The sequence below is a fragment of the Clostridium psychrophilum genome, from assembly GCF_018861705.1.
Lineage (GTDB): Bacteria > Bacillota > Clostridia > Clostridiales > Clostridiaceae > Clostridium_AD > Clostridium_AD psychrophilum.
In genome coordinates, this window is sequence record NZ_JAHLEC010000025.1 from 1 (window position 1) to 42885 (window position 42885).

The window sequence follows — 42885 nt, forward strand, 5'->3', positions numbered from 1 at the left end:
CTTTCTGATTTTGTCCACCTCATTTCTTAGTCATGAGGTTTTATTATACTATATTCTTTTTGGGACATAATCAAATTCGGTATAATAGGACATTATCACAATTCGATCATACTAAATACAGTTTTAATTAATTATATCTTGACAAAGTTTAGATATAACTTATAATATACATATAGACCAGTCGTTATATTATAATTTAAGAAGGGACGATAAATTGATGAAAAACAAGACTAATTCAAGAGAAAGAATTCTTAGTGTTGCAGCAATTCTTTTTCAATCTAAAGGATATAATGCCACAGGATTAACCGAAATTTTAAAGATAAGTGAAACGCCAAAAGGTTCTTTATATTATTATTTCCCTAATGGGAAAGAGGAGTTGGCCTTAGAAGCCATACACCTAGCAAGCAATTCTATCAAATCAAAATTACAGATTGTATTGGATAAGTATTCAAATCCAATTGAAGCCATTCAAACTCTTATTAAAAATATAATTGGAGATTTAGAAAAAGAAAGAAACCAAAAGGGCTTTTCTATAAGTCTGATAGCATTAGAAACTTATTTGTCAAACGAACCGTTAAGATAAGCTTGTAGTGAATCTTTTACAGATTTACAAAACATGTATATTAAAAAATTAGTCCAAAGTGGAATTGAAAAAGAAGTTGCAAAAGAATTAGGAGTTTTTATACAAATTATTATTGAAGGTGCTATAACAGTATCACTTACTCAAAAAAGTAATGATATCTTTCTTATTGTTAGCAATCAAATAAAATTTTTATTGACCCCTTATTTAAATAACAAACATTAAATTAATATAAATATTAAATGTACATTTTGCTAGAATGTTTTTTAAGATGGTAGTTAAAAGCTAATTAATAAAATATTTTCAAAATGTATAAATTATTTTAATTTTTATATAGACTAGTCTAATATTATTCAGAGGAGATTATAATTTATGAATTCAGAAAAAAGTTATGCCAAAGTGGCCGAGCATTATAATGCAAAAGCAATTATGATTGTATTACTACTTGGAAGTTTTATATCACTATTTAACGAAACCATACTCAATGTAGCATTTCCGACATTAATGGTAGAAATGCATATTACAGCAACTACAGCACAATGGCTTACTACAGGTAACGTATTAGTAGTTGGAATTCTTGTGCCAGTTACAGCTTTCCTTATTCGCACATTTACTACAAAACAACTGTTTTTAAGTGCAATGACATTATTTTTAATAGGAACTATTATGGCTGTATTTTCTACGTCATTTATTTCATTATTAATTTCAAGATTGATCCAAGCATCCGGTACCGGTATGCTTATACCTATTTTAATGAATACAGCATTAGTCGTAAACCCTCCAGAAAAACGTAGTTCAACAATGGCATTATGCATTTGTGTAATTACATTAGGTCCTGCACTTGGTCCAACAGTTTCAGGTTTATTACTACAATATTTTAGTTGGCATGCATTATTCATATTAATACTTCCCATAATAATTATTTGTATGATTTTCGGTTATATATTTTTAGAAAACACATCAGAAATAACAAAACCAAAAATTGATTATTTATCTATCTTACTATCAACTGTAGGTTTTGCTGGATTTATATTTGCAGTAAGTTCAGTAGGTACGATGCAGACATTGCCACTTGTTATAATTTTGGGAATTAGTCTTATATCCTTATTTTTGTTTGGTAAACGTCAATTAGCATTAAAAGAGCCTCTCCTAGAATTACGCTCATTTAAACATCCGGTGTTCACAATAGGTGTATTATTGATCGTAATAATGCAGATATTACAGTTTTCAATGAGTATAATAATACCAATGCTATTACAAAATGGCATGAAAACATCATCGTTTGTATCAGGAATTGCTTTACTACCTGCAATTCTTGTTATGGCTATATTAACCCCATTTGTTGGTAAACTTTATGATAAAATAGGTGGTAAAATATTAATTTCAGTTGGCTTTGCAATAATATGTATTTCCGCTTTCATATTATCTCGCATTACTCCACAAACTTCTATAACAACAATTATTATTATATATTGTTTTATATGCATAGGAATAGCTATGTCAATGTCACCTAGCCAGACAAGTGCACTTAATGAATTACCACATAAAAATCAAGCAGATGGTGTTGCAATATTAAACACCTCGATGCAACTAGCTGGTGCTTTTGGTTCAGCTTTATTTTTAGGAATTATGACTGCTTATCAAAATAGTTATTTAAATAACGCACATAATGCAAATAATTCTGCAAATCAAATAAATGCTTTATACAATGGTTTTTCTCATTCGCTTACCGTTGCTGCCATAATAATTGCAGTTGGTTTTATATTAACATTAAAATTAAAACATGATACTAAAAATATTATTGGAGAAGAAGCTCAATTTCGCTCGTAAGGTTTTGCTTTCAAACTTAGTAATTATTCTACCAATTATGTAAATGATTTAACAAAATTACAAAAGAGGTGTAGCAAATTCTGCTACACCTCTTTTGTAATATTAAAAACGGAAATCTCGTTTTCCATCATGAAGCTCTTTTAAATGTTCTGCTGCAATAGCACGAATCTTTTCATTTTTAATGTTAGGAATTTCTTTCTTAATTACTACCTCACCCTTTTTCTTGGTGTCATCAGAAGCATAATCCTCCAAGTATTCCTTAAGAGTCATTAATGCGTTAGGTTGACAACAATTGCTGATTTGACCGGCCTTTACAAGTTTCATAAAACGATCACCTGTACGTCCTTCTCTGTAACAAGCTGTGCAAAAGCTTGGAATATAACCAAGTCCCAAGAGCCAGTTTACAATCTCGTCCAATTTTCGTGTATCAGTTACTTCAAATTGCTTTGAATTATCTTCTTTCGTTTCTTTTTGTGCATATCCACCAACACTAGTACATGAGGCTCCGCTTACCTGAGATATTCCTACTTCAAGCACTCTCTCTCTGCTTGTTTTAGATTCACGAGTTGAAACAATCATTCCAGTGTATGGAACAGCTATACGAATAACTGCTACAATTTTAGCGAAAACATCATCTGAAATTGAATTTGAAAATGTATTGGGATCAATATCATCAGCAGGACAAATACGTGGGACACTAATTGTATGTGGACCCACACCCATTGCTGCTTCTAAATGCTCTGCATGCATTAGAAGTCCTACAAAGTCATAACGATACATATTTAAACCAAACAAGACTCCGATTCCTACATCATCAATCCCACCTTCCATGGCACGATCCATTGCCTCCGTATGATATGCGTAATTATGTTTTGGTCCCGTTGGATGAAGCTCCTCATAGCTTTTTTTGTTATAAGTTTCTTGGAAAAGTATGTAGGTACCTATTCCTGCTGCCTTGAGCTTCTTATAATCCTCTACAGTTGTTGCAGCAATATTTACATTAACACGCCTTATAGCTCCATTTTTATGTTTAATACTATATATGGTCTTGATACTTTCAAGCAAATACTCCATTGTGTTATTCACAGGGTCTTCCCCTGTCTCTAAAGCCAATCGCTTGTGTCCCATATCCTGAAGTGCTATAACCTCTTTAACAATTTCTTCTTGAGTAAGTTTTTTACGATGTATTGTTTTATTTTTTGAGTGATATGGACAGTACACACAACCATTTATACAATAGTTCGAAAGATATAAAGGAGCAAATATAACAATACGTTTACCATATAGCTTTTGTTTAATCTCTTTTGCAAGCTTAAACATTTTTTCTTTTTCATCTTCTAAATCACATTCAAGAAGTACCAATGCCTCTCGATGAGTTAACCCTTTACAGTCTTTAGCGCGTTCTATTAAACTATCAATCAATTTACGATTGCTTTTATTTTCCTTTGCATATGCAAGGGTAGATAAAATTTCACCATCTTCAATAAACTCTGTTGCAACTTTTGACTTAGAATCATACATAGCATAAACTCCTTTTAATGTTATTGTTTTTTTAGCTTTATCGACTTATAATACATAGTTTAAGCGTGTTTTTATTTATTGTGGTGGTACTTTAGAATAAAGTGTTTTAATGTTTACATGTGGTATCATTCCAAGTTTACCTGATAATGAACTGATAACATCATTAGGTGCATCCATAACTACACTTATTACCGAAATATGCCGTTTCATATAGGGAATTCCCATTCTACCTATAATATACTGCCTGTATTCGTGGAGAATAGCGTTTAGCTTTGGAACTGCATCCCCGTTTTCAACGATAATTCCAATTAAAGCAATTCTTGTTTCCATCAACAAAATCCTTTCTTTTAAATAAAATAAAAAGTCCCTGCGCCAAGAAGGCACAAGGATAGGTTGTCAAAACCAAAGACATATCTACAAATGTATATCTTTGATAACATTACAACTATTCTCTCGCCTTCTCATTCGGGACGAACCCTTATGCATTCAGAACGATAACTTTATTAATATAATTTGCAACAGACGAAACTGCATTTGTAATCTACAATATAAAATCACTTACACCGTAACACTCCTAATAATAAATAGCAAGCTAATAAACTTTCTATAATCTACATTTATTATATCCTCATTTTAATTAACAATCATTTTAAATTTGTTGTAAAATGTAATACACTATTATATAATTATATAGAAATAATAATATATGTGCTAGGGGTGCCTTATGGCTGAGATATGAAGACTTTATTCATTATCCCTTATACCTGATCTGGATAATACCAGCGGAGGGAAGCGGTTATAATGTATAATACATTAACTATATTCCTTTGTGAATATAGTTTTTTTGTTTTTACCATAATACTTCTATAGCACAATACATGGAGGCTATATAAATGACTTATAATGAAAGAATTGCTGAAATTACCAAAAGTCCTACTGCTCTTTTTGCACTACTTGGAGTGTTCTTATTAATTTATTTAATTTTAAGGATAAGGAAAATAAGATTTACTACTCAAATGATTACTTTAGTTGGTATATCTGTCGCATTATCTACAGTATTACAACTTATTACAATTATCAAATTACCCCAAGGTGGTAGTGTTACTGCTGGAAGCATGGTACCCATCGTATTAATAGCTCTATTTTATGGTCCTGAAGTTGGATTTTTAACAGGCTTCTTATTTGGAATTATTAATTTTATAATGAGTCCCTTTGCTCTTCATCCTGTTCAAGTATTATTTGATTACCCCCTTCCTTTTATGGCTATTGGAATTGTTGGTTACTTTAGATCATATAATACTAAAGGAATACTTATCGGAGTAATTCTCGCAATGCTCGCAAGATTTGCATGCCACTTTATATCCGGGGTTGTATTTTTCGGAAGTTATGCTCCAAAAGGCACCTCAGTATATCTATACTCACTTTTATATAACGGTTCATATATGAGTTTAGAAGCCATTATCACTTGTGTAATTATAGCAATTTTACCTATAAAGCGTTTATCTAAGCTAGTTAAAAAACAAACTAGCTTAAATTAAGAAATGCATTTGCTAATCCTCTTTAATTAAATACAATAAATTATCATCTATATTATAATAAAGTGGAGCAATTAATATGTTAGGATATTTAGTCCTTAACCTACTAGCTTCTTCAAGCACAAATTCTATTTCATTACCTATTTCAAACATTGGGGCAAAGTTCATAAAATGATCTTCTGCCCTTTTTCTTTCCCATCCCACTACATCAACAAGTCCTTGAATAAACTTTTCTTTTTTTGACATCAAATTAACCATACCACAATGATTGTGAGCTATAAGCGCAATAGTTTTAATTCCTCCTATAGCTATAGTGTAAGAAACCTTAAATTCACTAAAGCGTAGAGTTCCTCCACCAGAACGAATGATAAATGCAAAATTGTTTGGTATATGAAGATATTTTCTGTTATCCATGCACATCGCTATTAACATTTGTGGACTACTTACATCCTCATATGGCTTCAATAAATCATGATATTCCAACAAATCACTTATAGGTGTGTTTTTATATTTTGCAAATATATCCTCTTTATTATTAATTTTTATTAATCTATCCATATAAGACACTCAACTCCTTTGTTTTCAGTCTATCTTAAATTTATTATCTTAACATTTAAAGTTTTTAATACTTAATCTTTATTAATATCTATTATAGTATAAGTTTTTGCATTATAATAGATATTTTATTTTTACTAAGTAAGTTGCTTACTCCATAAGTAAGTTGCTTACTCCATAAGTAAGTTTATTGCAACTTTAACTATCTCAGGATTAAATTGTTTACCCATATACTCCTCTAGAATTTCGAGTGCCTGATTATTAAACATTGCTTTTCTATATGCTCTTTCAGAAGTCATTGCATCATATGCATCCGCTACTTGTATTATTTGTGATTCAAATGGTATTTCATCACCTTTTAATCCTTGTGGATATCCTGTACCATCATAATTCTCATGGTGGCTGTAAGCAATATTTGCAACAGTGGTAAAATCACTTATTTTCTCTAAAATTGTCTTAGTATATATAGGATGTAGTTTAATAATATTATACTCATCCTCAGTGAGTTTACCTGGTTTGTTTAATATTTCTGTTGAAATTCCAATTTTACCAATATCATGCAGTAATGCTGCAGTGCCAATCTCTTTTATTTTTTCTTTTGACATTCCAAATTCAATTGCAATGTCACAACTATACTTCCTTACTCTTTGTGCATGACCTTCTGTATATTTATCCTTGACTTCAATAGCCGATACTAAAGCACTTACGATATCATCATACATCTTAGTCTCTTTGTCATGAAAAACCTTTTGAGAGTAAAAATTAGATATTATCTGTGCGTAAAACTTTAGTATTTTTTTAGAGTTTTTTGAAAAACCAGTTTTATTAAAAACATCAAGGCTTATTAACCCCACATTCACTCCCTCAACCTGAACTGGAGCATATAACGATGTGAAATCTGAATAAGTTCCAAGCTTTTTAAATATTTCTATCATTTTCTTTGAAAACTTTGTATCATCACGTTTTTTTATATATATTTTATGTGCATCTATTCTAGAAACATCTGAGCACTCATAATCAATAAAAGCATCAGTTCTGTTAAAAACTAATTTTTGAAGTGTTTCAAAATCGTATCCTTTAGTAAATACGGGTATGTATTTATCACCATCTAGCTCATAAAATTAACCTTTTTCTGCTTCTGGTATCAATTTAAAAGTACTGACAAAAACTTTCTTTAAAAAATCTTATTTACCCATATTATGAATGTTAACAAAAGAATCGAATATATCCATCGCTTTATCATAATTAATGTCTTCTTCTTTTGTTTTCATTAATATTACCCCCATAAAACAACAAATTATTGTATATATTGTATCATTAATACTTGTTTAATAGAAGAAAATCCAATATCTATATATAATATTATTAATAAAATACATATACAAATTATGGACAGTGGAGGCGATATTAATTTGAAAACCAAATTTAAGCTTTACCAGGCTTTACTCTTCTTAATATTTAAGTTTTCTAATTATATTTATATCTGCCTTAACTGGTGCTTTAGAACTACTGCTACCCCGCTCGCTTACATTTTCTAAAGGAATATTTAATTCTCTTGATATTATTGCTTTAACCCTATTTCTACAAAAACTTCCTTGGCAAGTTCCCATTCCTGCTCTTGTACGTCTTTTAATTGCATCAGTCGAATTAATTGGTATGTTTCTATGAATAGCATCAATAATTTCTGCCTCTGTGACCTTCTCACATCTGCATATTATGTTTTTTGATGAATCTTTATCATCAATTTTTCCATTAAAATTATTGTCTTTTTTAACTACTATCCCTTTTCTATACGGATTAAAATTTTTCTTTTCTTCGAGACTTAGGCCTGATTTTTTCAGTATGTTTAGTACCATTTGAGCAATTGCTGGAGATGATGTAAGTCCTGGAGAATCTATACCAGCCACATTTATAAATCTTTTTACTTCACTTTCTTCAATAATAAAATCACCTGTGCTACTAACGGCTCTTATACCCGAAAAAGAAGTTAATGCTCCTCGCAGATTAAAATCAGGTATAGATCTTCTCGCCGCCGTAATTACATCTTTTAAAGTCTCCGTGGTAGTCGATACATCATCTATATTACTCACTTCTTCTGCATTAGGTCCTATCATAAAATTACCATGATACGTTGTTGTTACGAGTATTCCTTTTCCTTTATCTGTAGGCACTTGAAAAATAACGGTATTTACAAGGTGGCCTTGCTCTTTACCCATTAAAATATATTGACCTCTCTTTGGTATTATCTTAAAGTAATTAATTCCTACCATGTTAGATATTTTATCACTATTAACACCTGCAGCATTTATAATGTACCTTGCTTCTACGTCTTCCTTATTTGTGTGTATAATAAATTTGTCTTCTACTTTTTCTATAGATGTTACTTCATGCTCAAGCTTAAGTTCTACACCGTTTGTTATAGCATTCTCAACTAATGCTATAACAAATTCATATGGTGATGCAACACCTACGCTTTTAGCATATAATGCTACTTTTACTTCACTATTTAAATTTGGTTCAATTTCTTTTAGTTTTTCGCCTCTTATAACTTCTAGATCATTACATCCTAGCTTTAACCCATTTTCATAAAGTTCTGATATTTTTTTCTCATCAGATTCATCAAATCCTATCACCAATGCTCCTGTTTGCCTATACCCAAAATTTAACTCTTTCTCAAGTTTTTTATACATCTTATTTCCTATCCCACATAATTGTCCTTTTAATGTACCATATTTAGCAGCGTAACCCCCATGAACAATACCACTGTTCGCTTTTGACGCTTTAGTTGCAACGTCATCTTCTTTTTCTAATATACCTATATTTAAATCATATCTTGAAAGTTTTCTTGCAATAGCTGCCCCCACTACCCCTGACCCTATAATAATTACATCATACATAAAATCACCCTCCAAATATATTCTCATGCTTATTTATTAATAAAACCTATTATGTTATCTATTATAATATAAATATTAGCATTATAATAGATTTTTTGGTAATATTAGGATAATGTTAAAACATAGTACTTTAAATAGTTTATAATAAAGGAAAGTATAACTAGACATTTTTCTAAATAATATACTAAGGAGATGCTTAATTTGAAAAATAAATCGATGCTACTATTATGTATAATTATTTCAGTAGGTTTTATAACTCAGGGATGTAACAAAAAATCTGAATCTATTGTTACCCCCAGCAAATCAAAACCCTCAGTTAGTACAGTTCAAAAATACTATTCCCCATATACTGGTGAAGAGGTCAAAAAAGAAGTATTAAACAATATTGCTGTACTTGCTATAGTAGAAAACTCTGTATCTGCAAGACCTCAATCAGGTTTAAACGCTGCAGATATAGTTTATGAAACCATGGCTGAAGGTGGAACCCCTAGATTTATTGCTTTATTTCAGAAAGAAAATGCAAAGAAAATTGGACCAATTAGAAGTGCCAGGCCTTATTTCTTAGATATAGCAAAAGAATATAATTTACCCTTTGCACATTGTGGAGGAAGTCAAGAAGCCCTTAATAAAATAAAAAATGAAAACCTAATGAGCATGAATGAAATGTCAAATACCTCTACTTATTGGAGAGATGCAATAAGAAAGGCACCCCATAACCTTTATACTTCTACAGAAAAGTTAAGAACTCTTGTTAAAACTAAGAAATTTTCATACTCACCTGCTGTTAAATTGAAATTTGACAAAAGCTATTGGAATAATGATAAATTTGCAAAAGCTACAAATGTTCTACTAAAAATGAATAAACTCTACACCACTAGTTACACCTATAAAAATGTTCTTTACTTAAAAAGCATGGATGGAAAAACTTCACTTAATAATGAAGATAATCTTCCTCTAACCTTTAAAAATATAGTGATACAAATCACTTCTATTAAAAAGCAAAAAGATGGAGTTCATTTAAACATTCAGCTTGTTGGCACAGGTGATGGTTATGTTATTAGCAATGGTAGGTTTGTTAAAATGCACTGGTCTAAAAAAGATTTCACATCACAGACTGTCTTAACAGATGAAAAAGGTAATACCTTACCCTTAAATCCTGGTAAAACTTGGTGGAACATTGTAGATAAAAGCACTGTTATTGACATTAAATGAATTACAATATAAAGCACAAACTCGTATTTTACAAAATAAACCATTAAGTAGACAAATAAGGATATAAAATACTGTAACCAAGTATGTATTTTGTCATAACCTAATATTATAGTAATTCTAATTGGAGTAGTTGATGATTAATGTAACACTAACACCTCTCCATTATATATATCTTATCTTTATTATTATAATAATATTTGCTATGGTGAAGAAGAAGGATATAACACTTATATGTATATTAGGTATATTTATTTTAGGCATTGCAGGTACTGGTTCTATTTCAAAGTCTACAATGGGAGTATTTAATAGTTTCGTCTACGCAACAAAAGAATTAATGCCTACCATTTTCATAATATCAGTTGTAACTGCTATGAGCAATACTCTTGTGGCTTCTGGCATAAATGACGAAATAGTATCTCCTTTTAAAGGGATTATTAAAAATTATTGGGTAGCTTATTGGGTTATTGGAATTGTTATGATGATTTTATCTTGGTTTTTCTGGCCATCGCCAGCAGTCGCTCTCGTTGGCGCATTATTTTTACCTATTGCTATTAAAGCCGGATTGCCCGCCATGGGCGTTGCTATTTCTATGAATTTATTTGGACATGGCATAGCTCTATCAAGTGATTATATTATCCAGGCAGCACCTAAACTTACTGCCGGTGGAGCGGGCATTCCTATTTCGAGTGTTATATCTGCAAGTATTCCACTTGTGATCACAATGGGTCTAGTTACAACTATAGTAGCCTTTTATTATCTTAGGCGTGATATAAAAGCAGGTAGACCACTAAGTCAAATCAAAATAGTAGATACAACTAAGGATATAACAGAGACTATGCTTATTTCTTCAAAAATGATTAGAAGAATTATGGCGATACTTATCTTAGTTCTTTTCGCAGTAGACATCTATATAATGTATACTTCAAAGCTTCAAGGTGGAGACGCCACGGCTCTTATTGGAGGTACCGCCATATTTGTATTAAGTTTAGTTTCTATATTTACTTATAAGGGTAAATCACTTGAGAAGATTACAGATAATCTTGTCAAAGGTCTTCAATTTGGATTCAAGATATTTGGTATTGTTATTCCTATAGCTGCTTTCTTCTATTTAGGGGATTCAGCTCTTAATGATATTTTCGGAAAAATACTTCCCCAAAATTCTAACGGAATAGTCAATGACCTAGGCGTTGCTCTATCAAACCTCGTTCCACTCAATTCTGTTGTTTCAGCTGGTACAATTACGGTTGTTGGTGCAATTACAGGACTAGACGGCTCAGGTTTCTCAGGTATACCACTCGTTGGTTCTATTGCTAGAATTTTTTCAACAGCACTCGGTGGTGGTATAGCAACACTTACAGCACTAGGGCAAATAGCTGGAATATGGGTAGGTGGTGGAACAATAATTCCTTGGGCAGTAATACCAGTAGCCGCTATTTGTGGTGTTGATCCCTTTGAACTTGCTAAGAAAAATATTAAGCCGGTAATTATAGGTTTAGTAGTTACTACAATAGTTGCTATATTAATTATTTAATAACTATTATATGTAATTAAAATTATTTTTATACTAAATTAAAAATTAAAAAAGGACTTGCCTCAGTATAACTGAGACAAGTCCTTTTTCTTAATATTATTAGGCTTTTTCTATATCTTTTTCGATTTTTATCTTCTTAGCTGTTTCTGCCTTATCAACATTTTCTTTTACACTATCACTACAAAGCTCAGCTTTAGCTAATAATGTTAAAGACGTTGAAATCTTTTTATTAACTATACCAACACCTAACAAAAGAAATGCAATACCTTCATACAAAGCAATTGGTTGAAATATTCCTGGTAGCAACTGTGATGTCATTAATGCTTTTTTTACAGTAGCAGCTGAATAACCCTGAGCTACAGCTTGGCTATAACTAGTTTTATACAAGTAAATATTGTTAATTAATAATGCAACTCCTAGAATTGCTACAATTGCAGCTACAACATAAAAAACATTTGAAATAACAGATTTTTTAGATACATTTTTAGAATTTTGATTCATAATAATTTTTCCCCATTTCCGCCTTAGTGGCTATAATATAAATTTCAATTTAAAATTGATGTAATAACTTTTTTTAGTATAGTATGTTTTTAAAATTATAAATAAACCTTTCGAAACACCTTTACTTCATAATAACAATGTTACCAAATAATTGTTGCATTTAAGTGTCAATATTGTTAACATTTTATTACTAAGTTCTTCAAAGCCCTTTAGAACAAACATTTTATTTAATGATTTGTTCATATTAAATATTATACACCATAATTTGTTAGATTCATATTAATTACTACTATGTAAACTAATTTTAAAAGCTATAATTTTATCTATTTTACTATTATACATACTAACAAATAACAATGCAGGTATTATTGTATAGTAGCTAGAGACTTATTATTAAATAATAACTTTATTATAATGAAATTATATATACTTGTCATATTATAATGTGTTTTGTAAGAATAGGCTTAGGTAAATTTCATTATTTTATCATAATGAAATTTTATCACAAAGCTTAGAAAATGATAAAGAATTATAGCATGTGGCACTTCCTTAGTATGGTTGGCCTAATATTACAAATTTTTATGCTTTCAAGTTTTCTAAATATTCTATATAATGGTTCTTAATACTATTCCGTATTCAAATTACAGTATAAAATTAAATTAATTTTATAGTTTTGAAAAAAGGAGGGCAGGTTAATTAGGGAAATCTCAATATAGTTAATATTGTATATTACACAAACTCTTTTACGTAATTGGAATAATAAAATATAACCGAAACTTTATATAAGGAAGGAAAGATATTATGAATATTTGGAAGAAAAAAACCTTAGAACAGATGTTACATTCTGCAGAAAAATCTGATTTAAAAAAGAATCTTACATCATTTGATCTTGCAGCACTTGGAATAGGTGCAGTCGTGGGAACAGGAATTTTTGTTTCTACAGGTGTTGGTGCTCATTTAGCAGGTCCTGCAGTTGTTTTGTCATTTGTTGTAGCCGCTATAGTAAGTGGTCTTTGTGCTCTTACCTACGCTGAACTTGCTACAATGTTTCCAGTTGCCGGTAGTACTTATTCATATTCTTATGTTGCTTTTGGTGAATTAGTAGCCTGGATTATAGGCTGGGACTTAATGCTTGAATATTTAGTTTCCTCAGCTGCAGTTGCTTCTGGTTGGTCAGGAACCTTTGTAGGATTATTAAGTTCTGCTGGAATAAATTTACCTATAGCTATAACCAAAACACCTGCCAGAGGTGGAATTATCGACTTACCAGCTATTCTTATAACAATGCTTGTAACGTGGATATTATTTGTAGGAATCAAAGAAAGCGCAAAATTAAATGATAAAATTGTTATGATAAAAGTTGGCGTAATTATTTTATTCATAGCACTTGGTATATTTCATGTTAATTTGACTAATTATAAGCCATTCGCTCCCTTTGGATGGAGTGGTGTTATGGCAGGCGCCTCAATTATATTCTTTGCATATATTGGTTTTGACGCAGTTTCAACTGCTGCTGAAGAAACTATAAACCCCGAGAGAGATGTACCTCGTGGTCTTGGTATCTGCCTTGCAGTAGTTATTGTACTTTATGTTACTGTCGCACTTGTTATAACAGGCATGGTTCCCTATAAAGAAATAAGCGAAAATAATGCTGTTCCAGGTGCACTTGCGCGGTTTGGCATTAACTGGGGAGCTGCTTTAGTTGGAACAGGTGCTGTTATAGGCATGATATCAACACTGCTCGTAATGCTCTATGGACAAATAAGAGTATTTATGGTTATGTCAAGAGATGGACTACTTCCAAAGGTCTTCTCAAAAGTTCATCCTGTCCATAAAACTCCTACTCTTTGTACTATTATCACAGGTACTATTGCCGCTATAATGGCAGGATTCTTACCATTAGATGAAATAATAAAACTCTGTAATATAGGTACATTATTTGCATTTATTCTTGTGTCTATTGGGGTCATAGTGCTTAGAAAAACTATGGCAAATGTTAAAAGAAAGTTTAGATGCCCATGGGTACCAGTTTTACCTATAATATCAGCACTAGCATGTTTTTATTTAATGTCAGCCTTACCACTAGTTACATGGATTAGATTTGTAGTCTGGTTATTAATTGGAATAGTAATTTACTTTCTATATGGCAGACATCATAGTATACTTCAAAAGGAAAGCTCAAAATAGAAAAACAAGAAAACATCCCTTTTAATTATTACTTAATTTTTATTTTATTGTATCTACTACCTCTATCCCATTCGACTTCATTTCCCATAAGGATATAACCTTCATTAAATCACCATCATGTGTCCCAAAGTTGAAGGTTTCAACTGAATCTATCGGCACAATAATTCTTCTATCTATATTCTTTTCATTAAAATAAGTTTTTAATGTTTCTGCAAAATGCTTAACACATATATCCGTTGAGCATCCTTCTATAATGTAATTTTCAATTTGCAACTCATTTTCATGGAGCCACACTTTAAATTCTGGTGCATGAAACCCATTAGTACTATTTTTATGTATTATTGTGGTGTTACTATTTATTGTAGCTCCACAGTTTAATGCAGGAATAAGCTCTGCTTCTTCACTATTTTTTACACAATGTCTTGCATAAATTTTAAACTCTATAGAATTTTCATCATGTTGTTCTAAAAAAAACACCTTTTTATAACCAAGTGTTCGCTCATTAATAGACACAATATTGTCTACAATTTTTTCAACTCTTGGTGATGACATTATTCCTGCATGAACAAATCCGTTAACCATATCCATAACTATTAAAGCTGTTTTTTCTTTTTGAAGGTTAGTTAAATTAATTACCTTACCCTTTATTTCATTTTGCATATCAAATATCTTATTAATTAATAAATTTATCATATATACCTTTTCCCCCTCATATATTTACTATTTATTCTATTTTTATTGTATTGAGATATAAATTAAAATTAGTGTATCTCTTTAATGAGTTTGTATCCTTTTTTATAAACTCCCAGGTATCCTTATACTCGCTATTTAACGAAAACTCTGGATTATTCATAAATTCAATAAAACTAAATGGGCTGGATATAAACTTGTCTTCAAATCTTTCAGAATATTTGTGTTTTTCATCTGCACAAACACTTTGTTTGTTATGAATTACATGTTCTAAATTTGATGAAAAGAAATATATCTTATAAGGTAAATTCACATATACAATACTTGTAGTGGATAATTTACTAAGTATTTGCGATTTCTGTTTATTTCTATTTTTTATATTTTCAATATTTCTAGCATATATATTTTCAGTATTATACTCAATATTCTCAACATCTTTTTTTAAAACTAAGTTGTCATTAATAAATGCACCATCTGTATCTACTAAATGAATTACATTTAAAATGTCACTTTTTTTATACATATTACCAGTTATAAATTCTTTTATATAATCTGTAATTTTCTTATATATGTTACTTGCATTAACCCCATTCTTCGTAGTAATATCACCATTAATAATCTTAAATCTTACAATTTTATCTTTTTCAATAATCTTAGATAGCACCAATGCTAATGAATTTTTATCTGTAATCCCTTCAACAATAAATAAAACAATCTTTCTACTCTTCCCCAAAAACATCACCTGCTTTTCTAAAAGCGTGTGCAATTTCAAAACTATTGGTTTCCTCATAAATGCACTCATTAAGACCACCTAAATCAACACCCCGTAGATATACATTTCTAAGGTTATTGTTACTTTTTATATTAGTTATTCTTATAAATCTATTTTGAGGATTTGTTGTACTAAATACTAATGATTCCTTATCTAACATCTCTAAAGGACGTAGGTTATGCGACGTAAATATAAACTGACCTTTACCTTCTTGTTCAATTATTTTTAATAATTCACCTAACAAATATTCAAATATACCAGCATCTAACTCATCAACTATTAGACAAATAGACGGGTTATTAAACATCGAAATCAATGTACTTAGAATTGATATTATTTTCTTTATTCCCTCTGATTCATATTTAAGAGGAATTTTTATACCATTTTTAATAGAAAGCAACTGTATTTTAATAATTTCTTTCCCATTTTTAGATAATTCATTTCCTAAATTATTAATTTCTAATTGTAAATTAGGAATAATAGTGCTTAACACAACATTTAGCTGTTTAATAATTAAGACAGCAATATCATATCTTTTTTTATCTATATTAGATATCCCTGATAAATTGATAGCTATATCTCCACTGGTTACGCCTGCGTTATTTTCCATTCTAAAACTTAAAGGCATAAAATTAAGGCTTATAGTCGCTGAGTGTTCATTTGTTATTACAAATAAATTTATTCTAGCAAACCGTTTTATAGAATTAATAATAAAAAAGTAATTTGGATTTGTATCATTGTTTTTAAATATGTCTTCTAGACTATCGTTAAAAATAAAAGATGTCTTTTCTTTAATTGATAATCTTTTGGTAACTTCAAGATTAAATTCATTTTCTTTATTATTTTTAATCAATTCGTAATAACGAGATTTAGGTAAGATAGAGGCATGCCCCACATCCCTTAAATATTCTATTATATCTATTTTTCTTTTTTTATTTTCTTCATTTATTTGGGAATAACTTAATTTTTCATTATATAATTCTGCTCCAACATCTTTTTTTCTTAAAGAGAATTCATAATATACTAAAAATTTTTGCTGTTTCTTTTCAACATAAAATATAAATTTTAAGGTTGATTTTTCTTCTAGTTCATATATATAATTTTTAATATCATCCGGTAACTTCTCACCACTTGCTATTATCTTAAACAACCTAAATGCCTCTATTATTGTTGTTTTGCCTGAACCATTTTGTCCATAAATTCCAACTATATCTGATTTCCCATTATAGTAATTCTTTTGTCTATAACTTAATAAATCGATAGTACCTTTTTGTATATTTTTAAAATTCGTGAGTTCAATACTTTGTATTCTAATAATTGTATCTTGCATAAAAATCACTCCCATATATACATAACTACATTTACCACTAAAAATTGTTATTATTTTTTATTATATTGATACAAAATGTTCTTTTATTCTATTTTTATATATTATATCACAATTAAAATATATTATTCATAATGCTTTAATCGACACTATTACAATGTTTTGTAATAAATAGAATTCATTTAATACATATAAATAATATAAGGAGCAAACAATAATTTAGAATTATTATTTACTCCTTATATTGCTAATATAGATTAAGAGTTTATTACCCCACTTTGCTTAAATTAATATGTTTTAAACTTACCCATAGTTTTTACTTAACAAATGTCCCATCGTCAATTTCTTTAAATGCTACCTTGAGTTCCTCTTGTGTATTCATTACAATAGGGCCGCCCCAAGCAATTGGTTCATTTAGCTCAACTCCTGCGAACAAAAAGAAACGAAGTCCTTTACCAGTTGCTCTAACTGATAGCTCATCACCATCATTGAAAAGAACCGCCCTTTTACTAGAAATCGGATTATCATCAGACTCCTCAAATAGACCTTCACCATCTACAATATATATAAATAAATTTTTATCTTTTATTGTCTGTAATTTCCATTGAGCTCCAGGTTTCATATCTACATCCAAAAATTGCATTTTTACGTATTCGCCTTGAACTGCCCCTAAATTACCTTTATAATCTCCAGAAATAATTTTTATACTGCAACCGTCCTCCTCAATTTTAGGAATCATATTTGCTTTGATATCTCTATACTTAGGAGTTGCCATTTTATTTTTTTGTGGTAAATTAAGCCAAAGCTGAATGCCAAGCATCCTTTCGCTTGGTAGTGGCATTTCTTGATGAAGTATACCACTACCTGCTGTCATCCATTGGCAGCATCCATCTAATATGTTACCTTTGTTACCTATGTTATCCATATGCTCAATATTTCCACTTATTAAATAAGTAACAGTCTCAATTCCCCTATGTGGATGCCATGGAAAACCTTTAGTATAATCAGATGAATCATATGAATCAAAGGCATCGAGCATCAAAAAAGGATCAAATTCTTTTACATCCGGTGCACTAATAACCCTAACAAGTTTAACTCCCGCTCCATCATATTGAGCGCTTCCGGTTACTACCTTACGTATTGTCATAGTTTTCATAATATTCTCCCTACCTACTTAATTAACAAAATATACGGATTTTTTTATTTATTTAATAAATTTTCAATATCAGTTTTTATCTTTGCTGGTGCTACCGTTGGCGCATATCTCTTAATTACATTTCCCTCTGTATCTATTAAAAATTTAGTAAAGTTCCATTTTATTTCTTTACCTAAAAAACCTTTTTCTTCATTCTTCAAAAATTTATACAAAGGATGTGCATTTTGTCCATTTACCTCTATCTTTTCAAACATAGTAAAACTAACACCATAATTTAATAAACAAAACTGTTGAATTTCTTCATTACTTCCCGAATCTTGGTTTGCAAATTGATTGCAAGGGAATCCTAATATTTCAAAACCTCTCTCATTGTATTCTTTATATAATTCTTCAAGTCCTTTAAATTGAGGTGTTAATCCACATTTACTTGCAGTATTTACAACTAAAACTACCTCACCCCTGTAGTTCTCCATCTGTATATCTTTACCATCCATTTCCTTTGCAGCAAAATCATAAAATTTCATACTTATTACCTCCCTCTAACACTAGTTTTGTTAAATTTAGTTTTATATAATTTAATTTTATTCAATTTAATTTATCATAATATTATTATATGTTTAATTATTTTTATTGTCAATCTAAATTTCGTTACATTTTGCTATTTTTTACATATAAATATATTAAATCATCTCCTGGGTCGATGTTGTATAACGACTTTCCTTCTAAACTGTCGTTAAAGAAAAAAAGCATTAACTCTTTATTTATAAGACTTAACACTTTTTAAATTAAATTAAATTCATTTCTATTATATGAAACTATCATTAATTGATGCATCATTTGGCTATAATAAATTTATACAATTTACTACCTAATTATAAAAACTTTTTTTCTATATCAAAGTATATAATATTTAATTTACTCATTTTCCCCTTTTAATATTAAGTTAAGCTCATCTATAGCTAAAATCATTTTCTTAGCTTTTAGAGGTGCTAGCTTGCCAACAACCACCTCATTAACTCTATCATTAATGCAAGCTACGTCAATACACTTCAAACATTGATTGGGTATAGATAATTCTACTATTCTTCTATTTTCCTTTGGTATTTTCCGTAACACATATCCTCTATTTACAAGTTGATCCACTATCCTCGAAACTGAGCTTTTAGGAAGCTCTATTTTTCCACTAAGTTCATTAAGAGATAAAACTTTTTTTTCATATAACTCTAGCATTATCATCATTTCAGGTACTGAGATGTCAAACTCATAAGCTATAGATTTTAAACATCCCTGGATAGATTTAAATAATGATATTAATTTTTCAGCACAACTACCTGAATAACACATAATGACACTTCCTCCTATAGATGAAATAACTCTTCCACCGATATATCTGGATGATGATAACGCCCTCTTTTTACTGTTACCTTTTTATATTGAATTGACTTTTGTGGACACCATTGCATACATGCAAGACATTGCTCACATTTATGTTGCCATTGTGGTTTGCCTTTATTCATAATTATATTATTCGCAGGACACACCTTTACGCAAGTGCCACAACCATTACAGTTTTTATTAGTCCAAAATTTTTCATCTTTTTTATAAGGCTCAAAACTACTATAAATCATTCCGCCAATAGTCCTTCTTAAATTTTCTCCTAATCCGCTAAATTTAACTATTTCATTATTTTCAATGCTTTTAACAATCTTAGTGATTTTTTCTTTCTCATCTTCAAAACATTTTTTTTGCTTTTCATCTGAAAAAGGTGCATAAATAACTTGATAATTTCCTGGCATCTTCATTTTAAATTCTGCACTAAGTTTTACTCCCTTGTTAGTTAATAACTTTTCTAATTGAATTATAGAAGCACCTGCTGCTGCTCCAAACGTTACCACAGTATAAACATATGCATCTATTGGGATTTCAACAGTTTCAATGAACTCTTTAACTAAAAGGGGTATTCCCGAAGCATATACTGGAAAAACAATGCCGATTTTGTTTGATGTTGCTTTATTAAACTCAATATTTTTTTTACATATTTGTATGATTTCTGTGTCTTTTAATCCAGACGCAATATCCTTTGCTACCTTTAAAGAATTACCCGTACCACTAAAGCAGTAAATTGTTGACTTCATATTTTAACACTCCTATATTAATTTTATTTTATTTTAATTAAAACAATTCCATATGAAACAGTTCCACTATATATAATAATATTGTATATAATGTTTACTGTCAATATGTTAGAAAACAAAAGCAGTTACACTTATTGCAATATTAAGTTTAATATAAATTTATATATTTTTATCATTAAGCAAGCCTAATTGATTATTTTTTATAACTAAAAAAAGACATAATATAGTATAATAGAATACATATAATCATAAGAATATAAAAGTTATGACGTTATATCTTTATTATTAATTGTTAGGAGGATTATTTTAAAAAGTAAATTTTATTTAGGAATCATATTCATACTAATTGGTATTAACGTAATATTTAAGCAACTAGGACTTTGGGATCTAAGTAACTTTATATCAACTTGGTGGCCACTTTTACTTATAGGCGTTGGGGCCAATCAGTTAAGTAGAAAACCTATTTCTAAGACTTCAGGTGTTACTTTGCTTGTGCTTGGTATATTATTTCAAATGAGGGAACTAAATATTATTAGTGTCAGTCTAATGCAATTTTTTTGGCCTGCAATAATTATAGCTATTGGTATATCAATGTTATTTCCTAGATCTTTTAAAAAAGAGAATTATAATCAATTTCACAAAAGAGAAGTAGACCAAGATATTGTGGATAACTTAGCCGTTTTCTCGGGAGTTAATAGCAGCAATAGCTCTAAAAACTTTAGGGGTGGTAGCCTTGTTGCTATCTTTGGTGGTATTGACATGGATTTGAGTAATTCCACTCTTTTAAATGATGGTGCCAGAATGGATATAACAGCTGCATTTGGTGGAATAAAAATAATAGTTCCTAAAGATTGGACAGTTGTAATAAATGGCATTCCTTTATTTGGTGGATGGTCCAATAAAACCGGCAACAAAAATTGTATTAATCCAGATGCGCCAGTTTTAACACTACATTGTTTTGTAGCTTTTGGTGGAGTAGAAATAAAGAATTAAAATAAATAAGGATGTAGGCCTTTTCTTTTACAAAAAAGTCCTACATCCTTTTACAAATCAAATATTATTTAAACATGAAATTTTTGCCACGATGCATGTCAATTTTCTCTATTTTTATTGATTTAATTAAGTCATTAACATTCTCTTCTAAAGCTAACTTTCCATATTTATTTACTTCATTTTTATCTTTAAGGCCATGTCTAAGAGAAGCCGCTCCCCCTACGCATCCACCTTCGCATGCCATTCCTTCAATAAAATTACCATTTGACCTGTTAAATTTCAATAGTTTCAAAGCTTTTTCACATTCAATTAGGCCATCACAACTAATAGGTTTAAATTCAACCAAAGTTTCTTTAGTGTCAACTAAGTGTTGTACCGCTTCCGTAAGTCCCCCTGTCCTAGCAAAAATTCTTCCATAAATAGAAGCATTGTTTAAGGGAAGTTCCTCGCATTCTTCAAGATTTATTTCAAACGCATCGAGCATTGCTTGAACCTCTTCAAAAGTTAACACATAATCAGTGATTCCTTTTATATCAGCTTGCTTTATTTCCATTTTTTTAGCTGTACATGGTCCAATAAATACGACCTTAGCCAAAGGGTCAGCCTTTTTAATTAATCTAGAAATTGCTATCATCGGAGAAACTGTACTTGAAACATGTTTAGCAAGCTCTGGATAATTTTTTCTAATATATGAAACAAAAGCGGGGCAACAAGAACTTGTCATCGTTTTAATTTCCTCAATGGTTTCTATAAATTCTTTTGTTTCATTTTGTACAACCATATCTGCACCAATAGCTACTTCTATAACATCATAAAAGCCCATTTTTTTTATACCTGCTACTACTTGTCCTAGTTTAGCATATGTAAATTGACTAGCAATTGCAGGTGCAATGACAGCATATACATGCACATCATTATTTTCTTTTGATTTTAATAATTTATTAGTAACATCTACTACTGATGATTTATCCATAATTGCACCAAAAGGACATTGATAAACACACGAACCACATTGTATACATTTTTCATCATCTATTATAGCCTTTTTATTTTCATCAAAACTTAAGGCACCTGCCTTGCAAGCCCTCCTACAAGGCCTCATAACATCGGATATTGCATTATATGGACAAGCATTTTTACATTTACCGCATTCAATACATTTATTTGGATTAATATAAGATCTTTTGTTTATGGATTGAATTGCACCTACAGGGCATGCTTGAATACATTTATGTGTTAAACATCCTCTACATGCTTCAGTAACTGAAAATCGTTGAATTGGACATTCATCGCAAGCGCTGTTTATTACTTGAATAACATTTTTATTCTTTTTATTTCCACCCATTGCAATTTCTATTCGTTCGCCTATAATGGCTCTTTCCTTATGAATGCAACAACGAGTCCTTGGTTTAGGCCCTGGTACAAGCACCTTAAATAAATTTTTATGTTCTTTATCTAATGTTCCTTTAATTGTAAGTTTGACTACCTCTCTTATTACCTCATATTTTATAAGTTGTATATCATTATCAAAAGTCTTCAAATTTATCACTTCTCCTATTTTTAAAATCTTAATCCTTAAAAACCGCAAAAAACAAGAGATGTTTTTCCTATAATTAGAATAACTTAATATTCGCTATTAACATTTACTTATTATAATTTATATCAAATGCCTCTTAGAAATCTTGCAATTAGCATCTAATGCTAATATATAGTAATAGTTAACGTTATCATATAGGATATTTGCAGTAATATTCTAATTACAATAGAATAATACCATATTGTTAATAAATTATCAAGGAAAGACTATTAGGATTTTAGAAATAATAAAAATTTAACACTAACTAACAACATAGTTATACATCATTAATTTATACTAAAAAAAACGAGTAAATTTCATTAAGAAATTCACTCGTTTTTTAACAACCATATTATCTTGTTGAAAATTTAAATATAGTTGAGTTATTATATTCGTCTCCCACCCTTAATATTGGTGATGGAAAATGTTTATGTTTTAATGAGTTAGGAAAGTATTGAGTCTCAAAACATAATCCGCTATGGTTTGAATAATTAGCACCATCCTTACAATTTTTACTTTCATATATAAAATTACCAGTATAAAATTGTATTCCAGGCTCAGTAGTATAAACGTCGAGAACTCTTCCACTAGAAGCATCAAATGCTTCAGCAGCTTTTTCTTCATCCTTATTAAGTATCCAATTATGATCATAACCATGTGCAAACTCTATCTGCTGATATTTGCTATTAATTCCATTTTCCACTGGAGTTAACTTTGTGAAATCCATTGGTGTATTAAATACACTTTCAATTTCACCAGTTGGGATACTATTTTTATCATTTATCGTAAACTTGTCCGCATTAATCATAACCTCATCTTTAAGGATATTTCCTGATCCTTGACCTGATAGGTTAAAATAAGAATGGTTTGTTAAATTTACTACAGTATCTTTGTCTGTTGTTGCAAAATAACCAATTTTAAGTGCATTATCGTCAGTTAGTGTATATGTGACTTTAACATTAAGATTTCCTGGATAACCTTCCTCACCGTCAACACTAAAGTAACCAAGATTTAAACACTCATTTTGTCCTTTTGTAGATATCTCAGCTGTCCATACAACCTTATCAAAACCAATAAGTCCTCCGTGAATATGATTTTCACCTTCATTTTTAGTTACCTTATATTCAGTACTATTGATTATAAATCTAGAGTCTTCAATTCTATTTGCATGTCGCCCTATGATTGCACCAAAATATAGTTTGTTTGCAATATAATCATCAAGTTTATCATACCCTAACACAACATCATCAAGTTTACCTAATCGATCAGGTACTATAATTGATGTTATCGTAGCACCATAATTCATGACTTTAACAACCATACCTTTACTATTACTTAATGTAAACATGTCAACTTCTTTGCCATCTGGCGTTTTTCCAAAATATTTTTTTGTAATACTCATCATTTACCACTCCCTTGATAATTAACTTTTACCTTCGTTAATATCAGTATAGATATCCTTTACATTGTTGTCAACTTCAATAGTCAGTCCATATCAATTTGAGTATAGATGTGAATGTGCACCCCTTATTATTTACCGAAAGTTTCTTTCCAGTCTTTAGCAAATTTTTCTATTCCAGCATCTGTTAATGGATGTTTTATCATTTGTTTGATTATTTTAAGTGGAACTGTAGCAATATGTGCCCCTGCAACTGCTGCATCTGTAACATGCATTGGGTTTCTTATGCTAGCTGCAATTATTTCAGTATCAATTGCGTGCAGTTTAAATATTGTAACAATGGTTCTTATTAAGTCCATAGCATTAGCATTTATATCATCAAGTCTTCCGAGGAATGGACTTACATAAGATGCTCCTGCTCTTGCTGCAAGTAAAGCTTGTCCAGCACTAAATATTAATGTACGATTTTTCTTCTATCTTGTTGTATCTTTCATAATGTTTCTTAATTTTGTATTATGATCTATTATGACAGTTTCGAGTCCTACCATGCGACTCCAATCATATACTTGATCGACGCTTAATTTTAATGTAATAACTGTATGATGACCACCACCAGAATAAATCCATGCTTTAACACCATCACTAAAGTTTGGTTCTGGTTTCCATACCATCTTAGCTACAGGTAAGTTTGGCATATCTTCTGTAGGCTTAACTGCTGTTAATTCGTTAATGATCAAACGATAATGAGTTCCTAAATCGAGCATAGATACTGCAACTCCAGCTCCAACGCTTCCGTTAAAAATTAGACGAGCAGGATCTTCTTTATCGCCAATTCCTAGTGGTTTAACAATTACACTAGGTTTGTCTGATGCAAATGTTGGATCAACTTCAAGCATATGTGCACCTAGAATTCTTTCATTTCCAGTACTTAATTCGTACATGTAATCTTCCATAAATCCTGTTTTTTGATTACTTGTCATAACCTTAAACATTCTTGATAGTGCTGCAGTTTTCCAATCTCCTTCTCCAGCAAATCCATAACCCTCTGCATTTAATCTTTGAACTGCAAGGCCTGGCAATTGTTTCATGCCATATAGATCTTCAAAGTTTGTTGTAAATGCTGTGTAATTTCCTGCTTTTAGGAAAGTTCTTAATCCCTTTTCAATTCTAATTTGTTCTTTTACATGTTCCTCGTAGAATTTAGGATCATTATCTCCTATATCCATAATGTATATTTTCTTGAATTCTTCGTATGTAACATCTACATCTTTTTCTGAAACTTTACTTATCTCTGCTACTAAATCACCAATTGCATAATAATCAACTGTCCAACCAAATTTAATTTGGGCTTCTATTTTATCACCTTCAGTAACAGCAACATTACGCATGTTATCACCAAATCGGGCTACTTTTATTTCTTGACTTATAATAAACCCTACTGCTACATTCATCCAATCAGCAATTTCTTTTTTTATTTCATCTTTTTCCCAATATCCAAATATAACTTTGTTATGTTTATTTAGTCTTGCATTAATAAAACCATATTCACGGTCTCCATGAGCACTTTGATGTAGATTCATATAATCCATATCAATTGTTTTCCATGGAATATGTTCACTAAATTGAGTTGCCAAATGTAATAGTGGTTTTTGTAATAATTTTGTACCTGCTATCCACATTTTAGCAGGTGAGAATGTATGCATCCAAGTTATTACACCAGCTACTTCATCATTGTAATTTACTTCTTTCATTAAACGTGTAATTTCATCAGCAGATGTTGCAAGTGACTTAAAAACTATAGTGTATGGTAATTTTCCACTCTTATTTAAACCATCTGCGATTGCCAAAGAATCTTTTTTTACTTCATCTAAAGCATCTTGACCATATAAGTTTTGACTACCTACTATAAACCAAAATTTCATTTTTTTATTTTTAAGCATTGTATATTACCTCCTCATCCTATTTTTTAGCTTGTCCATAATATGCATTTTTTCCATGTTTACGATTAAAGTGTTTGTCGAGTAACACTCCATCCATTTTAATATTATGTGGATTTAACTGAAGTGAATGGTATGCCATTTTCGCAACTTCTTCAAGTACTACTGAGTTATGAACTGCATTTTTGGGACTTGTTCCCCAAGTAAATGGTCCATGGTCATTAACGAGTACTCCAGGTATTTGATCTGGATTTATCTTATTTTTATTAAAAGTTTCAACTACAACATTCCCAGTTTCTTTTTCATAGTCTTTAGTTATCTCAAGTTGACTCATTGCCCTAGTTACTGGTATGTCACCATAAAAATAATCACCATGAGTGGTTCCAGCAGCTGGAATAGAAACACCTGCCTGAGCAAAAGAAACTGCCCAAGGAGAATGTGTATGAACTACGCCCAAAATATTCGAGAATTTTTTATATAAAACTAAGTGTGTTGGTGTATCACTTGATGGATTTAATTTGCCTTCAACTATATTTCCATCCATATCAACAACAACCATATCACTAGCACTCATTTGATCGTATTCAACACCGCTAGGTTTTATAACTATTAAACCTTTTGCACGGTCAATTCCAGATACATTACCCCAAGTGAAAGTTACTAAGTTATATTGAGGTAATAACAAATTTGCTTCGAATACTTGTTGTTTTAAATCCTCTAACATAAATTAGCCCTCCTTCGATACAGATTCCTTAATCTTCTTCAAGTGTTTCATTACATCATTTGCGCCACGGCCAAAGTAATCGTGTAATTTTACATACTCTTTATAAATTGCTTCGTATCTCTTCACATTCTCTGGAATTGGTTTTATTGATTTCTCTTTAAGTCTTGCCATTTGTTTTGAAGCCTCTTGTATAGTATCAAATCCATTTGCCTGCTTGCCTGCGGCTACTGCTGCAAACATTGCGGCTCCAATAGCTGGTGCTTGATGATGTTCTGATATAAACATTTCTTTATTAGTAACATCTGCATAAATTTGATTTAGCATTTGATTTCTATGAGGTAATCCTCCACAAACAGTTAAGTTGTCTATTGGTACTCCATTTTGTTCAAATGTATCTATAATTAGTCTTTTTCCAAATGCTGTCGCCTCTATTAAACAACGATAGATTTCTTCGGGTTTCGTATCCATGTTCATTCCGAGTATTAAACCAGTTAAATCTGTATCTACGAGTATTGAACGATTTCCGTTCCACCAATCTAACGCTATTAATCCACTCTCACCAATTTTTAACTTATTAGCTTTTTGTTCAAGTAGTTGATGAATATTCAAACCCTTTTTCTCTGCCTCTTTAAAATATCTTTCTGGAACTTGATTGTCTACAAACCATCCAAAAATGTCTCCAACAGCATTCTGACCAGATTCATATGCATAAAATCCTGGTACAGCACCATCTTTCACAACTCCACACATGCCAGGTACTGGTATCTCTTTTTCTCCAAGTGTAATATCACAAGTGGATGTACCCATAATATTAAGCATCGTTCTAGGCCTTACAACTCCTGTTGGAGCAACAGATACATGAGCATCAACATTGCCTACAGCTACTGCAATCCCTTTATTCAATCCAGTAGCTCTTGCTACTGTTTCAATTAATCCACCTGCTTTAGTTCCTACGGGATAAAACTTAGTACCAATTTTTTCATCTATTACATTTTCCATTAGAGGATTTAGTTCTTTAAAAAATTGTTTGCTTGGGAATCCTGTTTCAGCATTCCACATTGCTTTGTAACCTGCTGTTGTTGCATTTTTTATTTTATTTCCAGTTAACTGCCAAGTCAACCAATCTGTTGCTTCCATAAAAGTATCCATAGCTTTGTACACATCAGGTGCTTCTTCAGCTATTTGCATAAGTTTTGGGAATAGCCATTCTGAGGAAATTTTACCACCATAATACTGAAGCCATGGTTCATTACGTTTTCTCGCTATTGCATTTAATCTATCTGCCTGATCTTGCGCTGCATGATGTTTCCAAAGTTTAACCCATGCATGTGGATTATCATGCCATTCTTTTATATTCATTAAAGGAGTACCATCCTTTTTAACAGGAAGTACAGTACATGATGTAAAATCAATAGCTACACCTATAATATCATCCTTTGAAATTGTCTTTGTTGCCTCATTAACTGCATCGAAAACTGTTGCTATAAAACATTCATAATAATCATTTGGATCCTGAAGTGCCCAATTATTACCTAATTTAATTGTAGTCCCAGGTAATGTTTCGTCAATTACCGCACTTGGGTAATTTTTTACTGCAGAACATACAACCTTTCCATTATCTAAGTTTACAACCACTGCCCTTGAAGACAATGTTCCATAATCAACTCCAACTGTATATTTCGTTGTCATTTTACTGACCTCCTTTTAAGTAATCGCTTTCAATACAAACTATAGTATTTATTCGTACAAATGTCAATACATATTTATTATTTATACGTACTAATTTTTGAATGTCATTGTGAATGGCCCAATCATCTGATATACTATTTTATGAAATAAATTATTATAGGAGATATGTATGAAACATAAATATGAAGAAATAATAGATAAAATTGTTGATTGGGCAATCACAGAAAAATATAAGCCTAATGATAAGCTCCCAACTGAATCTGAACTAATGTCTCTTTTTAACGTTAGCAGACATACTGTAAGAAGAGCTATCAGTGATTTAAATGCTCAGCAATATGTTTATAGAATACAAGGGAGTGGCATATATCTTTCTGATTGGAAACAAAATAGTATTCATTTAATAAAGAATATAAATATAGGTGTTCTTACAACTCATATATCCAATTATATATTTCCAGATATAATTCGTGGAATTGAAAGTACTCTATATGCGCAGTCTTATTCTCTTTTATTATCATCTACTAGTAATAATATAATGCTTGAAAATAGTAATTTAAAAAATTTGTTAGCGCATAAAATAGATGGCCTTATTTTAGAGCCAACAAAAAGTGCATATCAAATTCACAATCTAGAATATTTAAATAGTATAATATCTAAAAATATTCCTATTGTTATGCTTAATGCTTCCTATTATGGAATCAACGTACCCAGCTTACGCGTTAATGATTTTAATGGTGGTATTATGGCCACTAAACACCTAATTTCTTTAGGTCACACTAATATAATGGGTATATTTAAAGTTGATGATTCTCAAGGTCTCCATAGAATGAATGGATTTATTACAGAATGTCAAAACAATGAAATTCCGCCATCACCAAATCAAATTTTAACTTACCTTTCAGAAGAAGTAGAAACAGTATTGCCACAAAGAATAGAGGTTGTACTCAAATCTGAGAAACGCCCTACAGGTATATTTTGTTATAATGATGAAATTGCATACATGGTGTTAAACATTGCACATAAATTAGATTTGAGAGTTCCTGATGATCTTTCAATTATTGGTTTTGATGACTCTATGCTCTCAAAAATCATGGATCCAAAATTAACCTCAATAACACATCCAAAAGAACAAATGGGTAAGGATGCCGCTAATTTAATAATAAAATTAGTTAATAATAATAATAAATTCGATGAAAGTGATTCTATATTATATGAACCAAGTATCGTTATTCGTAATTCAACTACATTACTCTAGTAAAAGCAATAAACCAAAAAACATAAACTATTATAATAACTTATAGTGGTTTATGTTTTTTTGGATATTATTTGTACCTATGATTATATATATGTATTGACATTTGTACGTATATATATTATTATTGATTTGTAATCGCTTGCAATTTTACATAAAACTTATAAAACTTATAAACCAATATATGAGGAGGAAATAAAATGTCAAAAACGCATAAAAGTAAACGTTCTTTAATGTTTATCATTCTAATATCATGTGCCGCTGGTTTAGGTGGTTTATTATATGGATATGATACAGCCGTAATATCAGGAGCAATCGGTGCCTTGCAGAAATTGTATGGTTTATCACCTGCGATGGAAGGTTTAGTAATTTCAAGTATTATGATCGGTGGTGTTGCAGGTGTTGGTATATCTGGATTTCTAGGAGATTTCATTGGCAGAAAAAAGGTATTAATGTTTGCAGCTGCTTTATTTGGTGTATCTGCACTCGCCTCTGCACTATCACATTCAGTTGAAGCTTTAATTATTGCTCGAATAATTGGAGGTCTAGGTATTGGCATGGCTTCTGCCTTATCTGTAACTTATATTACAGAATGTGCACCACCTGCAATTCGTGGTAGACTTTCCGCACTATATCAATTGTTCACTATCTCAGGAATGTGTCTTACATACTTTATAAACTTATGGATTGTTAACATGGGTAGTGATGCTTGGCTTACAACAACCGGATGGAGATGGATGCTAGCTTGTGGTATATTCCCATCTATCGTATTCCTATTAACATTATTCTTCGTTCCAGAAAGTCCACGTTATTTAGTAAAAGCAGGAAAATTAGATCAAGCTTCCGCTGTACTTAATAAAATTAACGGACCAGTAATAGGAAAACAAGAATTCGATTCTATATCTAATTCATTAGAAGTTGAAAAAAGTTCATCTCTTAAACAACTTTTTAAACCAGGACTTCGTAAAGCATTGTTAATTGGAATTTTTCTTGCCATCTTTAATCAAGCAGTTGGCATGAATTCAATAACATATTATGGTCCTAAAATATTTGAAATGATTGGTTTTAAAACTAATTCAAGTTTCCTTGCAACAAGTGTAGTTGGCGTTGTCGATGTAATCGCTACCGTACTTGCTATGTTCCTAATAGATAAAGTTGGACGTAAGAAGTTAATGTCGATTGGTTCTGCATTAATGGCTATCTTTATGCTATTCATAGGTCTAGCATTCTATACGCATTATGGAAACGGAATGGTAATTTTATTCTTAATTCTTGGTTTTGTTGCTTCATTCTGTATATCAATGGGACCAATTCCTTGGATTATGATTCCAGAAATATTTCCAAATTATTTAAGAGCAAGAGCAACAGGTATTGCAACAATGTTCCTATGGGGCGCTAATTGGGCCATAGGTCAATTTACGCCAATGCTACTTAGTAGCATCGGTGGTGCATTTACCTTCTGGATATTCTGTGGCTTAAATGTTATTTGCTTCATATTCGTTACAACAATGGTTCCAGAAACAAAAAATAAATCTTTAGAAGAAATTGAAAAATTTTGGATTCCTAAAAATCAAAAAAACGCTAATGCAAAAGGTTAGTTGATTTTAAGAATATAAAATAGAGATATAAACCAATATTGGTTTATATCTCTATTTTTTTACTTTTAATCTGCTAAGTTTAAAGTAATGACTATTGCTCTTTTGTGTTCTCATCCTTCTTGTCCATAACATCATTAATCTTCCTTGCAATATTCTCTTTAACGCTACCAAACTTTTCTTTTAGATCTCCCATTTGTGATTGAATTTTTCCATTAAGTTCTGTTTCTTCACTACCAGTTGCTTTTCCCATATTCTCTTTAGTTCTTCCCATAATTTTATCTTTTGCTGAATCAAACTTATTTCTTATATCTGACATTTTACACCTCCAATAATTTATTTAAACATAAAATCTGTCCATACTACAATTAAACTTTATATTATATTCTTAATATTAATAGTATGAACATAAATTACCATTTCTATTACAACACCAGTAAGTTCTATAGGAATTAAAAGAACTTAATAACAAAAATAAATCCTAGTAATTAAGCTAGGATTCACTGCTACTTTGAACATATTAAATTGTATCTTACTAATATTCATATGTTTAAGATATTTTGATTTAATAAATATTAAAAAATTGATTTGTAGACTTCAAATATCTCTTTAACGCTTGTATCTCTTGGATTACCTGGAGTACATGCATCTGCCATAGCTGACTGCGCAAGTGCACCCAAATCTTCTTTTTTAACTCCAATTTCTTTTAATGTCTTTGGAATACCAACATCTTGTGAAAGTTTCTTAACAGCACCAATAGCTGCCTTTCTATATTCATCTTGGGACATATCATCAACATTTGGAACTCGCATAGCGCGGGCTACTTCTCTGTATTTTTCTCCAGTAGAACCTGCATTATATTCCATAACATAAGGTAATATTACTGCATTAGCAATTCCATGTGGAGTGTCATAAAAAGCTCCAAGTGGATGTGCCATACCATGAACAAGGCCAAGTCCTACATTGCTAAATCCCATGCCTGCAACATACTGCCCAAGGGCCATATCTTCTCTTCCCTTTGGTTCATTAGCCACTGCACTTCTAAGTGAACGTGAAATTATTTCAATAGCTTTTAAATGAAGTGTATCTGTAAGTTCCCATGCACCTTTTGTAATATATCCCTCAATTGCATGAGTTAGTGCATCCATACCAGTTGCTGCTGTTAAGCTCTTTGGCATTGATGACATCATTTCTGAATCAACAACTGCTATGACTGGAATATCATGTGGATCTACACATACAAATTTACGTTTTCTTTCTTCATCAGTTATTACATAATTAATAGTAACTTCTGCTGCAGTTCCAGCTGTTGTTGGAATTGCAATAATAGGAACCGATTTGTTTTTAGTAATAGCTGCCCCTTCAAGACCTCTTACATCTGAAAATTCAGGATTATTTATAATAATACCTATAGCTTTTGCAGTATCAATAGATGAACCCCCACCAATAGCCACTAGGTAATCTGCACCAATTTCTTTAAACTTTGCAATCCCACTTTTTACAACATTTATAGTAGGGTTAGCTTTTACGCCATCAAAAATATCAAAATCTAAGCCACTTTCCTTAAGTAAATTCGTTACCTTGCAAGCCACATTAAATTTTATTAAATCTTTATCAGTTACCACTAATGCTTTTTTAAGCCCTCTGGTTTTAACCTCTGCAGCAATATTTCCAATTGCTCCTGCTCCTATATAGCTTGTCTCATTTAAAACCATTCTATTTGCCATAATAATCAATCTCCTTTTAGAATATATTTTTTCTAAAATGTTGTTAACCCAAATAGTCTTCTGAAATATTAACATTGAAATCTTTTGCTAAATCTCTAAAATTTTGAGAAGTTATTGTTTGTTTCTTTCCACCCATAGATAATACCTTAACTAGAATTTCAGCTGATTTTTCTACTGTATCCATAAGTCCAAAAGTTAAATCTAAAGTTTCACCAGCACAGAACATTCCATGATGTGCCCAAATTACAACGTCGTGTTTTTTCATTAATTCACCTGTTTCTTCAGCAATTGCAGCTCCACCTGGAACCATCCAAGGTACAATACCTATACCACCTGGGAATACTACTGGACATTCTGTTGCCATTTCCCATAGTTGCCTAGTAAATACCTTGCCATCTAATGGTAATACAAATGTTAATGCTATAGCGTTTGTCGTATGTGAATGCATTATAACTCTGTATGCACCATTTGTTTTTTCTTTCTTTATTGAATGACTCATTAAATGTGATGTTACTTCACTTGTTGGTTTTGCTCCATTTATTAATCCCCAAACTATCTTGTAGTTTTCACCTTTTTCATCAACTTTTATAAGTCCTGCATTCTCTTCTAAACAAACGCTCATATTTCTTATGAACTTTCCACTTCCAGTTACTAAAAAATATTCATTAGCTAAATTTTTAACAGTTACTCCGATTGGAGTATATTCTGTATTTTCATTAATAAATTTTTTAACTGCTGTTACCTCATCCTCGGTTAATCTGTAAGTTATATTTCCACCATTTCTTTCATGCCAACCTTTAAGCCACGCATCATTAGTAATTTTCTTAAAATTTTGTATGAATTTCATATCTTCTAAAGCCATTTTAATCTCCTACCTTTCATATTTAACTTATTTTTCTTCTTATCATGGTTTACTATATAATATATTTTTATTACATCTAATTTCTTTAATTATACTTTATTTCTTTGTTAAATACAAACGTTTTTGTTGTTTTTATTTGTTTTATTTTGTTTTCAAATGTAAATATTATATGAATCAACATTTGTTCATCTATACTCTTTCCTATTTTAATAAAAAAAGAATTTATAAAAATATATACAAACTTATATTTATAAATGTCATAAACAAAAGCTAAAGAACTTCCTCAATATAATTTTTGAGTAATTCTTTAGCTTCAGCCTATTCTAATGTTTTATGTATTTTCTCAATATATAATTTCAATATTATAAGAATGCAATAAATCTAACCATTCTTCTCTCGGCTGCTTATCAGTAATGACATAATCTATATTTTCATAATCAAAAAGTTTTACAAAACATGTTTTATCATATTTACTATGATCAATTAACAAAATCGCCTTACTCGCTTGCTTAATCATTGTCCTTTTAATTTCTGCCTCTGCTTCGTTTGAGTCTAATATTCCTTTTTTAATATCCATCCCTTTGCAACTTACAAAAGCTATATCTACATTGTACTTCATAATAGTACTTTGTGTTATAGGCCCCTGCATAGATAAAGAACTTTGCTTTATGGCTCCACCCGTTGATATAATATGTAAATCTGATTGGTTTAATTCTTGAATTACTTCCACTGAATTTGTAATAACTGTTACATCATTTCTATCTCTAATAGATTTTAATATTTCAAGTACTGTTGAACTACAATCAGCAACTATTGTACTTCCTTCTTTTATAAATTCTATTGCCTTTGCTGCTATATATTTTTTATCTTCTATATTAGTCTTTGATCTTTTATAAAAAGGTATATCTTCATTTGTTTTTTCAGCATTTAGAGTTGCGCCTCCATAACTCCTAGTAACTATACCTTGTGACTCTAATTTTTCTAAATCACGCCTTATTGTTTCTTCAGTTACTTGAAACTTTTCACTTAGCTTTGATACATATAATTTTTTTTCAGTTATTGCTATTTGCTTTATTATTTCCAATCTTTCTATTGGTAACATGCCAGTTCCTCCTATATATCTTTTGCTTAATTTTATCATAATAAGTTTATCAACGTATATCTTATATTATAACTGTAATGTTTTAAATTACACAATTCATTTTAAGTTTACTTAAATATATCAAACTAGCACATATAATACAACATTAATCAACATTTATTGATTTTGCCTTAACCAGTTATTGAATTTTTTATTACTTTTTTCTGTATTCATCAGGTGTAACCCCTACCTGCTCTTTAAATTGCCTGTAAAAATAACTTACATTAGAATAACCAATTTCAGTGATCACATTGACTACTGACATCTTTGTATTCTGTAACAAATATTCTGCCTGTTTAATCTTTTTTTCTTTTACCAATTCCGTTAATGTTTTTCCTATAGTTTTCTTAACTAATTTACCTATATAATCAGGATTATAACCAAAATGATCTGCAATATTCTTAAGTGTTATATCCTTATAATTACTGTTAATATAATTTAGAATTTCTGTAGATATTGTAATATCTATTTTAGAAACTATTTCGCTAGATAGGTTATTTTTATAATCTCTTAACAATTCATTGAATAATAACATTATATAAGCTCGAATAGCCGTTTCCATCCCATTTTTTTTATCATAATATTCCATAAGGATTTGTATCATAAAATTAAAAGCCTTATCATTTTGTGATGTTTTAAAATGAATATACTGCTTAAACTTATTTTTCCCATATATTGCTTCAATAATAAAATTAGAGATTAAATCATTATCTGCAATTTGGCTCATAAAAATCCAGTCAAAAAACTCTTTCTTTATTAATACATTAATGGCAATATCGTCTACACTAGCTGCCTCTATACTATGCTCAACGTTCATGTCTAATAATAGGATTTCTCCTTTTTCTATTACTAATTTTTCTCCTTCTATTTCCTGTTTTATTTTTCCTGAATATACAAACATCATTTCTTAATAATCATGTTTATGTTTATCAAATTTTATAAAACGATCATGTTTATGGATAGCTATATCTTCTGATTCATTCATCAACTTTTTATTGTTAATTATCCATAAATTATTTTTAACCTTATTAGAAAAGTGTTCCTTAAGTTTGATATCAAGATTTGTATTTATTTTAGTATTATATAAATTATATGTTTCCTTTTCTATATCATTTAATTGTTTTAATTTTTCATCAAGCTCTATAATATCCATATTATCACCATCACTTTTTATTTTGTAATCATTTAATTAGTATAACCTTATAATGGCGTTACAAGTTATCACAATAACAATTAAATTATATGCCATAACATTCTTTTAAAATGCAAGAGTATTTTTTTCTAGTACATTAAAACTCATTAATGCCTAGGTAAATGATAAATAGTTACACTGTAGCAAAATAAGAAAAACATCTAAAATATAGATGTTTTCCTTATGCCTTTCTTTAAAATATTAACCATAATCTAGTTAATTTCTTTTACTTAATTCAGTTTTTTCATAGTCCTTAACATCATCCAGCCATTTTTCTGCTACTGGAACATTATTCTTTTCACAATAGTAATTCCAGATATCACCCATTGGATAAGTTTTAAATTCTTCCATTAAAGCTAATCTTTCTGTAAAGTTTCCTGTGTCTTGTAATTCTTTTAATTTCTCATTAGGTGTGAGCATCGCACTGAGTAATGCCTTTATCATATTTCTTGATCCTATTGTCCATGCAGCTATTCTGTTTATGCTTGCATCAAAGAAATCAAGTCCAATAATAACTCTACCTAATGCATCATTTCTTACAATTTCTTTAGCAAGTTCTTTAATTTCATCATCTAAAAGTATTACGTGATCTGAATCCCATCTTACTGGTCTGCTTACATGAAGTGCTACTTTATCATTAAATAATAACATTGCTGAGAGTTTATCTGAAACAACCTCTGTTGGATGATAATGTCCTGTATCCATTAATGACATTATGTTATTTTTAGCTGCATAACTTATATAAAATTCACTTGAACCTACAGTATAAGCTTCTGCTCCCAGGCCAAACACTTTTGATTCAACACAATCAAGATTATATTTTTTATCTATTTTCTGTGTAAATATTTCATCTAATGATTCCTTAAGTCTTCTTCTAGGTCCCATCCTATCACTTGGAACATCTTTGTATCCATCCGGAATCCAAATATTAGTTAAACAAGTTTGTCCAAGTTCCTTGCCAAAATATTCTCCAATCTTTCTAGATGCCTTACAATGTCTTATCCAGAAGTCTCTTATTTCTTTATCAGGACTTGATAACGTTAATCCATCTGCTGCTTTAGGATGTGAAAAGATTGTTGGATTAAAATCAAGACCTAATCCGTTTTTCTTAGCCCACTCTACCCATTTTTTAAAATGCTCTGGTTTTAGCTCGTCTCTTTCAACTACTTCTCCATCAGTTTCAGCATATATAGCATGAAGATTAATCTTATGTTTTCCAGGAATTAAGGTTAATGCTTTATCTAAATCTTTTCTTAGTTCTTCCCCATTTCTTGCTTTTCCTGGATAATTACCAGTTGCAGCTATTCCACCAGATAATGTGTTTTGGCTTTTTTCAAAACCAGTTACATCATCCCCTTGCCAACAGTGAATTGATATTTTCACCTTATTAAGTTCTTCTAAAATCTTATCTACATCCAGTCCCCATTTTTCATATTCTTTTTTAGACATTTCATACTTTTCTTTAATATTCATTTATGTTTGCCTCCCTTATATTTTTTATCCTTAATTATAACTATCTAAGCTTCATCAGGTTTAAATGTAACAATATCAAAAGATTCCTTAATAGCTTGTCTTGCTTCCCCTAAATCTTTAAAAATGTTTTGACTTAAAAGCTGAGCTGCGATATTTCCTATTGCTGTTGCTTCAATTGGTCCTGCTATTACTTCTTTTCCAGTAACATTTGCAACTAATTCATTCAAAAAATTGTTTTGACATCCTCCACCAAAAATATTTATTCTCTTGAATTTTTTTTCAAATATCTCTTCAATATTAGAAACAGCTTTTTTATAACAATGTGCCAAACTATTATACACACACATTGCTATCTCACCAACGCCCTCTGGAACCTTTTGGTTAGTTTCAATGCAATAATTTTTTATCTCGTCAATCATATTTTCTGGTTTTAAGAATCTATCATCATTAACATCTACTATCGAAGTAAAATCTGCTTTTGCTCTTGCTAAATCTACGAGCTCCGCAAACGAATATTTATTCTCAAGATTTCTTGAAACTTCTTGAATTACCCAAAGACCCATAATGTTTTTAAGGAATCTAAATCTATAATCTATACCACCTTCATTAGTAAAATTATATTCCATAGTTTGTGGAACACATAATGGGAATCTATTTTCTAAACCAATTAGCGACCATGTACCAGAGCTTAAATAAATACTATCACTATCATTACATACTGATGATATAAATGCTGAACCAGTATCATGTGTTGCAGGAAGTATAACCTCCATATCAACACCTAGCTCCTTAACTAATTCTTCTCGCATAGTACCTAGGTTGGTTTTAGGTAACTTTATCTGTTGAAAAATATCTTTTTTAATCCCTAAATCATCTAAAATCTTTGGGTCCCATGTTCTATCAAAAGAATTTACTAATTGGGTTGTTGTTGCGTTAGTGTACTCATTAACTTTTTTTCCTGTAAGCAGGAAATTAAGATAATCAGGAATCATTAAGAACGTCTTTGCTTTTTCTAGAATTCCAGGTTTATTTTTCTTGATCGACAGTAATTGATATATAGTATTAAATCTTTGAAACTGAACGCCTGTATATAAATACATCATATCTTTAGGAATAATTTTAAAAACTTCTTCCATCATACCTTCTGTTCGATTATCTCTGTAAGATACTGCATTCCCTAAAATATCATCATTTTTATCTAGAAGCACAAAATCTACTGCCCATGTATCTATCCCTACACTCTTAGGAATTTTCCCAAGCTCTACGCATTTTTTAATTCCTGCTTTTACATTATTAAATAATTGATCAATGTCCCAACAATATTCATCGTTAATTTTACCAATTCCATTTTTAAATCTATAAACTTCTTCTAATTTCAATTTTCCATTGTCTACTGATCCTAATATATGCCTTCCACTAGAGGCGCCAATATCAATTGCCAAATAGTATTCCATAGCTTACCTCCTAACACTCTTGCCAGTGTTTATTCCTGTAATATCATATACATTCCAATAGGCCATTCTACAATCATTAAGAAAATATATTAAATTGTATTACCATAACGTTCTTTTTCAATTGCCTCAAGTGCCCTGCCCGAAGTTCTCGGAGCAAATATAACACCAATTACTCCACTAATTATAAGGAACCCTACCATAAATGCTGCTGCCAATTGGAAACCAGCCTTGCTCATAATGCTTGGGATAATGAAACTCCATATACCAAGTGCGATACGAACAACAAAGAACATTACACCTTGAGCGGTAGCTCTATATTTCGTTGGGAAAAGTTCACTAGCCCATAGTTGATAGAATGGTTGTGCACCAAATCCAAATGAGAGTCCATTTACAACAACAAATATTACGAGCATGCTAGCGTTCATACTTGATGCCGGTAACAAGAATATTGACCATGCACCAATTGCCATTATGGCCGCTGCTGCATATAACCCTTTACGATTAACTTTATCTCCGAGCTTCATGAATATGAAATAAGTACCAATAGCTGTAAATCCGAATAATACTGCTTGAAGTAGATTAGCTTGTTGTGATGAAACCTTACCTACTGTTTGATAAATTAATGGCATAAAGAAGCCCATTGTACCTGCTGCCAAGTTCCAAAATAAATACACACCAAGCAAAAATAATATTGATTTGAAATTTACTGGTTTTAATATATCCTTAATAGTTACCTTTTGGAATTGTCCTTTTGCTTCAAGTTGTTTTTCCTTTTGTTTTTGATCTAACCAAGATTGTGACTCAGGTAAAGTTCTTCTTATTAACCAAGTAATAAGTGCTACAACAAATAAATGTCCAAAAACTATACGACTACCAAGTAATCCTAAATTTCCGAGTGCCACTGATAAAATCAAAACAATAATTGGACCAGCTGACCATGCAAGTTGTGCTGTACCACAATGTTTCGCTCTTTCCTTAGCCGGAGCCCCTTCTGCAATAGTAGTCCATGATGCAGGAATGTCAGCACCAACTGATAATCCTACAATTATATAACCAGTTAACATCATTCCAAAATTCTGTGAAAAAATAATAAATAACATACCAAACATATAAAATAACATAGAGCAATTATAAACTAGTTTACGACCATATTTATCACAGATATAACCACCAATTAATGCACCAATAGCTGCTGAAACAGCATTGGAACTTAAAGCACTTAATAATCCAAGTTTCATATCAGTCATATGAAGATATTTCGTCCATAGTGATAAGCCTGCAGCTCCAGCAACTATAGAACCTGCATCAATGTAGTTTGCCATAGATGCTGATATAGTGGTTTTCCAAGTTAATTTATTTTTTTCTTTACTAGTCATTTCTTTTCCTTCTTTATTACTCATTTAAATTCCTCCCATTTTTTACTCTAAATGAAATAGTTCCTTTAACTCAATTGAAACTGGACTATTGTCTTCATTTGTTTCCATAACATCTTTCATATAAGCCCACCATTTTTGACATATCTCTGTATTATCACTTTTACTCCATAATTTTTCATCCTCTACTTCTAAATAAGCGATTAGACTATTTGTTTCTGCATCCAAGAATATGGAATAACTTTTTGCACCATATTCATGTAACATTTTAACCATTTCAGGCCAAATTTCATCATGACGTCTTTTATATTCATCATGAAAACCGCTAAATACTTTCATTACAATACATTTGTGAATCATTTAAGATTCCCCCCTCATTAATTTTTATACGTTTACATGTTTAATTAAAAAAATAGTTTACCTACTTGTTAATTAAAGTCTTTAATAAAATGTTCTGTAAATAATTTTATAATTCCGCTTGTTTGTATACGATTGCTATATGTTTTGTAACTGATTACATTCATATTATAGCTTCATTCATTTAAACTTTCATTAACCTTAAAAGTGTTCTTAACTATCAAAATCAGTTTTTTAGATAATTAAAAAAGAACGTACAATTATTTTAATTGTACGTTCTTTTATTTTTTAATACTCTTTATACCACTCTTCTAACGTTCCGCCATAACCTACTTTAACTTTATCATTGCCTGATGGATACTTAAAAAACAATAATTTAAGCCCTGCCTTTGACTTTTGTGCATATGTAATATCCTTGCGAATTAGAAAAAAATCTCCTTTTTTTACGAATGTTTCTTCTTTTGTATTAACATCAATATATTTACATTCACCTTCTACTACATAAACATATTCACTCGTTGTTTTATGATAATGTGGTTTTTCAATAGTATCTTTTTTATATTCTGTAATGCCAACCTCTACATGATTATCTGGCAAATTATCTAATTCTTGTGGCAAAGCTAAATTACCAACTAAATACTGTCTATTCGAAATAGATAACGCCTCTTCAATATTCTCCGAACGAATAACTTCTATTTTCTTCATTACTTTTATCTCTCCTTATATTCTTTTCCGGAATATGTTCACTTTAACGACATTTCAGAAGGGAAGTTTCCCACTTTCACATTGATTTCTCCCTTTTATTATATTCGAATCTCAATATTATTTCTATGCTAATATATATATTACTTCAATTCTATACTAACATTTAATTAAATATTTTTATATGGTAAAACTTCATAAAATTTTCACAACATTTTATTATAATCAATTTGAAGAAGGGAGTATGATCATAATGAATATGACTCATTACATGTCGCTACTAACTGACAATCAACCTTGGAATTTAATAATATTTATGGCAATACCAGTTATAATGGCAGAAACGCTAACTATTACTGAATTCTTTATTCTTTTTAATAATATTAAACAAGGCGGTATAAAAACTTTAAATAAAATAGTAGGTATTTTTGACGGATTTTATTTTACAGGAATTTTTATATACTTATTTTTAAATGTTGTTATTCCACTAACATCAAATAATGGATGGCATACTTGGGTAGATGTTGTCGCTGTAGGTTTTTACCTTATTGGAGTTGTTTTTCTTTTACCAATTGCATTAATGGAACTTGGTATAATATTTAAAAATAAATCTTCCAATGAAAGAATGAAAGCACATTTTATTCTTATAAGTGGATTTTTAGTTGTAACTCATATAGCAATGATTTTTGGTATGGTTAATCCACAAATCATTAATGTTATGACAAAAATGCATATATAACAAATACTTCAGCAGTATAAACTACCTAGCAAATATTAATATATTCCCCTGGAGTGAATTAAGGCCTAAAATCGAACAAAATATTTCATTTATGGGACCAGTAGTTTAATATAACTGCTGGTCGTTTTACGTTTTTTATTTTTATATAGATTTCACATTATTAATAGTATGATTATCCCACAAAAAGCTTGTAATTACTTCCAAACGTAGTAATTATGATATAATAATATCAAAATCAGTACGTAGAGGAGGATTACTATGTTTTGCAAAA

The 42885-nt window shown here is 30.4% G+C and carries 38 protein-coding genes, 2 pseudogenes and 1 riboswitch; of the genes and pseudogenes, 10 read left to right on the plus strand and 30 right to left on the minus strand.

Features of this window, described 5'->3' with window-relative positions; all coding sequences use genetic code 11:
- Positions 1 to 217 precede the first annotated feature (217 nt).
- Together KPL38_RS20310 and KPL38_RS07580 are read left to right on the plus strand one after the other, a co-directional pair.
- Positions 218 to 805: pseudogene (locus KPL38_RS20310) on the plus strand (TetR/AcrR family transcriptional regulator).
- A gap of 147 nt (positions 806 to 952) precedes the next feature.
- Entirely contained in the window at positions 953 to 2410 is a 1458-nt protein-coding gene (locus KPL38_RS07580) for an MDR family MFS transporter (protein WP_216288545.1), read from the plus strand.
- 102 nt (positions 2411 to 2512) lie between these two features.
- Here KPL38_RS07580 and hydG read toward each other — a convergent pair whose 3' ends face one another.
- Together hydG and KPL38_RS07590 are read right to left on the minus strand one after the other, a co-directional pair.
- On the minus strand, positions 2513 to 3931 hold the full coding sequence (gene hydG, locus KPL38_RS07585; protein ID WP_216288546.1) for a [FeFe] hydrogenase H-cluster radical SAM maturase HydG: 1419 nt from the start codon (positions 3929 to 3931) through the stop codon (positions 2513 to 2515).
- A 75-nt stretch (positions 3932 to 4006) separates the two neighbouring features.
- Positions 4007 to 4261 (minus strand): TM1266 family iron-only hydrogenase system putative regulator, encoded by a 255-nt coding sequence (locus tag KPL38_RS07590; protein WP_216288547.1) that lies wholly within the window; start codon positions 4259 to 4261, stop codon positions 4007 to 4009.
- A 373-nt stretch (positions 4262 to 4634) separates the two neighbouring features.
- Positions 4635 to 4739: riboswitch (TPP riboswitch) on the plus strand.
- A gap of 85 nt (positions 4740 to 4824) precedes the next feature.
- Between KPL38_RS07590 and thiT the strand changes: the two genes are divergently transcribed.
- Positions 4825 to 5469: an energy-coupled thiamine transporter ThiT gene (gene thiT / locus KPL38_RS07595; RefSeq protein WP_216288548.1), complete on the plus strand. Its 645-nt coding sequence runs from the start codon at positions 4825 to 4827 to the stop codon at positions 5467 to 5469.
- Between the two features lie 12 nt (positions 5470 to 5481).
- Here thiT and KPL38_RS07600 read toward each other — a convergent pair whose 3' ends face one another.
- The 3 genes from KPL38_RS07600 to KPL38_RS07610 all read right to left on the minus strand — a co-directional run bounded on the left by KPL38_RS07600 (position 5482) and on the right by KPL38_RS07610 (position 8918).
- Entirely contained in the window at positions 5482 to 6024 is a 543-nt protein-coding gene (locus KPL38_RS07600) for a carbonic anhydrase (RefSeq protein WP_216288549.1), read from the minus strand.
- A gap of 167 nt (positions 6025 to 6191) precedes the next feature.
- The gene (locus KPL38_RS07605) at positions 6192 to 6956 is read right to left on the minus strand and encodes an HD-GYP domain-containing protein (protein ID WP_246577868.1); all 765 of its coding nucleotides are present in this window, start codon (positions 6954 to 6956) and stop codon (positions 6192 to 6194) included.
- Between the two features lie 516 nt (positions 6957 to 7472).
- Positions 7473 to 8918 (minus strand): NAD(P)/FAD-dependent oxidoreductase, encoded by a 1446-nt coding sequence (locus KPL38_RS07610; protein WP_216288550.1) that lies wholly within the window; start codon positions 8916 to 8918, stop codon positions 7473 to 7475.
- A gap of 201 nt (positions 8919 to 9119) precedes the next feature.
- On the opposite strand from KPL38_RS07610, the gene KPL38_RS07615 reads away from it, so the two are divergent.
- On the plus strand, positions 9120 to 10130 hold the full coding sequence (locus tag KPL38_RS07615) for a DUF3048 domain-containing protein (protein WP_216288551.1): 1011 nt from the start codon (positions 9120 to 9122) through the stop codon (positions 10128 to 10130).
- A 133-nt stretch (positions 10131 to 10263) separates the two neighbouring features.
- The gene (locus KPL38_RS07620) at positions 10264 to 11661 is read left to right on the plus strand and encodes a hypothetical protein (RefSeq protein ID WP_216288552.1); all 1398 of its coding nucleotides are present in this window, start codon (positions 10264 to 10266) and stop codon (positions 11659 to 11661) included.
- Positions 11662 to 11760: 99 nt separating this feature from the next.
- Here KPL38_RS07620 and KPL38_RS07625 read toward each other — a convergent pair whose 3' ends face one another.
- Positions 11761 to 12162, minus strand: coding sequence for a hypothetical protein (locus KPL38_RS07625; RefSeq protein WP_216288553.1), 402 nt, complete (start codon positions 12160 to 12162; stop codon positions 11761 to 11763).
- Between the two features lie 801 nt (positions 12163 to 12963).
- Between KPL38_RS07625 and KPL38_RS07630 the strand changes: the two genes are divergently transcribed.
- Positions 12964 to 14349 (plus strand): amino acid permease, encoded by a 1386-nt coding sequence (locus KPL38_RS07630; RefSeq protein ID WP_216288554.1) that lies wholly within the window; start codon positions 12964 to 12966, stop codon positions 14347 to 14349.
- Between the two features lie 39 nt (positions 14350 to 14388).
- On the opposite strand, the gene KPL38_RS07635 is transcribed toward KPL38_RS07630, so the two are convergent.
- The 7 genes from KPL38_RS07635 to KPL38_RS07665 all read right to left on the minus strand — a co-directional run bounded on the left by KPL38_RS07635 (position 14389) and on the right by KPL38_RS07665 (position 20429).
- Positions 14389 to 15042 carry a cysteine hydrolase family protein gene (locus KPL38_RS07635; protein ID WP_216288555.1) on the minus strand — a complete coding sequence of 218 codons (654 nt, stop codon included), beginning with the start codon at positions 15040 to 15042 and terminating at the stop codon, positions 14389 to 14391.
- 31 nt (positions 15043 to 15073) lie between these two features.
- Entirely contained in the window at positions 15074 to 15772 is a 699-nt protein-coding gene (locus tag KPL38_RS07640) for a hypothetical protein (RefSeq protein ID WP_216288556.1), read from the minus strand.
- Complete coding sequence (locus KPL38_RS07645) at positions 15759 to 17141, minus strand: AAA family ATPase (RefSeq protein WP_216288557.1); 1383 nt, start codon at positions 17139 to 17141, stop codon at positions 15759 to 15761. Before KPL38_RS07645 ends, KPL38_RS07640 begins: the two co-directional genes overlap by 14 nt.
- A gap of 313 nt (positions 17142 to 17454) precedes the next feature.
- A complete protein-coding gene (locus KPL38_RS07650) occupies positions 17455 to 18294 on the minus strand; it encodes a pirin family protein (protein WP_216288558.1) in 840 nt (279 codons plus the stop codon).
- Positions 18295 to 18338: 44 nt separating this feature from the next.
- Positions 18339 to 18818 (minus strand): glutathione peroxidase, encoded by a 480-nt coding sequence (locus KPL38_RS07655; protein ID WP_216288559.1) that lies wholly within the window; start codon positions 18816 to 18818, stop codon positions 18339 to 18341.
- Positions 18819 to 19209: 391 nt separating this feature from the next.
- Entirely contained in the window at positions 19210 to 19638 is a 429-nt protein-coding gene (locus KPL38_RS07660; RefSeq protein WP_216288560.1) for a MarR family winged helix-turn-helix transcriptional regulator, read from the minus strand.
- 14 nt (positions 19639 to 19652) lie between these two features.
- Positions 19653 to 20429 (minus strand): EFR1 family ferrodoxin, encoded by a 777-nt coding sequence (locus tag KPL38_RS07665; RefSeq protein ID WP_216288561.1) that lies wholly within the window; start codon positions 20427 to 20429, stop codon positions 19653 to 19655.
- A gap of 333 nt (positions 20430 to 20762) precedes the next feature.
- Between KPL38_RS07665 and KPL38_RS07670 the strand changes: the two genes are divergently transcribed.
- Entirely contained in the window at positions 20763 to 21422 is a 660-nt protein-coding gene (locus tag KPL38_RS07670; protein ID WP_376769026.1) for a LiaF transmembrane domain-containing protein, read from the plus strand.
- A 64-nt stretch (positions 21423 to 21486) separates the two neighbouring features.
- On the opposite strand, the gene KPL38_RS07675 is transcribed toward KPL38_RS07670, so the two are convergent.
- From KPL38_RS07675 to KPL38_RS07700, 6 genes and pseudogenes are all read right to left on the minus strand, one after another.
- Positions 21487 to 22962: a 4Fe-4S dicluster domain-containing protein gene (locus tag KPL38_RS07675; protein WP_216288563.1), complete on the minus strand. Its 1476-nt coding sequence runs from the start codon at positions 22960 to 22962 to the stop codon at positions 21487 to 21489.
- Between the two features lie 388 nt (positions 22963 to 23350).
- On the minus strand, positions 23351 to 24400 hold the full coding sequence (locus tag KPL38_RS07680) for an aldose epimerase family protein (protein ID WP_216288564.1): 1050 nt from the start codon (positions 24398 to 24400) through the stop codon (positions 23351 to 23353).
- A gap of 128 nt (positions 24401 to 24528) precedes the next feature.
- Positions 24529 to 24870: pseudogene (locus KPL38_RS07685) on the minus strand (transaldolase family protein); the annotation flags it as partial.
- On the minus strand, positions 24871 to 26337 hold the full coding sequence (gene araA / locus KPL38_RS07690; RefSeq protein WP_216288565.1) for an L-arabinose isomerase: 1467 nt from the start codon (positions 26335 to 26337) through the stop codon (positions 24871 to 24873).
- Between the two features lie 19 nt (positions 26338 to 26356).
- Entirely contained in the window at positions 26357 to 27058 is a 702-nt protein-coding gene (locus KPL38_RS07695) for an L-ribulose-5-phosphate 4-epimerase (RefSeq protein ID WP_216288566.1), read from the minus strand.
- 3 nt (positions 27059 to 27061) lie between these two features.
- Positions 27062 to 28747 carry a ribulokinase gene (locus KPL38_RS07700; protein ID WP_216288567.1) on the minus strand — a complete coding sequence of 562 codons (1686 nt, stop codon included), beginning with the start codon at positions 28745 to 28747 and terminating at the stop codon, positions 27062 to 27064.
- A gap of 169 nt (positions 28748 to 28916) precedes the next feature.
- On the opposite strand from KPL38_RS07700, the gene KPL38_RS07705 reads away from it, so the two are divergent.
- Together KPL38_RS07705 and KPL38_RS07710 are read left to right on the plus strand one after the other, a co-directional pair.
- Positions 28917 to 30002: a GntR family transcriptional regulator gene (locus KPL38_RS07705; protein ID WP_216288568.1), complete on the plus strand. Its 1086-nt coding sequence runs from the start codon at positions 28917 to 28919 to the stop codon at positions 30000 to 30002.
- 197 nt (positions 30003 to 30199) lie between these two features.
- Positions 30200 to 31597, plus strand: coding sequence for a sugar porter family MFS transporter (locus tag KPL38_RS07710; protein WP_216288569.1), 1398 nt, complete (start codon positions 30200 to 30202; stop codon positions 31595 to 31597).
- Between the two features lie 91 nt (positions 31598 to 31688).
- Here KPL38_RS07710 and KPL38_RS07715 read toward each other — a convergent pair whose 3' ends face one another.
- The 11 genes from KPL38_RS07715 to KPL38_RS07760 all read right to left on the minus strand — a co-directional run bounded on the left by KPL38_RS07715 (position 31689) and on the right by KPL38_RS07760 (position 41878).
- Positions 31689 to 31913: a CsbD family protein gene (locus KPL38_RS07715; RefSeq protein ID WP_216288570.1), complete on the minus strand. Its 225-nt coding sequence runs from the start codon at positions 31911 to 31913 to the stop codon at positions 31689 to 31691.
- A gap of 256 nt (positions 31914 to 32169) precedes the next feature.
- Entirely contained in the window at positions 32170 to 33321 is a 1152-nt protein-coding gene (fucO, locus tag KPL38_RS07720) for a lactaldehyde reductase (protein WP_216288571.1), read from the minus strand.
- A gap of 43 nt (positions 33322 to 33364) precedes the next feature.
- Positions 33365 to 34183: a rhamnulose-1-phosphate aldolase gene (gene rhaD / locus KPL38_RS07725; RefSeq protein WP_216288572.1), complete on the minus strand. Its 819-nt coding sequence runs from the start codon at positions 34181 to 34183 to the stop codon at positions 33365 to 33367.
- A 343-nt stretch (positions 34184 to 34526) separates the two neighbouring features.
- On the minus strand, positions 34527 to 35285 hold the full coding sequence (locus tag KPL38_RS07730; protein ID WP_216288573.1) for a DeoR/GlpR family DNA-binding transcription regulator: 759 nt from the start codon (positions 35283 to 35285) through the stop codon (positions 34527 to 34529).
- Positions 35286 to 35478: 193 nt separating this feature from the next.
- On the minus strand, positions 35479 to 36228 hold the full coding sequence (locus KPL38_RS07735) for an AraC family transcriptional regulator (protein WP_246577869.1): 750 nt from the start codon (positions 36226 to 36228) through the stop codon (positions 35479 to 35481).
- A 3-nt stretch (positions 36229 to 36231) separates the two neighbouring features.
- Positions 36232 to 36477 (minus strand): hypothetical protein, encoded by a 246-nt coding sequence (locus tag KPL38_RS19585; protein WP_246577870.1) that lies wholly within the window; start codon positions 36475 to 36477, stop codon positions 36232 to 36234.
- A gap of 255 nt (positions 36478 to 36732) precedes the next feature.
- Positions 36733 to 37989, minus strand: a complete 1257-nt coding sequence (gene rhaA / locus KPL38_RS07740) for an L-rhamnose isomerase (RefSeq protein ID WP_216288574.1) — start codon at positions 37987 to 37989, stop codon at positions 36733 to 36735.
- 44 nt (positions 37990 to 38033) lie between these two features.
- Positions 38034 to 39443 carry a rhamnulokinase gene (gene rhaB, locus KPL38_RS07745; protein ID WP_216288575.1) on the minus strand — a complete coding sequence of 470 codons (1410 nt, stop codon included), beginning with the start codon at positions 39441 to 39443 and terminating at the stop codon, positions 38034 to 38036.
- Positions 39444 to 39532: 89 nt separating this feature from the next.
- The gene (locus KPL38_RS07750; RefSeq protein ID WP_246577871.1) at positions 39533 to 40843 is read right to left on the minus strand and encodes an MFS transporter; all 1311 of its coding nucleotides are present in this window, start codon (positions 40841 to 40843) and stop codon (positions 39533 to 39535) included.
- An 18-nt stretch (positions 40844 to 40861) separates the two neighbouring features.
- The gene (rhaM, locus tag KPL38_RS07755; RefSeq protein WP_216288576.1) at positions 40862 to 41176 is read right to left on the minus strand and encodes an L-rhamnose mutarotase; all 315 of its coding nucleotides are present in this window, start codon (positions 41174 to 41176) and stop codon (positions 40862 to 40864) included.
- A 285-nt stretch (positions 41177 to 41461) separates the two neighbouring features.
- Positions 41462 to 41878, minus strand: a complete 417-nt coding sequence (locus tag KPL38_RS07760) for a cupin domain-containing protein (protein ID WP_216288577.1) — start codon at positions 41876 to 41878, stop codon at positions 41462 to 41464.
- 250 nt (positions 41879 to 42128) lie between these two features.
- Between KPL38_RS07760 and KPL38_RS07765 the strand changes: the two genes are divergently transcribed.
- Positions 42129 to 42614: a DUF6803 family protein gene (locus tag KPL38_RS07765; protein ID WP_216288578.1), complete on the plus strand. Its 486-nt coding sequence runs from the start codon at positions 42129 to 42131 to the stop codon at positions 42612 to 42614.
- Positions 42615 to 42885: the final 271 nt, after the last annotated feature.

What these genes read in the sequence shown, in the direction of transcription:
- KPL38_RS07705 (WP_216288568.1), top strand. Translation starts at nt 28,917, where the DNA reads ATGAAACATAAATATGAAGAAATAATAGATAAAATTGTTGATTGGGCA.
- KPL38_RS07655 (WP_216288559.1), bottom strand. Translation starts at nt 18,818, where the DNA reads ATGAAATTTTATGATTTTGCTGCAAAGGAAATGGATGGTAAAGATATA.
- KPL38_RS07695 (WP_216288566.1), bottom strand. Translation starts at nt 27,058, where the DNA reads ATGTTAGAGGATTTAAAACAACAAGTATTCGAAGCAAATTTGTTATTA.
- KPL38_RS07735 (WP_246577869.1), bottom strand. Translation starts at nt 36,228, where the DNA reads ATGATGTTTGTATATTCAGGAAAAATAAAACAGGAAATAGAAGGAGAA.
- KPL38_RS07620 (WP_216288552.1), top strand. Translation starts at nt 10,264, where the DNA reads ATGATTAATGTAACACTAACACCTCTCCATTATATATATCTTATCTTT.
- rhaM (WP_216288576.1), bottom strand. Translation starts at nt 41,176, where the DNA reads ATGATTCACAAATGTATTGTAATGAAAGTATTTAGCGGTTTTCATGAT.
- KPL38_RS07665 (WP_216288561.1), bottom strand. Translation starts at nt 20,429, where the DNA reads ATGAAGTCAACAATTTACTGCTTTAGTGGTACGGGTAATTCTTTAAAG.
- KPL38_RS07605 (WP_246577868.1), bottom strand. Translation starts at nt 6,956, where the DNA reads ATGATAGAAATATTTAAAAAGCTTGGAACTTATTCAGATTTCACATCG.
- KPL38_RS07765 (WP_216288578.1), top strand. Translation starts at nt 42,129, where the DNA reads ATGAATATGACTCATTACATGTCGCTACTAACTGACAATCAACCTTGG.
- KPL38_RS07600 (WP_216288549.1), bottom strand. Translation starts at nt 6,024, where the DNA reads ATGGATAGATTAATAAAAATTAATAATAAAGAGGATATATTTGCAAAA.
- KPL38_RS07680 (WP_216288564.1), bottom strand. Translation starts at nt 24,400, where the DNA reads ATGAGTATTACAAAAAAATATTTTGGAAAAACGCCAGATGGCAAAGAA.
- KPL38_RS07580 (WP_216288545.1), top strand. Translation starts at nt 953, where the DNA reads ATGAATTCAGAAAAAAGTTATGCCAAAGTGGCCGAGCATTATAATGCA.
- KPL38_RS07630 (WP_216288554.1), top strand. Translation starts at nt 12,964, where the DNA reads ATGAATATTTGGAAGAAAAAAACCTTAGAACAGATGTTACATTCTGCA.
- rhaD (WP_216288572.1), bottom strand. Translation starts at nt 34,183, where the DNA reads ATGGCTTTAGAAGATATGAAATTCATACAAAATTTTAAGAAAATTACT.
- KPL38_RS07730 (WP_216288573.1), bottom strand. Translation starts at nt 35,285, where the DNA reads ATGTTACCAATAGAAAGATTGGAAATAATAAAGCAAATAGCAATAACT.
- KPL38_RS07610 (WP_216288550.1), bottom strand. Translation starts at nt 8,918, where the DNA reads ATGTATGATGTAATTATTATAGGGTCAGGGGTAGTGGGGGCAGCTATT.
- fucO (WP_216288571.1), bottom strand. Translation starts at nt 33,321, where the DNA reads ATGGCAAATAGAATGGTTTTAAATGAGACAAGCTATATAGGAGCAGGA.
- hydG (WP_216288546.1), bottom strand. Translation starts at nt 3,931, where the DNA reads ATGTATGATTCTAAGTCAAAAGTTGCAACAGAGTTTATTGAAGATGGT.
- KPL38_RS07635 (WP_216288555.1), bottom strand. Translation starts at nt 15,042, where the DNA reads ATGATAAATTTATTAATTAATAAGATATTTGATATGCAAAATGAAATA.
- thiT (WP_216288548.1), top strand. Translation starts at nt 4,825, where the DNA reads ATGACTTATAATGAAAGAATTGCTGAAATTACCAAAAGTCCTACTGCT.
- KPL38_RS07660 (WP_216288560.1), bottom strand. Translation starts at nt 19,638, where the DNA reads ATGTGTTATTCAGGTAGTTGTGCTGAAAAATTAATATCATTATTTAAA.
- KPL38_RS07715 (WP_216288570.1), bottom strand. Translation starts at nt 31,913, where the DNA reads ATGTCAGATATAAGAAATAAGTTTGATTCAGCAAAAGATAAAATTATG.
- araA (WP_216288565.1), bottom strand. Translation starts at nt 26,337, where the DNA reads ATGCTTAAAAATAAAAAAATGAAATTTTGGTTTATAGTAGGTAGTCAA.
- rhaA (WP_216288574.1), bottom strand. Translation starts at nt 37,989, where the DNA reads ATGAATATTAAAGAAAAGTATGAAATGTCTAAAAAAGAATATGAAAAA.
- KPL38_RS19585 (WP_246577870.1), bottom strand. Translation starts at nt 36,477, where the DNA reads ATGGATATTATAGAGCTTGATGAAAAATTAAAACAATTAAATGATATA.
- KPL38_RS07710 (WP_216288569.1), top strand. Translation starts at nt 30,200, where the DNA reads ATGTCAAAAACGCATAAAAGTAAACGTTCTTTAATGTTTATCATTCTA.
- KPL38_RS07590 (WP_216288547.1), bottom strand. Translation starts at nt 4,261, where the DNA reads ATGGAAACAAGAATTGCTTTAATTGGAATTATCGTTGAAAACGGGGAT.
- KPL38_RS07750 (WP_246577871.1), bottom strand. Translation starts at nt 40,843, where the DNA reads ATGAGTAATAAAGAAGGAAAAGAAATGACTAGTAAAGAAAAAAATAAA.
- KPL38_RS07625 (WP_216288553.1), bottom strand. Translation starts at nt 12,162, where the DNA reads ATGAATCAAAATTCTAAAAATGTATCTAAAAAATCTGTTATTTCAAAT.
- KPL38_RS07650 (WP_216288558.1), bottom strand. Translation starts at nt 18,294, where the DNA reads ATGAAAACTATGACAATACGTAAGGTAGTAACCGGAAGCGCTCAATAT.
- rhaB (WP_216288575.1), bottom strand. Translation starts at nt 39,443, where the DNA reads ATGGAATACTATTTGGCAATTGATATTGGCGCCTCTAGTGGAAGGCAT.
- KPL38_RS07700 (WP_216288567.1), bottom strand. Translation starts at nt 28,747, where the DNA reads ATGACAACGAAATATACAGTTGGAGTTGATTATGGAACATTGTCTTCA.
- KPL38_RS07645 (WP_216288557.1), bottom strand. Translation starts at nt 17,141, where the DNA reads ATGCAAGATACAATTATTAGAATACAAAGTATTGAACTCACGAATTTT.
- KPL38_RS07760 (WP_216288577.1), bottom strand. Translation starts at nt 41,878, where the DNA reads ATGAAGAAAATAGAAGTTATTCGTTCGGAGAATATTGAAGAGGCGTTA.